The sequence below is a fragment of the Serinicoccus sp. CUA-874 genome, from assembly GCF_001942225.1.
GTDB lineage: Bacteria > Actinomycetota > Actinomycetes > Actinomycetales > Dermatophilaceae > Ornithinicoccus > Ornithinicoccus marinus.
In genome coordinates this window covers 113457-168004 of sequence record NZ_MKJZ01000035.1, presented here as the reverse complement: position 1 = coordinate 168004, position 54548 = coordinate 113457, and the positions used below count along the sequence as shown (strand labels likewise).

The 54548-nt window shown below is 73.0% G+C and carries 58 protein-coding genes, 6 pseudogenes and 1 riboswitch (1 of these 65 only partly in view); of the genes and pseudogenes, 36 read left to right on the top strand and 28 right to left on the bottom strand.

Going from position 1 to position 54548, the window contains the following annotated elements:
• The 3 genes in view from BJF80_RS13105 to BJF80_RS13095 are tightly spaced (each overlapping or abutting the next) and all read right to left on the bottom strand, a layout consistent with a single transcriptional unit that may run on beyond the window.
• A protein-coding gene (locus BJF80_RS13105) for an aminotransferase-like domain-containing protein (protein WP_075814240.1) crosses the window boundary here: on the bottom strand, positions 1-66 show its start. 1152 nt of this gene lie to the left of the window's left edge; the window shows 66 of its 1218 coding nt (coding positions 1-66); the start codon lies at positions 64-66; its stop codon lies off the left edge, out of view.
• A complete protein-coding gene (locus BJF80_RS13100; protein ID WP_083673671.1) occupies positions 63-1283 on the bottom strand; it encodes a M24 family metallopeptidase in 1221 nt (406 codons plus the stop codon). The genes BJF80_RS13105 and BJF80_RS13100 overlap by 4 nt, the downstream gene beginning before the upstream one ends.
• Entirely contained in the window at positions 1280-1492 is a 213-nt protein-coding gene (locus BJF80_RS13095) for a hypothetical protein (RefSeq protein WP_143554115.1), read from the bottom strand. The genes BJF80_RS13100 and BJF80_RS13095 overlap by 4 nt, the downstream gene beginning before the upstream one ends.
• A 298-nt stretch (positions 1493-1790) precedes the next feature.
• Between BJF80_RS13095 and BJF80_RS13090 the strand changes: the two genes are divergently transcribed.
• The 14 genes and pseudogenes from BJF80_RS13090 to gcvP all read left to right on the top strand — a co-directional run bounded on the left by BJF80_RS13090 (position 1791) and on the right by gcvP (position 13827).
• Positions 1791-2552 carry a D-2-hydroxyacid dehydrogenase gene (locus BJF80_RS13090; RefSeq protein ID WP_321166405.1) on the top strand — a complete coding sequence of 254 codons (762 nt, stop codon included), beginning with the start codon at positions 1791-1793 and terminating at the stop codon, positions 2550-2552.
• Positions 2549-4372 carry an amidase gene (locus BJF80_RS13085; protein ID WP_321166404.1) on the top strand — a complete coding sequence of 608 codons (1824 nt, stop codon included), beginning with the start codon at positions 2549-2551 and terminating at the stop codon, positions 4370-4372. Before BJF80_RS13090 ends, BJF80_RS13085 begins: the two co-directional genes overlap by 4 nt.
• 47 nt (positions 4373-4419) lie before the next feature.
• Positions 4420-4905: a hypothetical protein gene (locus tag BJF80_RS13075; RefSeq protein ID WP_143554114.1), complete on the top strand. Its 486-nt coding sequence runs from the start codon at positions 4420-4422 to the stop codon at positions 4903-4905.
• A gap of 53 nt (positions 4906-4958) precedes the next feature.
• Positions 4959-5593, top strand: a pseudogene (locus BJF80_RS13070) (CDP-alcohol phosphatidyltransferase family protein).
• A complete protein-coding gene (locus BJF80_RS13065; protein ID WP_075814234.1) occupies positions 5590-6507 on the top strand; it encodes a DUF881 domain-containing protein in 918 nt (305 codons plus the stop codon). Before BJF80_RS13070 ends, BJF80_RS13065 begins: the two are co-directional and overlap by 4 nt.
• A complete protein-coding gene (locus tag BJF80_RS13060) occupies positions 6504-6836 on the top strand; it encodes a small basic family protein (protein ID WP_075814232.1) in 333 nt (110 codons plus the stop codon). Before BJF80_RS13065 ends, BJF80_RS13060 begins: the two co-directional genes overlap by 4 nt.
• 1 nt (position 6837) lies before the next feature.
• Positions 6838-7662: a DUF881 domain-containing protein gene (locus BJF80_RS13055; protein ID WP_083673670.1), complete on the top strand. Its 825-nt coding sequence runs from the start codon at positions 6838-6840 to the stop codon at positions 7660-7662.
• A 65-nt stretch (positions 7663-7727) separates the two neighbouring features.
• On the top strand, positions 7728-8117 hold the full coding sequence (gene gcvH / locus BJF80_RS13050; RefSeq protein WP_075814230.1) for a glycine cleavage system protein GcvH: 390 nt from the start codon (positions 7728-7730) through the stop codon (positions 8115-8117).
• Positions 8118-8212: 95 nt separating this feature from the next.
• Positions 8213-8674, top strand: a complete 462-nt coding sequence (locus BJF80_RS13045) for an FHA domain-containing protein (protein ID WP_022923920.1) — start codon at positions 8213-8215, stop codon at positions 8672-8674.
• Positions 8671-8892 (top strand): annotated as a pseudogene (locus BJF80_RS20395) (MerR family transcriptional regulator); the annotation flags it as partial. The gene BJF80_RS13045 and the pseudogene BJF80_RS20395, both read left to right, overlap by 4 nt.
• 206 nt (positions 8893-9098) lie before the next feature.
• Positions 9099-9464: a hypothetical protein gene (locus tag BJF80_RS20390; RefSeq protein ID WP_237767628.1), complete on the top strand. Its 366-nt coding sequence runs from the start codon at positions 9099-9101 to the stop codon at positions 9462-9464.
• Between the two features lie 50 nt (positions 9465-9514).
• Entirely contained in the window at positions 9515-10018 is a 504-nt protein-coding gene (locus BJF80_RS13035; protein WP_075814228.1) for a bifunctional nuclease family protein, read from the top strand.
• A 97-nt stretch (positions 10019-10115) separates the two neighbouring features.
• Positions 10116-10703: a MerR family transcriptional regulator gene (locus BJF80_RS13030; protein ID WP_075814226.1), complete on the top strand. Its 588-nt coding sequence runs from the start codon at positions 10116-10118 to the stop codon at positions 10701-10703.
• 56 nt (positions 10704-10759) lie between these two features.
• A riboswitch (glycine riboswitch) is annotated at positions 10760-10855 on the top strand.
• 84 nt (positions 10856-10939) lie between these two features.
• A pseudogene (gcvP, locus tag BJF80_RS13025) lies at positions 10940-13827 on the top strand (aminomethyl-transferring glycine dehydrogenase).
• Between the two features lie 114 nt (positions 13828-13941).
• Here gcvP and BJF80_RS13020 read toward each other — a convergent pair.
• Positions 13942-15168 carry an IS256 family transposase gene (locus tag BJF80_RS13020; protein WP_075814224.1) on the bottom strand — a complete coding sequence of 409 codons (1227 nt, stop codon included), beginning with the start codon at positions 15166-15168 and terminating at the stop codon, positions 13942-13944.
• A 224-nt stretch (positions 15169-15392) separates the two neighbouring features.
• Here BJF80_RS13020 and BJF80_RS13015 point away from each other — a divergent pair, with 224 nt between their 5' ends.
• Positions 15393-16937, top strand: coding sequence for a glutamate-cysteine ligase family protein (locus BJF80_RS13015; RefSeq protein WP_075814222.1), 1545 nt, complete (start codon positions 15393-15395; stop codon positions 16935-16937).
• A gap of 9 nt (positions 16938-16946) precedes the next feature.
• Here BJF80_RS13015 and BJF80_RS13010 read toward each other — a convergent pair whose 3' ends face one another.
• Positions 16947-17570 (bottom strand): histidine phosphatase family protein, encoded by a 624-nt coding sequence (locus tag BJF80_RS13010; RefSeq protein ID WP_075814220.1) that lies wholly within the window; start codon positions 17568-17570, stop codon positions 16947-16949.
• An 18-nt stretch (positions 17571-17588) separates the two neighbouring features.
• On the opposite strand from BJF80_RS13010, the gene BJF80_RS13005 reads away from it, so the two are divergent.
• Together BJF80_RS13005 and BJF80_RS13000 are read left to right on the top strand one after the other, a co-directional pair.
• A complete protein-coding gene (locus BJF80_RS13005) occupies positions 17589-18020 on the top strand; it encodes an OsmC family protein (RefSeq protein WP_022923927.1) in 432 nt (143 codons plus the stop codon).
• Between the two features lie 9 nt (positions 18021-18029).
• Positions 18030-19280, top strand: a complete 1251-nt coding sequence (locus BJF80_RS13000) for an APC family permease (RefSeq protein WP_075814218.1) — start codon at positions 18030-18032, stop codon at positions 19278-19280.
• On the opposite strand, the gene BJF80_RS12995 is transcribed toward BJF80_RS13000, so the two are convergent.
• The gene (locus tag BJF80_RS12995) at positions 19185-19919 is read right to left on the bottom strand and encodes a DUF421 domain-containing protein (RefSeq protein WP_075814216.1); all 735 of its coding nucleotides are present in this window, start codon (positions 19917-19919) and stop codon (positions 19185-19187) included. The genes BJF80_RS13000 and BJF80_RS12995 overlap by 96 nt on opposite strands.
• A gap of 73 nt (positions 19920-19992) precedes the next feature.
• On the opposite strand from BJF80_RS12995, the gene BJF80_RS12990 reads away from it, so the two are divergent.
• The 4 genes and pseudogenes from BJF80_RS12990 (at position 19993) to BJF80_RS12980 (ending at position 22473) form a co-directional block, all read left to right on the top strand.
• Positions 19993-20979, top strand: coding sequence for a GNAT family N-acetyltransferase (locus BJF80_RS12990; protein ID WP_158068538.1), 987 nt, complete (start codon positions 19993-19995; stop codon positions 20977-20979).
• Positions 20980-21014: 35 nt separating this feature from the next.
• Positions 21015-21527: pseudogene (locus BJF80_RS21635) on the top strand (alpha/beta fold hydrolase); the annotation flags it as partial.
• 127 nt (positions 21528-21654) lie between these two features.
• Complete coding sequence (locus BJF80_RS21630) at positions 21655-21849, top strand: alpha/beta fold hydrolase (protein ID WP_414899295.1); 195 nt, start codon at positions 21655-21657, stop codon at positions 21847-21849.
• 3 nt (positions 21850-21852) lie between these two features.
• A complete protein-coding gene (locus tag BJF80_RS12980) occupies positions 21853-22473 on the top strand; it encodes an L-threonylcarbamoyladenylate synthase (protein ID WP_075814212.1) in 621 nt (206 codons plus the stop codon).
• 12 nt (positions 22474-22485) lie between these two features.
• Here the strand turns inward: BJF80_RS12980 and BJF80_RS12975 are convergent, their stop codons facing one another.
• The 4 genes and pseudogenes from BJF80_RS12975 to BJF80_RS12960 form a co-directional block, all read right to left on the bottom strand.
• Positions 22486-22743 (bottom strand): metal-sensitive transcriptional regulator, encoded by a 258-nt coding sequence (locus BJF80_RS12975; protein ID WP_075814368.1) that lies wholly within the window; start codon positions 22741-22743, stop codon positions 22486-22488.
• A gap of 414 nt (positions 22744-23157) precedes the next feature.
• Positions 23158-24305 (bottom strand): annotated as a pseudogene (locus tag BJF80_RS12970) (class I SAM-dependent methyltransferase).
• A 20-nt stretch (positions 24306-24325) separates the two neighbouring features.
• The gene (locus tag BJF80_RS12965; protein WP_075814210.1) at positions 24326-24862 is read right to left on the bottom strand and encodes a DoxX family membrane protein; all 537 of its coding nucleotides are present in this window, start codon (positions 24860-24862) and stop codon (positions 24326-24328) included.
• Positions 24863-24926: 64 nt separating this feature from the next.
• Positions 24927-25325 (bottom strand): HIT family protein, encoded by a 399-nt coding sequence (locus BJF80_RS12960; RefSeq protein ID WP_075814208.1) that lies wholly within the window; start codon positions 25323-25325, stop codon positions 24927-24929.
• A gap of 101 nt (positions 25326-25426) precedes the next feature.
• Between BJF80_RS12960 and BJF80_RS12955 the strand changes: the two genes are divergently transcribed.
• Entirely contained in the window at positions 25427-25669 is a 243-nt protein-coding gene (locus tag BJF80_RS12955; RefSeq protein WP_075814206.1) for a hypothetical protein, read from the top strand.
• The gene (locus tag BJF80_RS12950; RefSeq protein ID WP_075814204.1) at positions 25657-26556 is read left to right on the top strand and encodes a hypothetical protein; all 900 of its coding nucleotides are present in this window, start codon (positions 25657-25659) and stop codon (positions 26554-26556) included. The genes BJF80_RS12955 and BJF80_RS12950 overlap by 13 nt, the downstream gene beginning before the upstream one ends.
• A gap of 242 nt (positions 26557-26798) precedes the next feature.
• Here the strand turns inward: BJF80_RS12950 and BJF80_RS12945 are convergent, their stop codons facing one another.
• Entirely contained in the window at positions 26799-27212 is a 414-nt protein-coding gene (locus BJF80_RS12945) for a cupin domain-containing protein (RefSeq protein WP_075814202.1), read from the bottom strand.
• A 139-nt stretch (positions 27213-27351) separates the two neighbouring features.
• Between BJF80_RS12945 and BJF80_RS12940 the strand changes: the two genes are divergently transcribed.
• From BJF80_RS12940 to BJF80_RS12930, 4 genes are all read left to right on the top strand, one after another.
• Positions 27352-28422 carry a YihY/virulence factor BrkB family protein gene (locus BJF80_RS12940; RefSeq protein WP_083673669.1) on the top strand — a complete coding sequence of 357 codons (1071 nt, stop codon included), beginning with the start codon at positions 27352-27354 and terminating at the stop codon, positions 28420-28422.
• A 163-nt stretch (positions 28423-28585) separates the two neighbouring features.
• Positions 28586-28747 carry a phospholipase D-like domain-containing protein gene (locus tag BJF80_RS18920; protein ID WP_158068537.1) on the top strand — a complete coding sequence of 54 codons (162 nt, stop codon included), beginning with the start codon at positions 28586-28588 and terminating at the stop codon, positions 28745-28747.
• Positions 28748-28808: 61 nt separating this feature from the next.
• Positions 28809-29633, top strand: coding sequence for an aldo/keto reductase (locus tag BJF80_RS12935; protein ID WP_075814366.1), 825 nt, complete (start codon positions 28809-28811; stop codon positions 29631-29633).
• Positions 29634-29725: 92 nt separating this feature from the next.
• A complete protein-coding gene (locus BJF80_RS12930; RefSeq protein ID WP_075814200.1) occupies positions 29726-30076 on the top strand; it encodes a single-stranded DNA-binding protein in 351 nt (116 codons plus the stop codon).
• Positions 30077-30128: 52 nt separating this feature from the next.
• On the opposite strand, the gene BJF80_RS12925 is transcribed toward BJF80_RS12930, so the two are convergent.
• Positions 30129-30323, bottom strand: a complete 195-nt coding sequence (locus BJF80_RS12925; RefSeq protein WP_075814198.1) for a hypothetical protein — start codon at positions 30321-30323, stop codon at positions 30129-30131.
• 57 nt (positions 30324-30380) lie between these two features.
• Between BJF80_RS12925 and BJF80_RS12920 the strand changes: the two genes are divergently transcribed.
• A complete protein-coding gene (locus BJF80_RS12920; protein ID WP_075814196.1) occupies positions 30381-31235 on the top strand; it encodes a D-hexose-6-phosphate mutarotase in 855 nt (284 codons plus the stop codon).
• 18 nt (positions 31236-31253) lie between these two features.
• Positions 31254-32747: an AI-2E family transporter gene (locus BJF80_RS12915; RefSeq protein ID WP_083673668.1), complete on the top strand. Its 1494-nt coding sequence runs from the start codon at positions 31254-31256 to the stop codon at positions 32745-32747.
• 72 nt (positions 32748-32819) lie between these two features.
• On the opposite strand, the gene BJF80_RS12910 is transcribed toward BJF80_RS12915, so the two are convergent.
• The gene (locus BJF80_RS12910; RefSeq protein WP_075814194.1) at positions 32820-33002 is read right to left on the bottom strand and encodes a CsbD family protein; all 183 of its coding nucleotides are present in this window, start codon (positions 33000-33002) and stop codon (positions 32820-32822) included.
• Between the two features lie 119 nt (positions 33003-33121).
• On the opposite strand from BJF80_RS12910, the gene BJF80_RS12905 reads away from it, so the two are divergent.
• Positions 33122-34510 (top strand): MFS transporter, encoded by a 1389-nt coding sequence (locus BJF80_RS12905; protein WP_075814364.1) that lies wholly within the window; start codon positions 33122-33124, stop codon positions 34508-34510.
• Between the two features lie 105 nt (positions 34511-34615).
• Here the strand turns inward: BJF80_RS12905 and BJF80_RS12900 are convergent, their stop codons facing one another.
• From BJF80_RS12900 to lnt, 4 genes are all read right to left on the bottom strand, one after another.
• Entirely contained in the window at positions 34616-34975 is a 360-nt protein-coding gene (locus tag BJF80_RS12900) for an RNA polymerase-binding protein RbpA (protein ID WP_022923946.1), read from the bottom strand.
• A 225-nt stretch (positions 34976-35200) separates the two neighbouring features.
• Positions 35201-35737 (bottom strand): FxsA family protein, encoded by a 537-nt coding sequence (locus BJF80_RS12895; protein ID WP_075814362.1) that lies wholly within the window; start codon positions 35735-35737, stop codon positions 35201-35203.
• A 5-nt stretch (positions 35738-35742) separates the two neighbouring features.
• The gene (locus tag BJF80_RS12890; protein WP_022923948.1) at positions 35743-36543 is read right to left on the bottom strand and encodes a polyprenol monophosphomannose synthase; all 801 of its coding nucleotides are present in this window, start codon (positions 36541-36543) and stop codon (positions 35743-35745) included.
• 9 nt (positions 36544-36552) lie between these two features.
• Complete coding sequence (gene lnt, locus BJF80_RS12885; protein WP_083673667.1) at positions 36553-38076, bottom strand: apolipoprotein N-acyltransferase; 1524 nt, start codon at positions 38074-38076, stop codon at positions 36553-36555.
• A 443-nt stretch (positions 38077-38519) separates the two neighbouring features.
• On the opposite strand from lnt, the gene BJF80_RS12880 reads away from it, so the two are divergent.
• Both BJF80_RS12880 and ybaK read left to right on the top strand, forming a co-directional pair.
• Complete coding sequence (locus tag BJF80_RS12880; RefSeq protein WP_075814190.1) at positions 38520-39992, top strand: KamA family radical SAM protein; 1473 nt, start codon at positions 38520-38522, stop codon at positions 39990-39992.
• Between the two features lie 22 nt (positions 39993-40014).
• Positions 40015-40509: a Cys-tRNA(Pro) deacylase gene (gene ybaK / locus BJF80_RS12875; RefSeq protein ID WP_075814188.1), complete on the top strand. Its 495-nt coding sequence runs from the start codon at positions 40015-40017 to the stop codon at positions 40507-40509.
• A gap of 62 nt (positions 40510-40571) precedes the next feature.
• On the opposite strand, the gene BJF80_RS12870 is transcribed toward ybaK, so the two are convergent.
• Positions 40572-41036, bottom strand: coding sequence for an Lrp/AsnC family transcriptional regulator (locus BJF80_RS12870; protein ID WP_075814186.1), 465 nt, complete (start codon positions 41034-41036; stop codon positions 40572-40574).
• Positions 41037-41041: 5 nt separating this feature from the next.
• A complete protein-coding gene (locus BJF80_RS12865; protein WP_075814184.1) occupies positions 41042-41320 on the bottom strand; it encodes a hypothetical protein in 279 nt (92 codons plus the stop codon).
• A gap of 35 nt (positions 41321-41355) precedes the next feature.
• Here BJF80_RS12865 and BJF80_RS12860 point away from each other — a divergent pair.
• Together BJF80_RS12860 and BJF80_RS12855 are read left to right on the top strand one after the other, a co-directional pair.
• Positions 41356-42323 (top strand): annotated as a pseudogene (locus BJF80_RS12860) (5'-3' exonuclease).
• Between the two features lie 121 nt (positions 42324-42444).
• On the top strand, positions 42445-43017 hold the full coding sequence (locus BJF80_RS12855) for a phosphatase PAP2 family protein (protein WP_075814182.1): 573 nt from the start codon (positions 42445-42447) through the stop codon (positions 43015-43017).
• On the opposite strand, the gene BJF80_RS12850 is transcribed toward BJF80_RS12855, so the two are convergent.
• The 8 genes from BJF80_RS12850 to BJF80_RS20380 form a co-directional block, all read right to left on the bottom strand.
• The gene (locus BJF80_RS12850; RefSeq protein WP_075814180.1) at positions 43010-44215 is read right to left on the bottom strand and encodes an acetyl-CoA C-acetyltransferase; all 1206 of its coding nucleotides are present in this window, start codon (positions 44213-44215) and stop codon (positions 43010-43012) included. The two genes, BJF80_RS12855 and BJF80_RS12850, sit on opposite strands and share 8 nt — an antisense overlap.
• Before the next feature lie 122 nt (positions 44216-44337).
• The gene (locus BJF80_RS12845) at positions 44338-47280 is read right to left on the bottom strand and encodes a DEAD/DEAH box helicase (protein WP_075814178.1); all 2943 of its coding nucleotides are present in this window, start codon (positions 47278-47280) and stop codon (positions 44338-44340) included.
• A gap of 14 nt (positions 47281-47294) precedes the next feature.
• Entirely contained in the window at positions 47295-48182 is an 888-nt protein-coding gene (locus tag BJF80_RS12840) for a diacylglycerol/lipid kinase family protein (RefSeq protein WP_075814176.1), read from the bottom strand.
• Positions 48179-49006 (bottom strand): twin-arginine translocase subunit TatC, encoded by an 828-nt coding sequence (tatC, locus tag BJF80_RS12835; RefSeq protein ID WP_237767609.1) that lies wholly within the window; start codon positions 49004-49006, stop codon positions 48179-48181. Before tatC ends, BJF80_RS12840 begins: the two co-directional genes overlap by 4 nt.
• A gap of 30 nt (positions 49007-49036) precedes the next feature.
• Entirely contained in the window at positions 49037-49324 is a 288-nt protein-coding gene (tatA, locus tag BJF80_RS12830) for a Sec-independent protein translocase subunit TatA (RefSeq protein ID WP_075814174.1), read from the bottom strand.
• A 58-nt stretch (positions 49325-49382) separates the two neighbouring features.
• Complete coding sequence (locus BJF80_RS12825; RefSeq protein WP_083673666.1) at positions 49383-50399, bottom strand: helix-turn-helix transcriptional regulator; 1017 nt, start codon at positions 50397-50399, stop codon at positions 49383-49385.
• On the bottom strand, positions 50399-51007 hold the full coding sequence (locus tag BJF80_RS20385) for a helix-turn-helix transcriptional regulator (RefSeq protein ID WP_237767608.1): 609 nt from the start codon (positions 51005-51007) through the stop codon (positions 50399-50401). The genes BJF80_RS12825 and BJF80_RS20385 overlap by 1 nt, the downstream gene beginning before the upstream one ends.
• Positions 50917-51411, bottom strand: a complete 495-nt coding sequence (locus BJF80_RS20380; RefSeq protein WP_237767607.1) for a helix-turn-helix transcriptional regulator — start codon at positions 51409-51411, stop codon at positions 50917-50919. Before BJF80_RS20380 ends, BJF80_RS20385 begins: the two co-directional genes overlap by 91 nt.
• 58 nt (positions 51412-51469) lie before the next feature.
• On the opposite strand from BJF80_RS20380, the gene BJF80_RS12815 reads away from it, so the two are divergent.
• Positions 51470-52591, top strand: coding sequence for a DUF3866 family protein (locus tag BJF80_RS12815; protein WP_075814172.1), 1122 nt, complete (start codon positions 51470-51472; stop codon positions 52589-52591).
• 63 nt (positions 52592-52654) lie between these two features.
• Positions 52655-54049, top strand: coding sequence for a cation:proton antiporter (locus tag BJF80_RS12810; RefSeq protein WP_075814170.1), 1395 nt, complete (start codon positions 52655-52657; stop codon positions 54047-54049).
• 75 nt (positions 54050-54124) lie between these two features.
• On the opposite strand, the gene BJF80_RS12805 is transcribed toward BJF80_RS12810, so the two are convergent.
• On the bottom strand, positions 54125-54523 hold the full coding sequence (locus BJF80_RS12805; RefSeq protein WP_075814168.1) for an FKBP-type peptidyl-prolyl cis-trans isomerase: 399 nt from the start codon (positions 54521-54523) through the stop codon (positions 54125-54127).
• Positions 54524-54548: the final 25 nt, after the last annotated feature.

Here is a 54548-nt window from a genome sequence, read left to right as displayed (position 1 = left end):
GCCGACGAGCAGCTCGGCGCGGGAGGCCAGCGGCAGCGTGGTCGAGGCGGTCGTGACGGGGGTCATGCGTGGATCACCAGTCCTTGGTCGAGGGGGGCGAGCAGTTCGGGTCCGGCCTTGGTGACGAGCACCGACTCGGAGGTCTCGTAGCCCCAGCCGTCCATCCACATCCCGAGGATGAGGTGGAAGCACATGCCGGGCTCCAGCGCGGTGTCGTCCTCGGCGCGCAGGCTCACCGTGCGCTCACCCCAGTCGGGTGGGTAGCCGATGCCGATCGAGTAGCCGATGCGCGAGTCCTTGCGCAGCCCGTGCCGGGTCAGCTCCGCGGTGAAGGCGGCGTGGACGTCGGCGGCGGTGGCGCCGGGGTGCACCGCGCGCAGCGCCGCCTCCAGGCCGAGGCCGGTGGCCTCGGCCGTCCGGGCCAGCCGCGGGGGAGGAGGGCCGAGGCTGACGGTCCGCGCGAGCGGCACGTGGTAGCGGCGGTGGACCCCGGCCAGCTCGATCGTCGTCGCCTCGCCCTGCCGCAGCGGCTCCTCCACCCACGTCAGGTGCGGGGTGCCGGCGGTCTCGCCGCTGGGGAGCATGGGGACGATGGCCGGGTAGTCACCGCCCAGCGCCTCGGTGCCGTGCGCCTGCGCCTGCTGGATCTGCGCCACCACGTCGCACTGGCGCCGGCCGGCCCGCAGGGCGTCGATCGCCGCGGTCATGGCGCGCACGGTGACCTCCCCGGCCGCGCGCAGGAGGGCGACCTCGGTGTCCGACTTCACCACGCGCAACCAGTTGACCAGCTCCTGGCTGTCGACGACCTCGACCTGCGGGAGCGTGGCCCCGAAGGCGAGGTAGGCGCGGGGGGAGAAGAAGTGGGCGTCCAGCTCCATCGCGATCGTCCCGGCGCCGGAGGGCAGGACCCCGACCTCCCGTCCGGTGCTCGCGATCCACTCCCACGGATGGATGTCGTGCCGGTGCACGTAGTGCTCCGGATAGCCGTGGATCTGGTCCCGGGGCAGGGTCGCGGTGTGGTGACCGCCCTTGGCGTCCATCGCCCGCAGCACGAGATGGGCCTCGCCCTGCGCCGGCACCAGGAGAGCCTGGGGCATGTAGAACGACCAGGCGTTGTAGCCGGTCAGGTAGTAGAGGTTGGCCGGGTCGGTGACCACGAGGGCGTCCAGGCCGCGCCCGCGCAGCACCTCCTGGGTGCGCGCCATGCGTCGCTCGTGCTCGGGACGCAGCGTGTGGGGATGGGCCGTCTGCGCGGCCCGCGTGATCTCGGTGAGCCCGCTCATACCCTCTCCTCGGCGCTGCTGGCGCTGACGGTCGAGCCGTCCCCGACCTCCGGCCGGTGGGCCAGGAGCCCCTGGCCGGGGCCGACCGCCTCGACGTCGTAGGGCACCACGACGCCGATCCCGGGCTCCCGCAGTGACGCCCCGGTCGCGACCGGTGCCGCGCTCGCCGGTCGCGGTCCTGCCGCGCCCACCGTCAGACTCTCCTGCACCCGCCCCACGATGCCTGACGGAGGAGATTGTTGACAATCCGACACGGCCTTTCTACCGTCGCGCTGTGACCGGACACCGCCCCCGCGTCGTGGTGCTCACCGCTCCCGGCCTCGACCCACCGCCGCAGCTGGAGGAGGTCGCCGCGGAGGTGGACCTCGTGGTGGTCACCGCCGACGATCTGGCGACGGCGCTCCCGGGCGCCGGGCACTCCTCCTGTGGGACTTCTTCTCCGCCGCGGTCGAGAATGCCTGGCCGGCGGCCGACTCGCTGGAGTGGATCCACGTCGCCGCAGCAGGGGTGGACTCACTGCTCTTCGACGAGCTGCGTGCCTCGCCGGTGATGGTGACCAACGCGCACGGGGTCTTCGACCGCCCCATCGCCGAGTTCGTCCTCGCCAGCATCCTGGCCCACGCCAAGCGGCTCCACGAGAGCATGCGGCTGCAGCGGGACCACGAGTGGGCCCACCGGGAGACCACCCTGGTGCGCGGCCAGCGGGTGCTCGTGGTCGGCACCGGGGGGATCGGCCGAGAGATCGCCCGGCTGCTCCGCGCCGTCGGGTGCGAGGTGCGCGGGGCGGGTCGACGGGAGCGCGCGGCGGACCCCGACTTCGGGACCGTGGTGCGCAGCGACGCGCTGGTGGAGCACGTCGGCTGGGCCGACCACCTGGTCAACGCCACGCCGCTGACGCCGGCGACGCGAGGGCTGCTCGACGCCGCCGTCTTCGCCGCCATGCGCCCTGAGGCCCACGTCGTCAACATCGGTCGAGGGGCGAGCCTGGTGGAGGCGGACCTGCTCTCGGCGCTCCGCGCGGGCCGCCTCGCGGGAGCCTCGCTGGACGTCTTCCAGACCGAGCCGCTCCCGGACGACTCGCCCCTGTGGGACGCGCCGGGGCTGGTGGTCTCCGCGCACCTGTCGGGAGACGTCACGGGCTGGCGGGACCGGCTGGCCGAGCAGTTCGTCGCCAACCTGCGGCGGTGGCGCGCGGGTGAGCCGTTGACCGGCGTCGTCGACACCCGGCTCGGCTACGTTCCCGGGGCCGGGGCGACGGGGTCGCCATGACGTCCGTGCGACCGACCGTCTCCGAGCTGTCCGCGGCCTTCGCCTCGGGCACGTCGACGCCGCTGGAGGCGACCGAGCGTGCCCTGGAGGCGATCGACCGCTTCGACCCGGTCGTCCACGCGATGGTCCTGGTGGACCGCGAGGGCGCGCTCGCGGCCGCGCGGGAGGCGACCCGGCGCTGGGCGGCGGGCACCCCGCTGGGCCCGGTCGACGGCATACCGACGACGATCAAGGACATCCTGCTCACCCGGGGCTGGCCCACGCTGCGGGGCAGCCTGCTCATCGACGAGGGGCAGCCGCAGGACTGGACCGAGGACGCGCCGGCCGTCGCCCGGCTGCGTGCGGCGGGATGCGTCCTGCTCGGCAAGAACAGCACTCCCGAGTTTGCGTGGAAGGGGGTCACCGACTCGCTCCGCCACGGACCGACGGGCAACCCGTGGGACCCCGGCCTCACCGCCGGCGGGTCCAGCGGGGGAGCGGCGGCCGCGGTCGCGCTCGGCATGGGTGCCTGGTCGATCGGCACCGACGGGGGCGGGTCCGTGCGCATCCCGGCCTCCTTCACGGGGATCGTCGCGCTCAAGCCGACGTACGGCCGGATCCCGCTCTACCCGGCCAGCCCGTACGGCACGCTCTCGCACGCGGGACCCATGACGACGAGCGTGGCGGACGCGGCGCTCCTGCTCGACCTCGTCGGCCGCCCCGACCCGCGCGACTGGTCGGCGCTGCCCGAGCCGAGCGGGTCGTTCCGGGAGGGTCTCGAGGACGGGGTCGCGGGCCTGCGGGTGGCGATCTCGCCGCGCCTCGGCCTGGACGTCGACAACGACCCGGCGGTCGAGTCGGCGGTGCTGGCCACGGCGCAGCGGCTCGCCGAGGACGGTGCCCGCGTGGAGCAGGTGGACCCCGGCATCAGTGACCCCGTGGACGCCTTCCACGTGCTGTGGTTCAGCGGCGCCGCCAAGGTCATCGAGGACTACGGTCCCGCAGCCCTGGAGCGGGTGGACCCGGGTCTGCGCGAGGCGGTGCTGCGTCACGGCGCCGGGGCGAGCGCGAGCGCCTACCTGGACGCGACGGCGGTCCGGATGGACCTGGGGCAACGGATGGGGCTCTTCCACGAGACCTGCGACGTGCTCCTCACCCCCACCATGCCGATCCCGCCCTTCGAGCTCGGGCACCAGGCCCCTGGCGGGGACGACGCACTCTGGACGTCGTGGACGCCCTACACCTACCCCTTCAACATGACCCAGCAGCCGGCGCTGTCGGTGCCGTGCGGGACGACGTCGGAGGGTCGTCCGATCGGGCTGCAGGTGGTCGGGGCCCGGCACGCGGACGCCTGGTGCTCCGGGTGGGCCGGGCGATCGAGCGGCGGGCCCCGGTCGGGCTGCCCCCGATGCTGCACGCCCCGCGAGCGGGAGGACGAGGAGAAGAGGCATGAGCAGATTCGTCACCGTCACCCTCGAGCAGCACGGCGTGACCTGCCGGGCCCGCCTCCAAGACGAGGAGGCGCCGCGCACCTGCGCCGCGGTCTGAGACCTGCTGCCGACCAGCGCGCAGGTCTACCACGGCACGTACGCCCGCAACGAGATCTACACCCTGCTCCCGCACCGGGGCGGCAGCACGAGCCGGACCGGGAGAACACCACGATCACCCCGATCCCGGGCGACCTGTGCTGGTTCACCTTCGACGGCGACCAGGGATGGGTGCCCGGCAACGTCTTCGGTGAGTGCGTCGAGGGTCTGCCCGAGATGGCGGCCGCCTGCCAGGACCTGTGGATGGGCGGTGCGCGCGGCGAGCGGCTCACGCTCCGGCGGGCGGAGGACTGAGGGCGGTGCCGCTGTCCTGAGCCCTGCGATCGCGCTAGCGTGGGCCGATGGCACGTCGTCGGGGATGGATCGCCGGGATGGTCGTCGTGGGTCTGCTGCTCACCCTGCCGCAGGTGGCCCTGTGGCGGCCGACCCCGGACACGCCGCTGCAGCAGGGGCTGTTCTGGGTCGCGGGCCTGTCCTACCACGTGTCGGGGCTGCTGCTCGGCGTGGCGCTGGTCGCGGCCGCGGTCCTGGTGGGCGAACGTGCCGGACTGGTCCGCCTGACCGGCGGGCCGGCACCACGGCTGGTGCTCCTCGCGATGGCGCTCGTGGTGCTCGGCACGGTCGCCGGATGGGGTGTGCAGCGGCTCGCGCTCGGGGTGGAGGGTCACGGTCTCGTGGGCTGGTCGCTGCTCCTGATCCAGGTCTTCGCCTGGGTGGTGGGACTCGGCTACGCCCTGGCAGGGGTCTGGCTCGCCGGCAGGCTCCCCGCACCCCACCGGGAGCACGCCCCGCCAGCACCGGTGAGAGACCCGTCACAACCGCGGTAGGGGGCGCGTCGCCGGGCTCGGCGGGGTCACCCGAGCGCCTAGACTTCCGGGGTATGACGGGCGTCCAGGGGGATCGGCCCGGTCCGGCGCCGGAGCAGCGCGTGCTGCCCGTCACGGACCGGCTCTGGACCGTGCCCAACCTGCTGTCCATGGTCCGTCTCGCCCTCGTGCCCGTCTTCGTCTGGAGCCTGCTGCGGCACGAGCTGGGCTGGGCGGCGCTCGTGCTCGTGGTGGCGGGAGCTCCGACTTCGCCGACGGCAAGATCGCACGGCACTACGGACTGACCAGCCGGCTGGGGCAGGTCCTGGACCCGGTCGCCGACCGGCTCTACATCGCCGCCACCGTGCTCGGTCTCGCGGCCGTCTCGGTCATCCCGTGGTGGCTCGTGGCCGTGCTCTTCGCCCGCGAGGCCTTCATCGTCCTGATGTACCCCGTCGTGCGGCGCCACGCGCTGCCGATCCCCGAGGTGACCTTCATCGGCAAGGCGGCGACCTTCAACCTGCTCGGCGGTTTCCCCCTGCTCCTGCTGGGGCACGTCGAGGGGTGGTGGACGGTGCTCTCGCTGGCCTGCGGCTGGGCGTTGGTGTGGTGGGGCACGGTGCTCTACTGGGTCACCGGCGTGACCTACGGCTGGCAGGTGGCCCACATGGTGCGCCAGCGTCGCGACGCCGGGAGAGTGGTCCGGTGAGGTGGCGACGGGGCCAGGCCGACCCCGACCCCGCGGCGTCGATGGCGCTGCTGAACGAGGTGCTCGACCCGCCGCTCGGCCCGGGCTACGACTCGGCGGCCCGGTCGCGCACCGAGCAGGGGCTCCCCGCGCCGTCCGGCACGCGGACCTGGTTGATGTTCGGCACCACGCTCGTCCTGGGGGTCCTGCTGACCACGGCGGCGGTGACGCTGCGCACCCCCGACCCCGCGGAGGCCGCCGGCCGCGCCCAGCTCGTCGAGCGGATCGAGCAGGTGGAGCGGGTCGGCGACGAGCGGAGCGTGCAGGTGGACGCGCTCCGCACCGAGGTGGGCGAGCTGGAGCGGGCGGCGGTCGTGGCCGACAGCGGGGGCTCCGGTGAGGCCATCGCGGCGGCCGCCGTGATGGCCGGGGGCACCGCCGTGACCGGCCCGGGCGTGCAGATCACCCTCCACGACGCAGAGCAGCCCGCCGACGACACCCCGGGGGAGGACGCCGAGCCGGAGCGGATCAACTCCCGGGACCTGCAGCTGGTCGTCAACGGGCTGTGGCGGGCGGGTGCCGAGGCCGTCTCCGTCGACGGGCACCGGCTCACGAGCACCTCGGCCATCCGGTTCGCCGGGCAGGCGATCATCGTGGACTTCCGGGGTCTCACCCCGCCCTACGACATCGTGGCGATCGGCGCGCCGGAGGAGCTCACGACCGAGCTGACCTCGGGGGCGACCGGGGCCTACCTCCAGGAGATCGATCGCCAGCTCGGTCTCCGCTCCGAGGTGACTGCCGCCAGGGAGCTCACCGTCGGTCCCGGGGTGCGGCTCTCGACCCGGCTGGGCACCATCCTCTCCGGCGAGGCGCGCCCCGCGCCGACCCCCGGCGTGCTGCCCGACCGTCACCCTCGAGGCGAGGAGCCACGATGATCCCTGTCCTCGGTCTGCTGGTCGGCGTCGTCCTGGGGCTGGTGATCAGCCCGGAGGTCCCGACCTGGCTGCAGCCCTACCTGCCCATCGCGGTCATCGCCGCGCTCGACGCCGTCTTCGGGGCGGCACGGGCCTCGCTGGAGGGCATCTTCAACGACCGCGTCTTCGTCATCTCGTTCCTGTCGAACGTGGTCGTCGCCGCGCTCATCGTCTTCCTGGGCAACCAGCTCGGGGTCGGCGCCCAGCTCTCCACCGGTGTCGTCGTCGTGCTGGGGCTCCGGATCTTCTCCAACGTCGCGGCCATCCGACGGCACCTCCTGGGGGCCTGAGGTGACCGACGACCAGGCCTCGGACCGCGCCCCGGTCCCTGAGCGGACCCGTCGCCTCGCCGGGCTGGGCCGCGTCCGGCGACGCGCGTCCCCCACCCCCGCCGAGGCCCGACGACGGCTGCGCCGGCTCGGCGGGTTCCGCGCGACCCGGGGACAGCTGACGGCAGCCCTGCTGACCGGTCTCCTGGGTGTCGCCCTCGTGGCCCAGGCGAGGGTCACCGAGCAGGCCGGGCTGGAGCAGCTGCGGGAGTCCGAGCTGGTGGCGCTGCTGGACGACGCGACCAGCCGTGCCGAGTCGTTGGGGGAGGAGGTCGACCAGCTCGAGGCCGACCGCGAGCGGTTGCTGGGCGCAGACGGGGACGACGTCGCCGCGGAGGCGGCCCGCCAGCGGCTGGAGTCCTACCAGATCCTCGCCGGGACGGTGCCGGTCCAGGGCCCCGGGATCACCGTCCTCGTCGACGACGGCGGCTCGGTCGTCACCCAGACCATGGTGCTGGACGGCATCCAGGAGCTGCGGGACGCTGGCGCCGAGGCCATCCAGGTCGGGACGGTCCGGGTCGTCGCCTCCTCCTACGTGAGCACCGACGAGGCGGGCGAGATCCTGCTGGACGGGCAGCGTCTGGGCTCGCCCTATACCATCACGGCGGTGGGGGACGCGCATACCCTGGCCGGGGCCATGGCCATCCCCGGGGGGTTCACGGACTCGCTGCGCAGCGTCGGGGCCGAGGTGACCGTCGTCGAGGCGGACACGGTGGTCATCGACGCGTTGCACGAGCCGATCGAGCCTCGTTACGCTCAGCCTGTGCCCGCGACGGGGGATCCCTGAGGTCGGGCCGCAGCGACACCGCCGTCCGTCCCGGCCGGCGCACCGTGTTCGAGCCGAGGAGAGCGATGAGCAGCCTGGACTACCCCGACGACCTGCGCTACACGACCGACCACGAGTGGATCCGTGACGTCGGCGACGGGACCGTGCGGGTCGGCATCACGTCCTACGCGCAGGACGCGCTCGGGGACGTCGTCTACGTCTCGCTGCCCACGGTGGGCGACACCGTCGCCCCGGGCGACTCCTGCGGCGAGGTGGAGTCGACCAAGTCGGTGAGCGACATCTACGCACCGCTGGCCGGCGAGGTCACCGCGGTCAACGACGCGCTCGACGCGACGCCGGAGCTGGTCAACACGGACAGCTACGGCGAGGGCTGGATGTATGAGATGAAGCTCTCCGACCCCTCGGTCCTGGAGACCCTGCTGGACGCCGAGGCCTACCAGGGCCAGCTCGACTGACCTGTCGGCGGCCTGACGTAGAGTGAGGCCCGTGGACCGACGGACCATCGTCCGCCGGGCAGCAGTCCCATCCCACCGACGAGGAGGTCAGCACCGTGAGTGGCGACGATCGTGACCGTGAGCACCACGACCTGGGTTCGGACCCGACCACGGCCCGGATCCCGGGCGGTACGGACCTTCCCGCCGCGGAGTACACCTTCGACGACGAGGCGCCCCGGCTCTCGGCCGACGACCAGCGCACCGTGGACGCCCTGCGGCCCGGGACCGCGCTGCTGATCGTGCTTCGCGGGCCCAACACCGGCGCGCGTTTCCTCCTCGACGCCGACGAGGTGACCTCGGGGCGGCACCCGCACAGCGACATCTTCCTCGACGACGTCACCGTCTCCCGCAAGCACGCGCAGTTCGTTAAGGAGCAGGAGGGGTATGCCGTGCGCGACGTCGGGTCCCTCAACGGCACCTACGTCAACCGCCAGCGGATCGAGGAGATGCCGCTCAACCAGGGCGACGAGGTGCAGATCGGCAAGTTCCGGCTGGTCTACTACCGCGGGCGCTCGTGACCTCAGCCGCCCCCGACCACGCCGGCGCGGGCAGGACGGTCGCGCACCCTGGCGGGGTGTCCATCGGTGCGGTGCTCGGCGAGCTGCACGGCGACTTCCCCGACCTGACCCAGTCCAAGATCCGCTACCTCGAGCAGGAAGGGCTGATCAGCCCCGAGCGGCGCGCCTCCGGCTACCGGCTCTTCACCGAGGCCGATATCGCCAGGCTGCGCTTCATCCTCACCGCCCAGCGGGACCGGTTCTGGCCGCACAAGGTCATCAAGGACGCGCTGGACCGGCTCGACCGCGGCCTGGACGTCCCCGGTCTGACCGGGCCCACCCCCCAGGCCGACGCCTCCTCGCCCGCGCCGCCCCCGCGCCCGAGCCCGCGGCGCACGCACCGGTCTCGGACCTCAGCGCGGGCGCACTGCGCCGTCGCCGCGCGGTGCGGCTCTCCCCCCTGGAGCTGCGGGAGCGCACCGGGCTGGACAGCGCGGCCTACACCCAGCTCACGTCCTTCGGCCTGCTGCGCACCGACGCCGGGGGCAAGCACCACGCCGACGACGTCGACGTGGCGGAGGCCGCCGTGGCGCTGGCCCGTTTCGGGCTGGAGGCCCGGCACCTGCGCCTCTTCCGGGTCGCGGCCGACCGGGAGATCGGGCTGACGCAGCAGCTCCTGGAGCCGCTGCGGCGCCGGCGCGCCCGAGGTGCGTCAGGTCCGGACCCGGCCGAGCGCGAGGCCGAGCTGTTGTCCCACACGCTCGCGCTGCACGTCGCGCTGGTCCGGTCCGGGCTCAACCAGTCACGCTGAGGGCGGCGCTGCGCGCGCGGGGGGCGGGGGCGCGCGGTACCGTGGGAAGGGTGAAAGAGCTCGACGTGCTCGGAGTCCGGGTCGAGATGCCGACCAACAGCCCCATCGTGCTGCTGCGTGAGCGTGACGGACGGCGCTACGTCCCCATCTGGATCGCCGCGCCGGAGGCGACGGCGATCGCCTACGCCCAGCAGGCCGTCGAGCCGCCGCGACCGCTCACCCACGACCTCATGGTGTCGGTGATCGAGGCGTTGGGGCGGCGGCTGGAGCAGGTGCGGATCACCGCGCTCCAGGACGGCATCTTCTACGCCGAGCTGCACTTCGACGGGGGCACCGTGCTGTCCGCCCGACCCTCCGACGCGATCGCGCTGGCCCTGCGCTCGGCGACCCCGATCCTCACCACCGAGGACCTCCTCGACGAGGTCGGGGTCACCATGGCCGTCGAGGAGGAGGACGAGGACGAGGTGGAGCGCTTCCGCGAGTTCCTCGACGAGGTGTCGGCCGAGGACTTCGAGGAGTCCCGGGACCGCGGCGATGAGGAGGGGCACCGATGAGGTCCCGGCGTGGCGCCGTTGACCGAGGGTCGACCGCGGCATACCGTCACGGTGTGCACCACACGAGGCACACGAGTCACATCATCAAGGAGGACCGGTGAACGCTGGAGCAGATGCGCCGGGCGGACCGACCAGCCGGGCGGGGGAGGGCCCGGCCCAGGGGCTGCTGTTCTCCGACGACACGGTAGCGCTCGACGACGCCATCGGCTACCGCGGTCCCACGGTCTGCGGCGCGGCCGGCGTCACCTACCGCCAGCTCGACTACTGGGCGCGGACCGGGCTGCTGGAGCCCTCCGTGCGCAACCCCTCCGGCTCGGGCACGCAGCGTCTCTACAGCTTCCGGGACATCCTCGTCCTCAAGATCATCAAGCGGCTGCTCGACACCGGCATCTCGTTGCAGCAGATCCGGGTGGCCGTCAACGCCCTGCGGGAGCGTGGCGTGCAGGACCTGGCGCGCATCACCCTCATGAGCGACGGCGCCAGCGTCTACGAGTGCACCAGCGACGACGAGGTCATCGACCTGGTCCGGGGTGGGCAGGGCGTCTTCGCGATCGCGGTCGGCAGCGTCTGGCGCGAGGTCGAGGGGCAGCTCGCCGAGCTGCCGAGCGAGCGGGCCGACGAGGTCCCGGTGGACCACCCGGGTGACGAGCTGTCGGCGCGCCGCCGCGCCCGCAAGACCTCCTGAGGCGTCCGGGCTGCGGCGACGGTGACGTGGCCCCGGTGCTAGATTGAGCAGGCCGACGACGTCGCGTGGGAGAGTCCTCTCCGACATGCGGTGAGGCGCCGAAGGGGCAAACTCCCCAGCAAGCTCTCAGGCGCCAGGACCACGCGGAGCAGGCAGCTCTGGAACGCCCCGGCCGGGGCCGGCAGAGGGGGAGGTGCCCGCGCAGGCCCACGCCCGAAGGAGTTCGTCCCATGAGCATGAGCGTGACCACCAGCCACCCCACCGCCGAGTTCGTCGGTCGTCACGTCGGTCCGCGGCCGGACGACGTCGCACGGATGCTGGAGGTGGTCGCTACGACAGCCTCGAGGCGCTGGTCGAGGCCGCCACGCCCGAGGGAATCCGCGGCGACGTGCCGCTGGACATCGAGGCAGCCGCGAGCGAGCAGGCGGTCATCGCCGAGCTGCGCGCGCTGGCGGCCAAGAACTCCGTGGTCACCCCCATGATCGGGCTCGGCTACTACGGCACGCAGACACCGCCGGTGGTGCTGCGCAACATCCTCGAGAACCCCGCGTGGTACACCGCCTACACGCCCTACCAGCCCGAGATCTCCCAGGGGCGGCTCGAGGCGTTGCTCAACTTCCAGACCGTGGTCACCGACCTCACCGGTCTGGCCGTGGCCGGCGCCTCGATGCTGGACGAGGGCACCGCGGCAGCGGAGGCCATGGCCCTGATGCGACGCAGCAGCAAGGTCGCGCAGGACGCCGTGCTGCTCCTCGACGAGCACGTGCTGCCCCAGACCGAGGCCGTGGTGCGGGCGCGGGCCACCGCCATCGGCTGGGACGTCGTGACCACCGACGTCACCACGGTGACCGACGCCGACAGTCTGCGGGGGGCGGCAGGGGACCGGGACGTCTTCGGCGTCGTCGTGCAGTATCCCGGGGCCGACGGCCAGGTGCGGGACTTCGCCGCACTCACCGAGGCCGCGCACGGGGAGGGAGCGCTGGTGACGGTCGCCGCCGACCTGCTCGCACTGACCCTGCTCGCCCCGCCCGCCCGGTGGGGGGCGGACGTCGCGGTGGGCAGCAGCCAGCGCTTCGGTGTCCCGCTCGGGTTCGGCGGCCCGCACGCGGGCTACCTCGCGGTGCGCGAGGGGCTGGAGCGCACCCTGCCGGGGCGCCTCGTCGGGGTGTCGAAGGACGTCGACGGCAAGCAGGCCTACCGCCTGGCGCTGCAGACCCGCGAGCAGCACATCCGCCGGGAGAAGGCGACCTCCAACATCTGCACCGCCCAGGTCCTGCTCGCCGTGATGGCCTCGATGTATGCCGTCTGGCACGGTCCCGACGGGCTGCGCCGGATCGCCGCCCGCGTGCACGCCCAGACCCGGGCCCTCGCCGCCGCGCTGACCGGCGCCGGGCTCGAGCTGGGCGTGGACCGCTACGTCGACACCCTCACCGTCCGGACGCCGGGCCGCGCGGACGAGGTGCTCGCCGCCGCCCTCGAGCGGGGCATCAACCTGTGGCGGGCGGACGAGGACACGGTGCTGCTGTCGGTGGACGAGCTCACCACCGAGGACGACCTGCGGGCCGTCGCCGCCGCCTTCGGCGCGGACCCGGACTCGGTCACCGTCGACGAGGACACGGCCCCCGACCACGGCGACCTCGCGCGGCGGGAAGACGAGGCATACCTCACCCGCCCGGTCTTCACCAGCCACCGCAGCGAGACGGCGATGCTGCGCTACCTGCGAACCCTCGCGGACAAGGACTACGCCCTGGACCGGGGGATGATCCCGCTCGGCTCCTGCACGATGAAGCTCAACCCGACGACCACCATGGAGGCGGTGACCTGGCCGGAGTTCGGCTCGCTGCACCCCTTCGCCCCGGCCGACCAGAGCCGGGGGTACCGCGAGCTCATCGACCAGCTCTGCGGGTGGCTGGAGGAGATCACCGGCTACGACCGGGTGTCGCTGCAGCCCAACGCCGGCGCGCAGGGCGAGTTCGCCGGTCTGCTCGCGATCCGGAAGTACCACCTGGACCGCGGCGACGACCAGCGCACGATCTGCCTCATCCCCGCCAGTGCGCACGGCACCAACGCCGCCAGCGCCGTCATGGCCGGGCTCAAGGTGGTGGTGGTCAAGAGCACCGGATCGGGCGAGGTCGACCTGGACGACCTTCGGGCCAAGATCGAGACCCACGGTGACCAGCTGGCCGCCATCATGGTCACCTATCCCTCGACCCACGGCGTCTACGAGGACACCATCACCGAGCTGTGCGAGCTGGTGCACGAGGCCGGGGGGCAGGTCTACGTCGACGGCGCCAACCTCAACGCGCTGCTCGGCATCGCCAAGCCGGGCGAGTTCGGCGGCGACGTCAGCCACCTCAACCTGCACAAGACCTTCACCATCCCGCACGGCGGTGGAGGCCCCGGCGTCGGCCCGGTCGGGGTGCGGGAGCACCTCGCGCCCTATCTCCCCAACCACCCGTTGGACCCGGAGGCCGGGCCCGGGAGCGGGCCCGGGCCCATCTCCGCGGCGCCCTTCGGGTCGGCCGGCATCCTGCAGATCCCCTGGGCCTACATCCGGCTGATGGGCGGCGAGGGGCTGACCCGCGCCGGGCAGGTGGCCGTCCTGAGCGCCAACTACGTCGCCCGGCGGCTGCACGAGCACTTCCCGGTGCTCTACACCGGCGAGCACGGCCTGGTGGCGCACGAGTGCATCCTGGACCTGCGGGGCCTGACCAAGAGCACCGGCGTCACCGTCGACGACGTGGCCAAGCGGCTCATCGACTACGGCTTCCACGCCCCGACCATGTCCTTCCCGGTCGCGGGGACGCTCATGGTGGAGCCCACCGAGTCCGAGGACCTCGAGGAGATCGACCGCTTCATCGAGGCGATGATCGCGATCCGTGCGGAGATGGACGAGGCCGCGGGGATCGTGGAGCACAGCGCCCTGCGCGGAGCCCCGCACACCGCCCTCAGCCTCGCGGGGGAGTGGGGCGAGGACCTCGCCTACGACCGGATGACCGCGGCCTACCCCGCGGGCGTCGACCCGGACCGGAAGTACTGGCCGCCGGTGCGGCGGATCGACGGCGTCTACGGCGACCGCAACCTGGTCTGCTCCTGCCCGCCCCCGGAGGCCTTCGAGGACTGAAGCCCCGGTCTGCCGCGCGGACCAACGTCGCCTTCCTGCAACCTTCATCGCTCTCCAGGGCGATGAAGGGACAGAGTCCCGCTGGGTGGTGGGCTTTGGGGTGATGCTCGGTGCCTACCGGTCGCCTCCTTGGAGGGCGACGGTTCCAGTATTGCTGGTCGGGTAGAGCTTGGCCATCGAGCCTTCGGACAGGTAGCGGCGGTCGTCGACCTGCCACTCGTCGTGCGTGTCGGCCAGGACGGCGCCGATGAGGCGGATGACGGCGGCCTCGTTGGGGAAGATGCCCACGACTCTGGCGCGGCGCTTGATCTCCTTGTTCAGCCGCTCGAGGGGGTTGGTGGACCAGATCTTGCGCCAGTGCTCCCTGGGGAACACCGCGAACGCGAGGACCTCCGACTTCGCGGCGTCCATCAGCGGGCCGGTCTTGGGGTAGCGGGTGGCGAGGTCGTCACGGACCTTGTCCCACTGCCGGGACATGGAGGCCAGGTCGGGTTGGGCGAAGATGGTCCGGAACACCGCGGCGACCATCTCGGTCTCCGCCTTCGGCACGTGCGCCAGGACGTTGCCGATGTTGTGGACCCGGCAGCGCTGGTGGGCCGAGCCATGGAACACCCGCCTCAGCGCGGCGACCAGGCCGGCGTGCTGGTCGGAGATGACCAGCTGCACCCCGCCCAGGCCGCGCTTCTTGAGCCCGGCCAGGAACGCTCGCCAGAAGACCTCGTCCTCGCTGTCGCCGACGTCCAGGCCCAGGATCTCCCGGCGACCGTGCTCGGTGACGCCGGTGGCGATCACCACGGCCTTGGACACCACCATCGCGGCCTCGGTGCGCACGTGCAGGTAGGTCGCATCGAGGTAGACGTAGGGGAAGCGGGCGTGGTCCAGGCGGCGGGTGCGGAACGCCCCGACCGCCTCGTCCAGCCGGGCGCAGATCCGCGACACCTCGGACTTGGAGATCCCGGTGCCGCCCAGGGCGACCACGAGGTCATCGACCGAGCGGGTCGAGACACCGTGGACGTAGGCCTCCATCACCACCGCGTACAGCGCCTGGTCGATCCGCCGCCGCGGCTCCAGGATGGACGGGAAGAAGCTGCCCTGCCGCAGCTTGGGCAGCGCGACCGTGACGTCACCGCCCTTGGTCGTCAACAGCTTCGGGCGGGTGCCGTTGCGCTCGGTCACCCGGGCCGGTGTCCGCTCGTAGCGGGCGGCGCCAATGGCCTCGGTGGCCTCGGCCTCGATCAGCTCCTGCAGGACCAGGCGCACGGACTCGCGCACCAGGTCCACGCCGTCACCAGCGCGAAGTGCGTCCAGCAGGTCGGACACGGCAGACTGGGGAAGGGTCATCGGTGAGATCTCCTCTGGTGAGTACTTGGCGGTACACACCTGGGGGCACCTCCCGCTTGCGGGGGCGCATCTCGCCGATGACCCCTCTACGTCAGAGAGCCACACCCACTCCCCAAACCCCACCACTCCACGGGACTCTTACGATGAAGGTCACAGGAAGCCGACCGCACTCCGGGGCGGGGGATGTGTGGTGATGCAGGCCACAGTGTGTGAGGATTCTGCGCATGGGCCAAGAGGTGAGTCACAGCGAGTTCACGCGGGAGCAGCGCCTGGCGTTCCGGGCGAAGGTCCGTGACGACCTCGACTGCTTCGAGCAGATGCTCGAGGGGAGCAGGTTCGACTTCACCCGACCGCAGATGGGGCTGGAGATCGAGCTCAACCTCGTCGAGGAGGAGGGCCTGACCCCGGCGATGCGCAACCAGGAGGTCCTCGCCGACATCGGCGAGGGCGACTTCCAGGCGGAGGTGGGCCGCTACAACATCGAGCTCAACGTGCCGCCGCGACCCATGGCGGGGGACCAGGCGGTCCGGCTGGAGCGCTGGCTGTCGCAGTCGATGCGACGCGCCGGGGACGCCGCGCGGGCGCATACCTGCCGGGTCGCCTCGATCGGCATCATCCCCAGCCTGCGTGCCGAGCTCTTCGACGCGCCGTGGCTGTCCGAGGGGGTGCGCTACACCGCGCTCAACGACTCGCTCATCCGGGAGCGTGGCGAGGGCTTCGAGCTGGAGCTGGAGGGCCCGACGGGGGAGCGGGTGGAGAGTTTCCACGACACGATCGGGCCGTTGTCCGGGTGCACCTCGGTGCAGCTGCACCAGCAGGTCACGCCGTTGGACTTCCCGGTCTACTGGAACGCCGCCACGGTGATCTCGAGCCTCCAGATCGCCATGGGCGCGAACTCCCCCTACCTCTTCGGCCGGCGGCTGTGGGCCGAGACCCGAATCCCGCTGTTCACCCAGATGACGGACACGCGCTCGATCGAGCTCAAGCACCAGGGGGTGCGGCCCCGGGCCTACTTCGGGCGGTCCTGGATCACCTCGATCTTCGACCTCTTCGAGGAGAACGTCCGCTCCTTCCCGGCGCTGCTGCCCGAGGCCTCGAACGAGGACGCCAAGGCCGTGCTGGCCGCCGGGGGAGTGCCGGAGCTGTCCGACCTCAAGCTGCACAACGGCACGGTATGGCGGTGGAACCGACCGATCTACGACATGTCCCAGGGCGTCCCGCACCTGCGGGTGGAGAACCGGGTGCTCCCGGCCGGCCCGACCGCCGTCGACACGGTGGCCAACGCGTGCTTCTACTACGGGTTGCTGGAGTCCTTCACCACGAGCGGGCGGCCGATCTGGACGAAGATGCCCTTCGCCGACGCCGACCGGAACTTCCTGGACGCCGCCAAGCATGGCATCCACGCCACGCAGACCTGGCCGGGGCTGGGGCGGCTCGCGGCGGTGGACCTCGTCGCCGACCACCTGCTCTCCGTCGCGGACGACGGGCTGGCGGCGCTCGGGCTTCGGCGCGAGGTGCGCAACCACTACCTGTCGATCATCGAGGGCCGCTGCCGGGCGGGCACCAACGGTGCCAGCTGGCAGGTCGCGGTCACCGAGGCCTACGAGGACGCCGGTTACAGCCGGGACGAGGCCCTCACGGCGATGTTCGGGCACTACCTGGACAACTCGGAGGACAACGTCCCGGTCCACACCTGGGAGGTGCCCACCGTGGAGGCGCGGACGGCTGAGGGCGACCAGCCGGACCGCCCGCAGGTGCGTCCCGCCTGACCGCGCCGCTCAGCGGTGGTTCCAGGCCTCGACCGTGGGCTGCTCGCGATGGTGGCCGAGGATGGCGACCGAGCCCACCTGGAAGGTCAGGTGCTGGCCGAAGCGCGGCGCCTGCCGCAGGTAGACGCTGGCGAGGATGCGCAGCGCGTGGCCGTGCCCGACCAGCGCGACGTCGCCGTCGAAGAGGTGCGGCCAGATGCGCTCCAGGACGACGCTCGCACGGGCGGCGACCTGCTCGACCGTCTCACCCGGCGTGTCCCCCGGGACGATCTGGTGGTGGAAGACGTTCCACCGGTAGCCGAGCTCGGACCGGATCTCGGGGGTGCTGCGCCCCTCGTAGCCGCCGTAGTCCCACTCCCGCAGGTCCTCGTCGATCTCGTCGATGCTCAGCCCCGCCAGCTCCGCGGTGCGGCGGGCGCGCTGCAGCGGTGAGCAGCGGACGTGCGAGAAGCTGCGGTCGCCCAGCACCTGCTGCAGACCGGCGGCGGCCTCCTCGCCCTCGGGGAGCAGCGGCAGGTCGGTCAGGCCGGTGTGCTGACCGGACTTCGACCACTCGGTCTCGCCGTGCCGGATGAGGATGAGCTGGTGCGGGGGGATGGCGGGTCCGGGGATCTCCGGCGTCGTGTCGCTCATCCCTGGCAGACTACGGGTATGGCTGACGATCCGCACCGCTCGGTGTCCCTGACCCGCACCGGCCCGGGCCACTTCGAGGCCCGCAACGCCCGGGGAGGGAGCATCCCGGTCGGCGACGGGGCCGGCGAGGACGGCACGGCCTTCACGCCGGTGGAGCTGCTCCTGGCCGGGATCGCCGGGTGCTCCGGGATCGACATCGACCTGCTGACCTCCCGCAAGGCCCGGCCCGACTCCTTCGAGATCTCCGCCGGTGCGGACAAGGTGCGCGACGAGGACGGCAACCACCTGGGGCCGGTCACCGTGACCGTCCAGGTGACCTTCCCCGAGGGCGAGGACGGCGACGCGGCGCGGGAGCGGCTGCCCGAGGCCGTGGCCATGTCGCGGGACCGCCTGTGCACGGTGTCGCGCACCGTGGCGCTGCCGACCCCGGTCGACTTCGACCTACGCTGACCACCCCGGATGTCCGGGAGCTCGCTGCGCCGCTCCCTGGGGGTCGGTGACGCCGTCACCGTGGGGCTGGGCGCCATGCTCGGTGCCGGGGTCTTCGCTGCCTGGGCGCCGGCGGCCTCGGCCGCGGGCACCGGGATGCTGCTGGCCGTCGTCCTCGCCGGAGCCGTCGCGACGTGCAACGCCCTGTCGTCGGCGGCGCTGGCCGTGCGTCATCCCGTCGCCGGGGGGACCTACGTCTACGGCCGGGAGCGGCTGGGGCCGCTCTGGGGCTATCTCGCCGGGTGGATGTTCGTCGTCGGCAAGTCCGCGTCGTGCGCGGCCATGGCGATGACCGCGGCGTCCCATCTCGCGCCGGGCCGGGAGCGCGTCGCCGCCGTGGTCTCGGTGGTCGTGGTCACCGGGCTCAACCTGCTCGGCGTGCAGCGGTCGGCGGCCGTGACCCGGGTCGTGGTGTCGGTGACGGTCGCCGCCCTGCTCGGCGTGGTCGTGGCGGCGCTGTGGGCGGACCCCGCCACCACGGCCGTCGAGATGGCGTCGCCGGCGCAGCCGTGGGGTGTGCTCGAGGGTGCCGGGCTCTTCTTCTTCGCCTTCGCCGGGTATGCCCGGATCGCGACTCTGGCGGAGGAGGTCACCGAGCCGGGCCGCGTCATCCCGCGCGCCGTGCTGGTCTCGCTGGGGGTCGTCCTGGGGCTCTACCTCCTGCTGGGGGCGAGCCTGCTCCGCGTGCTCGGCGTGGACGGGATCGCCGGCGCGTCGGCTCCCGTCGCCGAGCTGCTCGCGGCGGCGGTCCCGGACGACGCCGACCTGTGGTCGTGGGGGCTGCGCCTGGTGGCAGGCGCCGCGGCTCTGGGGGCGCTGCTCAACCTCGTCCTGGGGGTCTCGCGGACCACGGTGGCGATGGCGCGAGACGCGCACCTGCCCCGACGCCTCGCGCGGGTGTCGGGGGAGCGGGGTGTGCCCCGGGCCGCCGAGCTGGCCGTCGGCGTCGTCGTGCTCGTGGTCGTCCTGGTGGCGGACCTGCGTGGCGCCATCGGCTTCTCCAGCTTCGGCGTCCTGCTCTACTACGGGGTCGCCAACGCCAGCGCGCTCACACTGCGCGGCGACTGGCCGGGCGCGCCGGGGGTGCCGGCGCTCGGTCTGGCCGGCTGCGTGCTGCTCGCCGTGTCACTCCCGACGGCCGCCGTCCTGGGTGGGTCCGGCCTGCTCGCCCTGGGCCTGGTCGGCTGGCTGCTGACCGGGCGCCGGCACGCTGCGGGGTGAGGGGTCCGTGGCATTCTCCGGGCCCTTCTCCGAGGGAGGGGCCGCCCGCGGCTGGTCCGCCGGCCCGGCGTGCAGGTGCCCGGCCTCACGCAGGTGCTCCTGCACCCGGTGGGCGCCCTTGACCCCGAGCAGCGCGCGGGGGTGGATGGCCTGCCCGGCCCGGACCACGGAGATCTGCCCGTTCGGCTCCAGCACGACCAGCGCGGCCTGGGAGAGGTGGCTGACGCCGGCCTGGCGCAGCGAGCTCCACAGCATCGGCATGGTCAGCCCGTAGCTGCGCAGCGTGTCGTTCTGCACCTTGCCGGCCACGACCAGCACCGCCGCGCGGGCCCGTGACTGCGCGTCGAGCTGCGGCAGCGGCAGCCGTCGCAGGTTGCGGAAGGTCACCTCGAGGCCGGCCAGCGTGCCCAGCGCGATGAGCCCGCCGGTGAGCGTCGGCACGTGACCCATCGTCGAGCGACCCACGATCGCGCCGAGGACGGTGACGATCGCGAGGTCGAGGCTGCGGGGGCTGGAGTAGAGACGTTGTCCCCACAGCCGCAGCACGGCGCCGAAGACGAAGTAGGTCGTGATCGTGCTGAGCACCACGGCGATCGCCCCGGCGGGCGTGATGCCGATGTAGTGCCACAGGTCACGCATGACCCTCATCGTCGCAGATGGCGACGGGAAAACCGGTGGCGGTGCCGACGTCGTGTCGGGCACGCTTGCACCCATGGCACAGGACACGACGAGCGGGACGGCATACCGCTGGAGCACGCTGGGCGCCGCCGACGTCGAGGCGTGGTCGGACCTGGTGAACCACCTGGCGACCGTGGACGGCACCGAAGAGTTCCTGTCCGCCGAGGACCTGGCCGAGGAGCTGCAGGCACCCGGTCACGACCCGGAGCAGGACACGTGGGCCGCCTGGGACGGCGACACCATGGTGGGGTATGCCTCGGTCAGCGCACCCAGGACGCCGGACCGGGACGGGCAGTCGCGGGGGTACATCGGTGGCGGCGTGCGGCTGGAGCACCGCGGCAGGGGGCTGGGCAGCGCGCTGCTGGACCGGGCCGAGCCGCGGGCCGAGCAGCTGGCCCTGGAGCGGCACCCGGGCCTCACCGGGTACCTCTCGGCCGACGGCGGGCTGGAGGGATCCAGCGCCCGTGTGCTGCTCGCGGACCGCGGGTATACCGTCGCCCGTTACTACAACTACCTCACCCGGGGCCTGGACGACCTGCCGGCCGTGGGGGAGGTCGCCGGTGTCGAGCTCGTCGACCCCACCGACGCCGACCTGGAGGACACCAGGCTCGCCCACAACGCCGCCTTCGCGGACCACTGGGGGTCGGGGCCGGTCGACGGCGAGCGCTGGCGGGACATGTGGACCTCGCGCAGCTCCCGTCCCGCGGTGTCCACCCTCGCCCGTGGTCGAGGAGGTCCGCTGGACGGGCAGGTGCTGGCCTACGTGCTGCTCGGGCAGTGGGTGGACCGTGAGGCCTACGTGTCGATCCTCGGGACCGTCCCGCAGGCCCGGGGCCGGGGGATCGCCGCCGTCGCGCTCGCGCGGTCGATGAGGCTGGTCGCCGAGTCCAGGGACTACGACCTCATCGGGCTGGACGTGGACTCCGAGAGCCTGACGGGCGCCACCCGACTCTACGAGCGGCTCGGCTTCGGCCTCAAGCTCCAGACGGCGGCGATGCGCAGGCCGCTGCCACCGGTCTGACCCACCGGCCCCGGCGCCGGCACCTGACCCCTAGGGTGGGGCGTGTGAGCACCCCTGACCATGCCGGGCCGCTCGCGCAGACCGTCATCGGCGATCCCGGCAGCCCGACCGTCGTCTTCTGCCACGGCCTGCTGGGCCGGGGCCGCAACTTCACCGGTATCGCCAAGGCGCTGCAGCCCGACTTCCGCTGCGTGCTGCTGGACATGCCCGACCACGGCCGCTCGCCCTGGACCGAGCGCATCGACTACGCCACCGCGGCGGCGCTGCTCGTGGAGCAGCTCGAGCACCTGGCGACCGACGGGCCGGTGCACCTCGTGGGCCACTCGATGGGTGGCAAGACGGCGATGACCGCGGCCCTGCTGGCGCCGCACCTCGTGGACCGGCTCGTCGTCGTCGACATCAGCTACCGGGTCCGGGGAGGTGAGCGAGTTCGAGCACCTGCTGGGCTCGCTGCTGGCGCTCGACCTGTCGGCCGTCACCTCGCACGGGCAGGCGGACCGCGAGCTCGCCGCCTCGGTCGGGTCGCCCGCCCTGCGCGGCTTCCTGCTGCAGAACCTGCGGCGAGACCCGGGGACCCAGACCTTCGGCTGGCAGCCGAACCTCGAGGTCCTCCGTCGCGACCTGCCGACGATCACCGGCGACATCCCGCACGAGGACCGCACCTTCGAGGGGCGGGTGTTGTGGATCGCCGGGGGGGAGTCGCCCTACATCACCGAGGCGCACGAGGGGCCGATGCGGGCGCTCTTCCCCCGCACCGTCCAGGTCACCCTCAAGGGCGCCGGGCACTGGGTCCACTCCGAGCAGCCGGAGGCCTTCACCGCGACGCTGCGGCACTTCCTGGGCGGGCGTGCAGCGACCGTGAGAGCCTGAGCCATGGCACGCTTCCTCGACATCCACCCGGTCGACCCGCAGCCCCGGCTCGTCGCGCAGGTGGCGCAGATGCTGCGGGAGGGCGGTCTGGCGGCCTTCCCCACGGACGCCTGCTACAGCCTCGGCGCGCATCTCGACGACCCGGACGCCAAGGCGCGCATCGTGGCGATCCGGCAGGTCGACGAGCGGCACCACTTCACCCTCATGTGCGCCGACTTCTCCCAGCTCGGGCAGTTCGTGCAGCTGGACAACGCCGTCTTCCGGGCCGTCAAGGCGGCGACCCCCGGGTGCTACACCTTCATCCTGCCCGCCACCAAGGAGGTGCCCCGGCGGCTCCTGCACCCCAAGAAGCGGACGGTGGGCGTGCGCATACCCCAGGACCCGATCTGCCGGGCGCTGCTCTCGGAGATGGGCGAACCGCTGCTCACCAGCACGTTGCTCATGCCGGGGGAGGAGGAGCCGCTGGGCCACGGGTGGGAGGTCAAGGAGCGGCTGGAGCACGTGGTCGACGTCGTCGTCGACGGCGACCAGACGGGCTGCGAGCCGACCACCGTGGTCGACCTCTCGGAGGGGTATGCCGAGGTGCTGCGCGTCGGGTCCGGCGACCCCGCACCGTTCTCCTGAGCCGGCGGTGGCTCAGGCGAGGGAGAGGAAGAGCTTCTCCAGGCGTGCCAGGTCGACCTCGCCGTCCTCATCGGCCAGGCACTGGCGCAGACCGCTCGCGATGATGGTGTAACCGGCCCGGTCCAGGGCCTTGCTCACCGCCGCCAGCTGGGTCACGACCTCCTCGCAGTCCCGCCCCTCCTCGAGCATCCGGATCACGGCCGCCAGCTGCCCGTGCGCACGGCGCAACCGGGTGATCGAGGGCCTGACCTGCTCCGGATCGAGCTCCACGGGGTCAGTCCTGCGAGCGTTCCCAGCCCAGGCCGCCGACGTCCGCGCCGAGCTCCTGGTCGACTCGCGCTCGATGTAGTCGCGGCGCTCGGTGGTGGGGGCCTCGACCTCGAACAGCAGACCGGTCCGCTCGTCCTGCTGGACGGTGATGCGCACCTGCCCGCCGTCCCGGAAGGGCACGGTGTAGCCGTCCTGCTCGCGCAGCGACCCACGGTGCAGCTGCGAGCGCTCCATGTAGTCCTCCAGCACGGCGCCCGGCTCCGGCACCGACAGGAAGGCCGAGCTGCGCTCGTGGCCGGCGGAGGACACGGCCTCGAAGGTGTTGGGCATCGCTCTGGCACTTCCTCGTCGTCGGAGATGTCGCGGAGCCCCCATCATGGCAGAGACGCGGGTCCGGCGAGTGGACGACCCGCCTCAGCGGCGCGAGAGCAGGACGGCCACCTCGTGATGCCGGGTCTGGGGGAACATGTCGAACATCCGCGCCCGCCGCACCCGGTATGCCGGCATCCGGGCCAGGTCCTCGGCCAGCGTGGCCGACGCGCAGCTGGAGTAGACGACGTGGGGTATGCCGGAGCCGTCCAGCCAGCGGGACAGCGTCTCGCCGAGCCCTCGCCGCGGCGGGTTCACCACCACCAGGTCGGGCCGGTCCTGCGGGGGCGCGGCCAGGGCATACCCGGTCGCGTCGGCGGCGACGAAGCGCAGCCCCGCGGCGGTCTCGGCGGGCAGGTCGGCACGGCTGCGCCGGGCGCCGCGGACGGCCTCCGCGGACACCTCGACCCCGGTGACAGCTCGACCGGTCGCAGCCACGTGGACGGCGAAGCCCCCGACCCCGCAGTAGAGGTCCCAGACGGTGCTCGGGGCGAGGTCGGCCACCCACCCCGCGACCTGGCCGTAGAGGGCGGCGGCGACGGCGGTGTTGGTCTGGAAGAAGCTCCGGGTGCGAGGTGGAGGATGACCTCGCCGACCCGCATGGGCAGGGTCGCCTCGTCGGTGAGCAGCTCCTCCTCGGGGCCTTCGAGCACCGCCGCGTGCGCCGGCTGCAGGTTGATGCTGGCCACGCGGAGGCGAGGCAGGTCGGCGCGGGCGCGCACGGCGTCGACCAGCCCGGTCACCCGCCGCCGCTGGCCGGGGGAGCGCAGGACCACCCGCGCCATGAGCGCGCCGTCGGGGGAGTGGGTCAGCAGGACGTGCTTCAGCTCGCCCTGGCGGGTCGGCACGTCGTAGGGGGTCAGCCCGGCGTCGGCGAGCAGGGCGGGCAGGGACTCCACCACGGTGGCCAGGCCGGGTTCGTAGAGGCCGCACCCCCGCAGGTCGATGCCGTGGCCAGCGGCGTCGAGGATGCCCACGGTGGGGGCGGCCTTGCTCCCACCGATCACGAGCTTGGCCTTGTTGCGGAAGTGGGACTCGCGGCTGGGCACCGCCTCCGCCCACGCCTGCCCGGCGACATGCCCCGACAGGGTCGCGGCCACGGACGCCTGCTTCTCGGCGAGCTGGGCGGCGTACGGCTGCCCCATGAGGGTGCAGGACCGGCACGCTCCCGCGTCGAAGTAGTCGCACCGCACCGCGACAGCCTAGCGAGCGCCTAGGGGCGACCCCCGGTGCGCAGGCTGTCGACGGACCACCGTCCCGCCCCGGTGAAGGTCAACGGGAGGACGAGGGCCACGAGCAGCAGGACGGTCGCGCCGGTGAGCGAGCCGTCCTCGGCGAGCGGCCGGTAGCCCTCGGCCAGGAACATCCCGAGCGTCCACACCGCCGCGAGCAGCGCGGTGAGGAGGAAGGCGGACGGGCGGGTGAACAGTCCCAGGAGGAGCAGGACGGGCAGCCCCACGGCGGCCAGCATGAGGACCCAGGCGAAGAAGTCCGGGGCCTGGGAGCCGAGCAGGGTCTCGTCGACCCGGGCCGTGAACCGGGGCATGTCGGCCGCCGCGTGGAGTCCCTGCGGGACCAGCAGGAGAGAGCCGGCGCGCAGGAGCAGCAGGCCGAAGTCGAGCGAGCGCCCGTGCGCCTCCACCGGACCGGTGACGGCATACCCCTCGTCCCACAGGTCGCCGACCTCGCGGTGGTAGTCGGAACCGTCGTTGGGCCTGTCGCCGTGCTCGGGATCGGCGCTCTGGGTCATCGCCCCACTGTCCCAGGAAGGCGGCGCCTCGACCCGGGACCGGGCGGCGTGTCCGCGAGGTGGGTCAGGGCCGGTTCAGCTCCTCCCGCAGCGCGGCGGCGTCCGCGGCGAGGTCATCCTGGTCCCGCGGCCCCTTGCGGCCGAGGTCGAAGTCCCCCGGGTCGGAGGTGGGGAAGACGTGGACGTGCGCGTGGGGGACCTCGAAGCCCTGGACGATGACGCCGACCCTGTCGGCGCCGTAGACGCGCTGCTGGGCACGGCCGATGGTCGCGCAGACGTCCATGAGATGGGCCAGCGTCTCCTGCGGCAGGTCCACCCAGTGGTCGACCTCCTGCCGCGGCACGACCAGGACGTGACCGGGGGTCAACGGTTCGATGTCGAGGAAGGCGACGCACACCTCGTCGCTCCACACTACCTGGCCGGGGATGTCGCCCTCGATGATCTTGGTGAAGATGGTCGCCATGCACCGAGCGTAGTGAGCCTCCGGGCGCCTTGCACCGGTAGCGCACCGGTGGTGTGCCTCAGGTGGCCGAGGTCGCACGACCCGCGCGAGGCACAGCGGGCGTGAGCCTGTCGGGCTCGGTCGACCTCGACGCCGCCCAGGGCCTCGGAGGTCGGCGGGAGCGGGTGCGGCGGCGTGCCTGGCGGACCGTGCTCGGCGGGGTTGCCACACTGGGCGCCATGGCGGACCTGACCGAGCCCTGCCCCAACTGCGGCACCCGGATGCGCTGGGAGACCTCGCACGAGCGGTGCGACGGCTGCGGGTGGATCAGGCCCTGCTGCGAGGGCGCCCCGTGCCCGGGATAGGCCGCGCGCAGGCCCTGGCCGCCGCCCTGGCGACCTGGTTCGTGCTCGTCCTGCTCCTGGGCGCCGTCGGCTTCAGCGTCGGGGTCGCGCTCGCGGCGGCCTGCGAGGGCGGCCTGGAGTGCCTGAACCACCTCTTCGGCGGAGCCCTCGTCGGGGCGCTCGTGGGAGCCGTGGTCGCGGCCGTCCTCGCCCGGCGGTGGATGCGCTGGTGGTGGCTGCCGACGACCCTGGTGCTGCTCGTGCCGGGCGCGATGCTCGCCGAGGTCGACGACACGCTCTCGATCGTGCTGGTCCTGCTCGCGCCCGTCGTGGCCGGACTCACCGCGGTGCGGCCGGGCGAGCGGGACGAGGACACGGGGGAGCGGCAGCCCGGCTGGTGGCCGGGCCTGCTCGCCCTGGGCGTGGCGGCCGCTCTCGCCCTGGGCACGTGGTTCGTCCTGGAGCGGCAGGACCGGCGGGCGGCGATCGCCGAGGTGGAGGCGGTCGAGGCGCTCGGTGTCGAGCTCGTGGCGCCGGTCGACCGCGACGATCTGCGCATACCGACGATGACGGCGCTCTCCGGGGACGACGTGAGGTACACCCTGGCACGCGGGGAGCACCCGGAGGTGTCCTACCTCGACGTGGCGCTGCGCCCGGAGGGTGGCGACTGCGCCTCGCTCACCGAGCATCGTCCCTGCGAGCGGCTCGGCGACGGCCTCAGTGTCTACCGGAATCCCGAGAATGACCACTGGGTCGTCTACGTCGACCTCGGCGAGAGCCATGCACGCCTCAGCGACGGCACCGGCACCGGCCGTGCGCCGGGCTGGACCGAGGACGAGGCGGTGCAGCTGGCGCTCGAGCTGGAGCCGGTCGACGCCGCCTGGCTGGTCGACGCGGAGGAGCGATGACGTCGGGACGGGAACCCAGGACAGTCAGGCGACGTCTCGCCGACCGGGTGCCCGGGGAGCGGCTCTCTGACAGCGACTTTACATAATGTGTTTTATCGGCGTTATAGGCCGGCCGGGAGTGACCCGCGGTCGCCCCTCTCGGACCTGGGCAAGCCTGTGCACCAGATGCAGCGTCGAGAACGGCGCTTCGCGTGCACATCCTTGCCCAGGTGCCGGAATCCTCGTCCGGTGCACACCCGTCCTCAGGCGCCCGGAGGCTGGTCCGGGTCCGCCGGGCCGTCGACGTTGACGGTGGGCGCGCCGGAGCCGCAGCGCACGATCACCGCTCGTGAGGGTTGGTCGCCAGGGTTCGACTCGCGGTGGACCGCCCCGGCGGGCACCCGGACGAAGTCGCCGGGCCCGGCCTCGATCACCTCGGCGCCACCGGGGCCGGACTCCAGCCGGAACGTGCCCGAGACGATGTAGAGCGTCGTCTCGTGCTCGCCGTGGTGGTGCCACCCGGTGACCGCGCCTGGCTCGGTGTCCACCGTGCCGGTCCACATCCCGGCGCCGTGCTCGGCCCGGCGCCGGCTCATGCCCGGCGTCGGGTCCGCCGCCACCAGCGACCCGTCCCCGATGAGGCGGCAGGGGGTCGCCGCGCTCCGATCCTGCGTCATACCTCATTCGACCGCAGGCGTCGTCCTGCTGTCCACTCCCCCCGGTGCCGCGGACCGTCGACCACCGACCGGGCACGCGGACCCCCGGGCGCGGCCGGTATACCTTGTGCTCCGAGGAACGAGCGAGAGAGCGGGACGGATGCCGCAGGAGCAGGACGACGGCGTGGAGCGCAACCTGTTCTGGCGCGCTGTCCACCGGGTGGACACCTCGCGCCCAGTGCGCGCCTTCGTCCGCTACCTGCTCGTCCGGGGCAACCTGTCCGCGGGCGGGGTGACGATCTCCGCGCTGGTCTCCCTGGTCGCCCTCGTGACCATCCTCACCAACGGCTTCCGGGCCACCCTCGGCCGGCAGCCCGAGCTCTTCGACCGGGTGATCCAGGCGATCAACACCGCCTTCCCGGGCCTGGTCGACGACGGCAGCAACGACGGCATCATCGACCCCGACCGGCTGATCCTGGAGCAGTCCTTCACGCTGGCGACGATCATCTCGATCCCGGTGCTGCTGTGGACCGCGACCAACGTCATGACGGGGCTGCGCAACAGCGTGCGGTCGATGTTCGGCCTGACCGGCGCGCCGTTGCGCCCGGTGCGCGGCAAGGGCTGGGACGCCCTCGGGGTGGTCCTGCTCAGCCTGGCGGTGCTGCTGTCCTCGCTGCTGCTCAGCGGCTCGACGGGGCTGGCCCGCTCGGTCATCGAGGAGCTGGACATCAGCGGCGGCGCCAGCGTGCTCCTCATCCGGATCGCCGCGGTGACCGCGGCCTTCGTCGTCGACGCCGTCGTCTTCTACCTCCTCTTCCGGGTCGCGGCCAAGGTGCGGATGCCGTGGCGCGACGCCCTCAAGGGAGCGCTGCTCGGCGCGACCGGCTGGGGGCTGCTGCGGCTCGCCGGCACCCAGGTCATCGGCGGCTGGGACAACCCGCTCTTCGCTTCCTTCGCCGTGCTGGCGACGCTCATCGTGTGGATCAACCTCGGCCTGCGCTGGGTGCTGTTCACCGCAGCCTGGACGGCCAACCCGCCGCACACCAACCTCCCCGTCGTCCCCACCGAGGTGCACGCCAAGGAGACCCCCAACTACGTGACCCAGAGCGCCCCGCACACCCTCGGCTGGCCGCACCACGAGGTCACCGGCACCCTCATCCCCCACAACGGCGTCGTCGGCCACGACGACACGGCCGCGGAGCCCAGCGACACTCCCCTGCGCGACTCGTAGGCTCCGGAGGAGGACCTTGACCGGGAGCGCTTCTTCCCCGACCAGCCCGACCTCGTCCCGCGTGGCGCAGCGCACGCGATGCAGCTCGTGCCCTCGGGCCCGGCTTCCCCACCGAGCCCAACTGGCGGCTCTCTTCCGATCCTTCGCGCTGACCTACGAGATCATGCTGCTCGCCTTCGGGGGCGACCTGGTCCGGGAGCTGCAGACCAACGACGAGGCCTACCGCGCGGCCTCCCGGCAGCTCACGCTGGAGGAGTGGATGGCGCGGCCCTGGCACCAGCGCTACGTCGACAACGTCTGCCGCCTCACCGCCGCGCTGATGTGAGCCCGTGCAGGCGGACGCCCTCCCGCCTGCACCGGCGGCAGGCGCGGCCTACGGTGGGCAGATGCATACTCTCCGCGACGGCATCCCGGTCCCCCACGTCGGCTTCGGCACCTATCCCCTGCGTGGCGAGGAGGGGATCGAGGCGATGGTCTCGGCGCTCGAGGTGGGCTACCGCTACCTCGACACGGCGGTCAACTACGAGAACGAGCCGGAGGTGGGTGAGGCGCTGCGCCGCAGCGGTCTGCCCCGCGAGGACGTGCTCGTGGCGACGAAGATCCCCGGCCGGGCGCACCGGCGCGACGCGGCGATCACCAGCGTGGAGGAGTCGCTGGAGCGGCTGGGCCTGGAGCAGGTCGACGTCGCCCTCGTCCACTGGCCCAACCCCTCGCAGGGCCACTACGTCGAGGCCGTCGAGGCCCTGATCGAGTGCCGCGACCGGGGCCTGGTGCGGTATGTCGGCACCAGCAACTACACCGAGTCCCACCTGCGCGAGGTGCTGGCGGCGACCGGCGAGGCGCCGGTCCTCAACCAGGTCGAGTGCCACCCGCTCTTCCCGCAGCAGGAGATGCTCCGCGTCCACGAGGAGCTGGGCGTGCTCACCCAGGCCTGGAGCCCGCTCGGCAAGCGTGAGGCGCAGTACGACGCCGCGCCGGTGACCGAGGCCGCCGAGCGGGCCGGGGTCTCTCCCGCCCAGGTCATCCTGCGCTGGCACCTGGAGCGGGGCGTCATGCCGCTGCCGAAGTCCGGGACGAGGAGCCGCCAGGAGTCCAACCTGGACGTCCTGGGCTTCGAGCTCGTGCCGGAAGAGGTCGAGGCCATCACGGCGCTCGGTCGCCCGGACGGCCGCCTCTTCGACGGCGACCCGGAGACGCACGAGGAGATGTAACACCCGTCCACAGGGTCGGCCCGGGCCTCCCGCCGTCCACAGATCTCGGCGGTCCTCTCCCCCGCCGCCCTGCCGCGGCCCAGGGTGGTGGCATGGCGACGACGACGGCGGCACCGGCCAACGAGGTGCACCTCGCGGGGAGAGTCAGCGGTGGGCCGACGGAGCGTGAGCTGCCCAGCGGTGACGTGCTGGTGCAGTTGCGCGTGGTGGTCCCGCGACCGGCAGCACGCGGCCGCGGCGCCGCGGGGTCCCGGCAGCGCGTGGACACGATCGATGTGACCTGCTGGAGTGCCCGCTCGCGCCGGGCGGCGCTGCGGCTGGCCGACGGCGCGGGGGTCGAGGTCACCGGCGCGCTGCGTCGACGCTTCTTCCGGACCGGCGCCGGCGCCGCGTCCCGGTACGACGTCGAGGCCACCTCGGTCCGCGAGGTGTCGCTGGAGTGACCCGTGTCGGGCGGGCCGGCCTGACCGTGTCGGGGCCGTCGCCCACCCGGCGTCAGCAGAGCCGGCGCAGCCCGGGCACCAGCCGCAGCAGCACCAGCAGCCAGACCCGGCCGCGCAGGAAGTCGCCGGAGCCCCGGAAGCGGGCCGGGTCGAGCACGAGCGCCCCGGACAGCATGACGAAGACCGGCACCACCCACAGCAGCGGCAGGTCGAGCGCCTGTGCGACCCACCCGTCGCCCGCGCCCACCCCCGGTGGGTCCTGGGTCGCGGGCAGCCGCCGCCCGCCCCGCGTAGCCTGGGCACCATGTCAGCCGAGCACCTGCCCGCCCGGACCCACGAGGCCGGGCCCTCCCGTCTGGTGGCCTACGACCACGGGGCGCACCTGGCCACCTGGGAGCTGGCCGGGGCGCCGGTCGTGTGGTGCAGCGAGCAGGCCGTCCTCGACGGCAGCAAGGCGATCCGCGGCGGCGTCCCGGTGTGCTTCCCCTGGTTCGCCGACGGGCCCGCCGGGGACCTGTCCCCCGCCCACGGTGTCCTGCGCACCGCCACCTGGCACCTCGACACCGCGACCGGCGACGAGGTCTGGGCCTGGACGATCACGGACCAGGACGTCGTGGGGAGCCCCGGCGCCGAGCACGTCGCCGGTCCGTTCCGGGTGAGGTATGCCGTCGCGCTCGGGCAGGAGGACGACGCGCCCGCCCTCGACCTGCGCCTCACGGTGCACAACCCTGGCGCGGCGCCGCTCCCGGTGGAGTTCGCGCTCCACACCTATCTCGGTGTCGCCGACGCGACGACGGCCACGGTGCACGGCCTTTCCGGCGCGGAGGCCCTCGACAAGGTCACCGGGCGTCGCGGCCGGGTCGAGGGCGCCGTCGGGTTCGAGGGCGAGACCGACCTCGTCGTCGACTCCCCCGGCTCGCCGGCGGTCGAGGTCCGGGACGGCACCCGCGCGCTGCGCGTGCGCTCTCACGGAGCCACGCAGACCGTCGTGTGGAATCCCGGGGCGGAGAAGGCCGCCGCCATGAGCGACCTCGGCACGCAGGAGTGGCGCGAGTTCGTCTGCGTCGAGACCGCCGCCACCGCGGGCTTGGGCCTGACCCTCGACCCGGGCGCGACGCATACCCTGGGGTGCACGATCGCCGTCCACCCCGCGAGCTGACCCCGGAGGCCCGAGCGCATGCAGGAGAACGCCACCGGCGACGACGCCCCGTCGCTCGACGAGGGGCACGGCCTGGCGGGCGACGAGACGCCCCCGGGCGAGGTGCCGCCCGCCGATCCTGCCCGGCGCGACGAGGACGCCAGCGCGGGGTCCTCTCCGACCCAGCCGGAGGCGGCCCGACCGGAGGTCGACCGCGGCGCGCTGATCCTGCAGGGCCTGCGGGGTGCCGCGGCCTGGTCCTGGCGGTTCCTGCTCGTCGTCGCGGCCGTCGTGGTCATCCTCTACGCCCTCGGGCGCGTGTGGGTGGGTGTGCTGCCCATCATCCTGGCCCTCATCGTCAGCTCGGTCCTCTGGCCGCCGGTGCGCTGGCTGCGCCGGCACCGGTGGCCCGGCGGCCTCGCGGCGGCGGCCGTGCTCCTCGCGGCGCTGGGGATCTTCAGCGGCATCCTCGCCGCGATCGCCCCCGGCATCACCGGACAGGTGCGCCAGGTGGCCACCAACGTCGCGACCGGCGCCGACCTGGTGCTCTCCTGGCTGTCCGGGCCACCGGTCAACCTGCAGAGCGACCAGCTCGACACCTACGTGGCCCGGGCCACCGACTGGCTGCAGTCTCGCGCCAGCGTGCTGGCCGAGGGCGCGCTGTCCACCCTCACGGCGGTCGGCTCGATCATGGTCACGACGATCCTCGTCCTGGTGCTCACCTTCTTCTTCCTCAAGGACGGGCACGGCTTCCTGCCCTGGATGCGCAAGACGGTGGGGCGCAGCGCCGGGCTCTACCTGACCGAGGCGCTGGCCCGGGTCTGGGTGACCCTCGGCGGGTTCCTGCGCGCCCAGGCCGTGGTCGCGGCGGTGGACGCCCTCTTCATCGGCCTGGGGCTGGTGCTCTTCGGTGTGCCGCTGGCCTTCGCCCTGGCGGTCATCACCTTCTTCCTGTCCTTCATCCCCATCGTGGGCGCCTTCGTGGCCGGGGGCCTGGCCGTCCTGGTCGCCCTGGTGTCCAACGGCTGGGTCACCGCGCTGTGGGTGGTCCTCATCGTCATCGCCGTGCAGCAGGCGGAGAGCACGTTCGTGGCGCCGATGATGCACAGCAAGGTCATGTCGATGCACCCGGTGATCGTGCTGCTCGGGGTGGCGGCCGGCGGCACCCTGTGGGGTGTCCTCGGCGCCTTCCTGGCGGTCCCGGTCCTGGCCAGCGTGCTGACGCTGGTGCGCTTCGGCAGCGAGCACCTCGACCTGCGCACCGGTCAGCTGCACGCCGACGAGCTGCGCAACGTGACGCCCCAGGGGCGCAAGGCCGCCGCGCTGGCCGAGAGCGCGGCACCCCTCTTCGCACTCCGCGCGCGGCAGGCATACCTGCAGGCGGAGGACGAGCGCGGTGCCGCCCAGGTGGCCATGCTGGGGCGCACCGGTGAGCTCGCCGCCTCGCTGCGCGACCGGATCCTGTCCCCCATCCTGCGCCGCGACCGCGACCAGCACGCCGCCGACGACCAGGAGATCAGGCCGCCGACCTGACGCAGGACACCCCCGGCCCGAGGGGGCCAGGGGTGTCGTGCGTGCGGCGGGCCGCTCAGGGCCCGTGGTGGGTCACCGAGAGGCGTCCTTCCAGGCGTCCTTGACGTTCTCGCCCGCCTGCTTGACGTTGGCGCTCGTCTGACCGGCCTTGCCCTCGGTCTCCATCCGCTCGTTGTCGGTGGCGTCGCCGAAGGCCTCCTTGGCCTTGCCCTTGGCCTCCTCGGCCGTGTTCGAGATCTTGTCGCCGATTCCCATACCGGCTCCTTTCGTCGTGGACAACGACCTCACTCTTGCCCCGGGTATGCCCGACCGCAAGCCGAAGAGGCACGTCGCGCCTCCCCCAGGCCCGGGCCCGGGTCGCTAGCGTGGGCGCCATGACCTCTCCCCCGGTGCCGCGGGCCGACCCGGCGGCCGAGCGCACCCGGGCCCACCAACGAGCGTTCGGGTGGTACGACTGGGCCAACTCGGCCTATGTCACCACCACCGGCACGGTGCTCATCGCCCCCTACCTCACCGCGCTGGCGCGGGCCGACGCCTGCCCCGACCTCGCGGAGGGGCAGCGGTGCGAGCAGATGCTGTCCGTGCTCGGGATCCCGGTGGCCGTCGGGGCCGTGGCGCCCTACACCATCACCGTCGCGACCCTCGTCTCCGCCGTGGTCCTGCTCTTCGTCGGGGCGATCGCCGACCGCCACCCACGCCCGACCCGGCTGCTCGGCGGGCTCGCCTGGGTCGGCGCGGCCGCGGCCGCGTCCATGTTCTTCCTGCAGGGGAGCAACTGGCAGCTCGGCGTGCTGCTCATCGTCGTGGCGAACCTCTGCCTGGGCGCCTCGACCGTCGTCTACGACGCGCTGCTCGTCCGCGTCGCCGCGCCGGACGACCGCGACCGCGTCTCCTCCCGGGCCTGGGCCCTGGGCTACCTCGGTGGCGGCATCCTGCTCGCCCTCAACCTCGGTCTCATGCAGGCGCACGAGGCGCTGGGGATCTCCTACACCATGGCCGTGCGTCTCAACCTGCTCTCGGCCGGGCTGTGGTGGGGGTTGTTCACCCTCATCCCGGTGATCGGCCTGCGCCGCATCCGCGGCACCACCGCCGCCCCGGTGGAGCGCTCCGCGGGCGTCCTGGGCGGCACGCTCACCCAGCTCCGGGACACCTTCGGGGACCTGCGGGGCTACCCGCACACGCTGCTGTTCCTGCTCGCCTACCTGTTCTTCAACGACGGCATCCAGACCGTCATCTCCTCGGCCAGCCTCTACGGCAGCGAGGCGCTGGGCTTCGACACCAGCCAGCTCATCATCACCATCCTGCTGGTGCAGTTCGTCGCCTTCGGGGGAGCCCTCGTGTTCGGCGCGATCGCCTCGCGCCTGGGCGCCAAGCGCACCATCCTCGGCGGGCTGGTGATGTGGACGTTGGTCGTGGCCTTCGCCTACTTCGTGCCGACCGGTGCCTTCACGATCTGGCTGGTCTGCGCTGTCTTCATCGGCACGGTCATGGGCGGGACCCAGGCGTTGTCCCGGTCGCTCTACACCCAGCTCGTGCCGGCCGGCAAGGAGTCGGAGTACTTCAGCTTCTACCAGGCGATGGAGCGCGGGACGAGCTGGTTCGGCACCCTCGCCTTCGGCCTGACCTACCAGCTCACCGGGTCCTACCGGCCGGCGATCCTGGTGACCATCGCCTTCTTCGTGCTCGGCGGTCTCGTCCTCACCCGGGTGAACATGCGGCGCGGCATCGAGATGGCCGGCAACGAGCAGCCACGCATCGTCTAGATCGGGCCTTTCGCCCGCCCCCCAGGACGACGAACGGGGCGCGGCACGCTCCTCGCGTGCCACGCCCCGTCCGGTCAGTCGTTCTGGTGCGACGAGCGGTGGGCCTCAGGCCGTGCGCTTGCGCCGCGGCTTCTCCCCGCGCATCTCGCGCAGCAGCCCGAGGCGCTCCTCGAGCAGCTCCTCCAGCTCGGGGATGGAGCGGCGCTCCAGCAGCATGTCCCAGTGGGTGCGCTGCGGCTTGGTCGCCTTGAGCTCCGGCTCCGGGCCGTTCTCGAGCTTGGCGTCCAGCCCACACCGGCACTCCCAGATCGGGGGGATCTCGGCCTCGACGGAGAACGGCAGCTCGCTGACGTGCCCGTCCGGGCAGACGTAGCGGCTGATCTCACGGTCGCTGAAGGAGACGCCCTCGTCGCTCTCGAAGGACAGCCAGCTCAGGTTGGTGCCGCGAAGGGACCTCTCTGCCATGTGTGTTCCACTCCCATCGTGTCGTGATCGACACGCGTGCTCGGTCGGTCTGCTCTGGCCGGGGCGGCCCGGCAGGCGCGCGGTGTCTAGGCGTGTCAACGACTTCTGCTCGCCCTGTGTTCCCCACAACGCGCGCTCGCGCTCCGGTATACGGTGCGGCGTCGCCGTGCGGCCCGACTGATCAGTGTAGCGCCGATGCGGTTGACGGGGCCAGTCGGTGAACCGTCACCGATCGATCTGCGGGGGGCGCTCCCCCCGCCAGGGCGGCGGCTGCTCGTCGATGATCTCGCCGTCGATGACGGTGCCCGAGCCCGGTGCCCGCCGCGCCTGGCCGGGCCCCCGGGTCGGCGTTCCCCCGACGGTCGCCAGGGCCCGGCTGGCGACGACCGCCTGCAGCAGCCGGCGCGCCAGCGGCCGGGTGAACGGCAGGATGAGGATGAGGGCGAGGATGTCGCTGACGAATCCGGGCAGGAGCAGCAGGAACCCGCCCACGGTCAGCAGGATCGCATCGGTGACCTGGTCGGCGGGCATCCGTCCCGAGCTCAGCGCCTGCTGCAACTCCCGGTAGGTCCGGCCGCTCTCCCGGCGCGCCAGCCAGGTGCCTGCCACCGCGACCAGGATGATCAGCCCGAGGGTCCACCACAGGCCGATCGCGCGGCCCACCATGACGAGCACGGCGATCTCGATCACCGGGAGCAGCACGAGCGCCAGCAGGACCCAGCGCAGCACGGGTCGGCGTCGAGCCTGCGGTCGTCCGGACATCGCGCTCACGTGGCCTCCTCCAGGTGGTGCCATCGAGAACGGTCGCGGCGGGCCAGGTGTTCCCGGACCTGGCGGGCGCGGCGCTCCCAGGCCCAGCCGCCGACCCTCACCACCGCCTCACGCACGATGGCGTCGGTCATCTTGGAGGCTCCCTCCACGCGCTCGACGAAGGCGATCGGCACCTCACGCACCTCGAGGCCCGCGTCGACGGCGCGCAGGGTGAGGTCGACCTGGAAGCAGTAGCCCTGCGAGGCCACGGGTGTCGCGAGCAAGGACGTGAGCCGGGGCAGGCGGTAGACGCGGAAACCGGCGGTGGCGTCCCGCACGGGGATGCCGAGGGACAGCCGCACGTAGGTGTTGGCGCCGACCGACAGCCCCCTGCGGTGCAGCGGCCAGCGGTGGACCGAGCCGCCGGGCACCCAGCGGGACCCGATCACGAGGTCGGCTCCCCCGTCGTCCTGGGCGGCTGCGAGGAGCGCGGGGAGCTGCTCGGGCTGGTGCGAGCCGTCGGCGTCCATCTCGACGACCGCGTCGTAGCCGCGCCCCGCAGCCCAGTCGAAGCCCGCGAGGTAGGCCGGTCCCAGGCCCTCCTTCGCTCGGCGGTGGAGCACGTGGATCTGCGGGTCCGTGGCGGCCAGGTCCTCCGCGAGGGCACCGGTGCCGTCCGGGCTGGCGTCGTCGATGACGAGCACCTCAGCGAGGGGTACCGCGGACCGCAGCCGGGCCACGACACCGGGGAGGGAGGCGCGCTCCTGGTAGGTCGGGATGCAGACGCAGACACGGCGCAGCGGGCCACGGGAGGTCACCGGGGCAGCCTAGTCAGCCGACCGCCGCCGGACCACCAGGCCGAGCAGGGCGGCGACCACGACGAGTGCCGCTGCCGGGACCACCCAGGGGCCGGTCGTCAGGGCCGACGTCGGTGTCGAGCGCAGCGGCAGCTCACCCTCGAGCAGGGCCTGGCTGAACAGCGTCGTCTCCTCCTCGACCCGGCCGTCGGGGTGGATCAGCCCCGAGATGCCGACGTTGCTGATGTGGACGACCGAGCGGCCGTACTCGACCGCCCGGACCCGGGAGGTCGCGATGTGCTGGGCAGCCTCGTCACCCTCACCGAACCAGGCGTTGCTGGTGGGCACCACGAGCAGCTCGGCTCCCCCGGCGACGGCGTCGCGGACCGCGGCGTCCACGACGACCTCGAAGCAGATCCCCAGACCCAGGCGCACCTGACGTCCGTCGGGCAGCGCGACGTCCATGACCCCGGGCTCGGTGCCGGGCTCCCAGTCGGGGATCCGGTCGACCCACTCCGACAGGTGCCGCATCACCGGGCGCAGCGGCATCCGCTCCCCGAAGGGCGCGAGGTAGATCTTCTGGTAGGTGTCGTCCACGCCCTGCCCCGGTTGCAGCTCGAGGACCATGTTGCGCGGGGCATCACCGGTGCCGTAGCTCGTCGCGCCCAGGACGACCGGTGCGTCGAGGGCCTCGACGCCCGGCATCATGCGGGCGACCGCCTCCGCGCCGCCGTCCGGGGCAAAGGGGTCCAGGTCGCTGGCTCCCTCGGGCCACAGGACCAGGTCCGGTGCCGGTGCGGCACCGTCGGCCACGTCGGTGGCGAGCCCCTCGGTCATGCTCGTGTAACGCTGGAGCATCGTGCCGCGCTCGGCGCTCAGCGTCCGGGTGAAGTCCGGTGGCAGGTCCCCCTGGACCGCGGCGACCTGCACCGGCTCGCCGCCGGTCGGCCGGGGCAGCGCGGCCGGCGCGAGGACCAGACCCGTGGCGAGCAGGGCCAGCCCCAGCGCGCGAGCGCGCCGTGGCTGTGGACGGTGGGCCAGGTGCTGCAGCGCGAGCGCCAGGAGTCCGCCGACGAGCGCCACGACGAACCCCAGGCCCGCCACCGACAACAGCGCCGCGACCCCGAGCATCGGGCTGTCGGCCTGGCTGAAGCCCAGCCTCGCCCACGGGAAGCCGCCGAAGGGGGTGACCGACCGGGCATACTCCATGAGCACCCAGGCGGCCGCCCCGACGACCGGGCGCACGCGACCACCACGCTGGAGCAGCGCCAGGAGCCCGCCCAGGGCGGCGGGATAGAGCGCGGAGGCCACGCTCATGGCGAGCCACGGCGCGGCACCGGCGTAGGTGCTGGCCCACACGAACATCGGGGTGTACCACGCGAGGCCGAGCAGCAGCCCCGCGACGAGCCCCACCCGGATGCCGGCGCCCGCGGTGGCGAGGGCGAGGACCGCGCAGCCGACGACCGCGAGCGGCCAGATGTCGTGGCTGGGGAAGGCGAGGTAGAGCGCACCTCCGCCGAGCGCTGCGAGCAGGAGTCGGAGAGGCCAGCGCACGCGTCCAGCGTACGGCCGGGTCCGGACATAGCCGGACCCCGGCACCTTTGGGGCCGGTCCGTGCGCGGCTGGCGGCCCGCACGGTCCCGTTGTCTACTCGGTGCTCGGGGTCCTGGCTCCCCCGTCGGGCGCCATCACGCCCCAGGGACGCGTACGAACGTAAAGGTCTGCCGATGCTCTGTCAACACACCGCTGACCTGCGACGATGCGCAACAGAGCAGGTCAGCCACCGGGTCGCACAGCTGGACAGGGAGCCGACTTTCAGCCCTCCTCGCGTGTCGGCGAACGACACGCCGACGGGGCGCGGTGGGCAGGGTGGGCAGCACCCAGCGAGCCGGATCTCGCCGCGCTCACACGCAGATCATCCGGTCACAAAGCGATAGCGCAAGAAACTATCCTGCAAACACGTGCATCCACCGGAAATAATCCGTAGCATGCTCGGTATGAGCGCACAGATCGAGCAGCCCTACGTCTACCGACGCCGCGAGCTGGTGGAACCCGACTGGACCCGCTTCCCCGGGTGGAAGGACGTCACCGCCGAGCAGTGGGCCGACGTGCAGTGGCAGCGGGTCAACTGCGTGAAGAACATCGGCCAGCTGCGCACCGTGATGGGCGACCTGCTGACCGACGACTTCTACGCCGACCTGGAGCAGGACCAGACGCAGCGGGCCACGATGTCGATGCTGCTGCCGCCGCAGATGCTCAACACCATGGTCAGCGAGATCACCTGGGCCGACGGGCGGATGCCTGCTGCCGGGACCGAGTTCACTCAGGCCTTCCTCGCCGACCCGGTGCGCCGCTACATGCTCCCAGTCTTCTCCGACCGGCGCACCGACTGGTCGAGCCACCCCTACGCCACGCGCGACAGCCTGCACGAGCACGACATGTGGGTCGCCGAGGGGCTCACCCACCGCTACCCCACCAAGGTGCTGGCGGAGATGCTGCCGACCTGCCCGCAGTACTGCGGGCACTGCACCCGGATGGACCTCGTCGGCAACTCCACCCCCACGATCACCAAGCTCAAGCTCGCGGGCAAGCCGGTGGACCGGCACACCGCGATCCTGGACTACCTGCGCGCCACCCCCGGCGTGCGCGACGTGGTGGTGTCCGGCGGCGACGTCGCCAACATGCCCTGGAAGAACCTCGAGGCCTGGCTGGACCAGCTGCTCGAGATCGAGAACATCCGGGACGTGCGCCTGGCCACGAAGGCCCTCATGGGTATGCCGCAGCACTGGCTCGCGCCGGACACCGTCGAGGGCGTGTCCCGCGTCGCCGGGAAGGCCCGCGAGCGCGGGGTCGGCCTGGCGATCCACACCCACATCAACGCCGCGCAGTCCGTCACCCCGCTCGTCGCCGAGGCGAGCAGGGCGATGCTCGAGGCCGGCATCCGCGACGTCCGCAACCAGGGGGTGCTGATGCGCGGGGTCAACGACACCTCTGCGCAGCTGCTCGACCTCTGCTTCGCGATGGCGGACGAGGCCATGATCACGCCCTACTACTTCTACATGTGCGACATGATCCCGTTCAGCGAGCACTGGCGGGTCTCGCTCGCCCACGCCCAGCACCTGCAGCACTCGTTGCTCGGCTACCTGCCCGGCTTCGCGACCCCGCGCATCGTGTGCGACGTGCCCTTCGTGGGCAAGCGCTGGGTGCACCAGGTCGACACCTACGACACCGAGCGCGGCATCTCCTACTGGCGCAAGAACTACCGCACCTCGATTGAGGGCGAGGACGTCGACGTCACGAGCGCGGAGTACGTCTACTACGACCCGATCGACACCCTGCCCGTCAGCGGGCAGGACTGGTGGCGGCAGCAGGCGGCGGAGGTGCACGGGACCGACGAGGCCGGTCAGCAGGAGAAGGCCGTCGCCGCGGCCGCGGCCTCCCGCCAGGCCTCGGTCGACCAGCTCGTCTGAGCACCCGCCCTACCCTGCGGCGATGGCGCGGACGAGGAGCTCGGGCGGGACCCCGGCGACGGTGGCCCTGGACCGGGCGGGCATCAGGTATGCGGTCCGTGCCTACGAGCACGACCCCGCGGCGGCGTCCTACGGGACCGAGGCGGCGAAGGCCCTCGGGGTGGCGCAGGCCAGGGTGTTCAAGACGTTGCTCGTGCAGGGTGAGCGCGAGCTCGCCGTGGGCATCGTCCCGGTGGACGGACAGCTCGATCTCAAGGCGATGGCGGCCGCGCTCGGGCTCAAGCGGGTCGCCATGGCGGACGTGGCCACCGCGGAGCGGGTCACCGGATACGTGGTCGGAGGGATCAGCCCCATCGGGCAGAAGCGATCCCTCGAGACGGTGCTGGACGAGTCCGCGCAGCAGCGCGACACGATCCTCGTGAGCGGAGGACGCCGCGGTCTGGACCTGGAGCTGGCACCCGCCGACCTCCTCGCCGTGACCCGCGGGACCATCGCCGGCATCGCGCGACGGTCGTAGGCCACCACACGCGACGCCCGGTGGGGTCGGGGGCAACCACAGGCGACGCCCGGTGGGGTGGGTCAGGTCAACTCGGGGGTGTGCACCGGCAGGCTGCCGAGGCGGTCCTCCCACGGGGTGGACAGCACGATGGTGGTGTTGGTCGAGCAGGAGCCCTGCTGCCGGATGCGGCCGAGCAGCTCCTCCAGGTCCTGCGGCCGGGGCACCCGGATGAGCAGCACGTAGTTCTCGTCGCCGGCGACCGACCAGCAGGCGACGATCTCCTCGATGTGCGCCAGCCGCTCCGGGATGTCGTCGTCGTCCGAGGGGTCGAAGGGCGTCACCGACATGAGCGCCGTCAGCGGCAGCCCGACCGAGGCGTAGTCGACGACCGCCCGGTAGCCGGTGATGATCCCCCGCTCCTCGAGCCGCTTGACCCGCTGGTGCACCGCGGACGTCGACAGCCCGACCTGACGCCCGAGGTCGGCGAAGCTGATGCGCCCGTCCTGCGCGAGGACAGTGACGATGTGGCGGTCCAGCGGCTCCATGCCGGTCAGCCTAGTTGTGGGTGCTCCGGATGGTCGGCAGCCACCTCGTGCGCGGCGTCGGTGGCGTCCCGACCGCCCGTCGGGAGCAGCAGCAGAAGCGCGCCCACGAGGGCGCCCAGGGCCAGGGTCGGGAGCGCGAGACGCAGCACCGCCGCGTAGTCGGGCCCAGGGGGACGGGTCAGCGGGTTCTCCCCCTCCGCGGTGTCCCAGAGCGGCCCGAAGAGCACCCAGGCGCTGACGCCGAGGCCCACGACCAGCAGGACGAGGGCGAGGCGGCGAGGCATACCTCACGCTACCCCGGGCCACTAGGGTGAGCGCCATGACCGCACCTGCCGACGATCGTGCCGTCGCCCCGCCGCAGCTGCTGTTGCTCGACACGGCCTCGCTCTACTTCCGCGCCTACTTCGGCGTCAAGGACCTGCGCGAGGCGCCCGACGGCACGCCGACCAACGCGGTCCGCGGGCTCGTGGACATGATCGCCACGCTGGTCGGACGCTTCTCCCCCACCCACCTCGTCTGCTGCTGGGACAACGACTGGCGACCGGCCTTCCGGGTCGAGGCGATCCCGTCCTACAAGGCTCACCGTCTGGTCGAGGGGCCGGAGGGCCGCGAGGACAAGGAGGAGGCTCCACCTGAGCTGGAGGTCCAGGTCCCGATCATCCGGCGGGTGCTGGACGCCGTCGCATCCCGATCCTCGGTGCGGACGGCTACGAGGCGGACGACGTCATCGGCACCCTCACCGCGCGCCACCGCCGGCGGATCCCCGTCGGTGTGGTCACCGGCGACCGCGACCTGTTCCAGCTGGTCGACGACGAGGCGGGGGTGACGGTGATCTACACCGCCAAGCAAGGTGTCCGGGACGCCGAGGAGATCCACCAGGCCGACCTGATGTCCCGGTATGCCGTCCCCACCGGACAGGCCTACGCCGAGATGTCGATGCTGCGCGGGGACACCTCGGACGGGCTGCCCGGGGTGAAGGGCATCGGGGAGAAGACCGCTGCGGCGCTCATCGAGCAGTACGGCACGCTCGCCGCCCTGCGCGCGGCGGTCGATAGCGGTGATCCGGCGATCAAGGGCGCCCGGCGCACCAACCTGGAGGCGGGCGCCGACTATCTCGACGTCGCCCCGAAGGTCGTGCTCGTCGCTCAGGAGGCCCCGGTGCCCGACGTGCTGCTGACCCTGCCGCGGGAGATCGCCGACCCGGGCACCCTGCAGCAGCTCGTCGAGACCTACGACCTCGGCAGCCCGGTCGGCCGGCTCATGGCCGCGCTCGAGGTGAGCCCCTAGCGCCCACCCCACAGGCCACCCACAGGTCGCGCTCCTACGGTGGCGGCATGACCACGACGCAGGCTCCGCAGGCCGGTCCGGCCACGAGCAGCCGGTCGACGACCGCGTCCCGGCTGCCTGGGTGCTCCTCGTGGGCGCGGCCGTCGGCTTCGGTCTGATGTATGCCCTCGCCGTCCGGACGACGTCGGGCCAGCGCGTCGACACCGGCCTCATGGAGGCTGTCACCGTGACCGGTGCGCAGCACCGGGCGCTCGATGCGCTGCTGCCCGACCCCTACCTGCTGCTCGCGCTGGCTCTGGCCGTGGGTGTGGTGGCGCTGGCGCGGCGGGTGCGCACGGGCCTCGCCGTGCTCGTCTCCGTGCCGCTGCTCGTCGGGGCGACCCAGGTGCTCAAGGCCGGGCTGACGCGACCGCAGCTGGCCGACCCGTGGCTGATGTCGAACTCGCTGCCGAGCGGCCACACCGGGGCGGCCGCGGCGCTGGGGCTGGCCCTGCTGCTGGTCGTGCCCCGGCGGTGGCTGCCCCTCGCGGCGGTGCTCGGGGCCGGCGTGACGGCGTGGATGGGTGCCCTGGTCGTCATGCTGGGCTATCACCGGCCCAGCGACGTCCTCGCCTCCGTGCTGCTCGCTGTCGGCGCCGGTGGGCTCGGCCTGCTGGTGCGCGGCAACACGGGCAGCGGCGCGCGGCTCAGCTGACCCGCTCGAAGACCGCGGCCAGCCCCTGGCCTCCCCCGATGCACATCGTCTCCAGGGCGTAGCGGCCCTCACGGCGGTGCAGCTCATGCGCCATCGTCGCCAGGATGCGGGCGCCGGTGGCCCCCACCGGGTGGCCCAGCGAGATCCCCGACCCGTTGACGTTGAGCCGCTCCCACTGGTCGCTGCCGGGCATACCCCACTCGTGCAGCACGGCGAGCGCCTGCGCGGCGAAGGCCTCGTTGAGCTCGACGAGGTCCATGTCGGCCAGCGTGAGCCCGGCGCGCTCCAGGGCTGCCGCCGACGCCGGCACGGGGCCGATCCCCATCGTCTCCGGAGCCACCCCCGCGACGGCCCACGACCGCAGCGCGAGCATGGGCACCAGCCCGAGCTCGTCGGCCCGCTGCCGGGTGGTGACCACGCACAGCGCGGCCGCATCGTTCTGACCGCTGGCGTTGCCCGCGGTGACGGTCGCCTCGGGGTCCTGGCGGCCCATGATCGGCCGCAGCCCGGCCAGGGTCGCCTGGTCGGTGTCGGGTCTCACGTGCTCGTCGGTGTCGACGACGGTGACGCCCCTACGGCTGCTCACCTCGATCGGGACCAGCTCGGCCTCGAACCGGCCCTCCCGCTGGGCGGCGGACGCCCGCTGGTGCGAGCGCACCGCCAGCGCGTCCTGCGCCTCCCGGGAGATTGCGTAGTCGCGCCGCAGGTTCTCCGCCGTCTCGATCATGCCTCCCGGGACGGGGTGGTGCTCGCCGCCCGCGGTCGAGCGCGCCCGGGCGAGCCGGTCGGCCAGCTCGACGCCGGCCCGGACGCCCTGGCGCAGCAGGGCGTAGTGCTCGACGCTGCTCATCGACTCCGCTCCCCCGGCGACGACGAGCCGGCTGCCACCGCTCGCGACCTGCGACGCCGCGGTGAGCACCGCCTGCAGGCCGGACCCGCAGCGCCGGTCCAGCTGCACACCGGGTGCGGACTCCAGCCCGGCGTTGAGCGCGACGATGCGGCCGAGGGCCGGGATCTCGCCCGAGGGGTTGGCGTTGCCGAGGATCACGTCGTCGACGTCGCCGTCCTGCAGCCCGGTGCGCTCCAGCAGGACCTGCAGCAGCCGGGTCCCGAGGTCGGCGGCGGACAGGCTCGCCAGGCTGCCGAGGAATCCCCCGACGGGGGTGCGGAGCGGGGAGCAGACGACGATCTCGGCCATGGGCCAAGACTACGCAGCACCGGGACGGCCCGGCGCTCCCTGCGCTCGCGCGTCAGCTCTGTTCCGGGCAACCAGGCTCGCTGCGCGAGCATCCTCACCCGCACCGTTGGGTCCTCGCGTGCTCAGTCGAGCCGGTCGGCGGCGACGACACCGCGGAGCATCGCCGAGGAGGCGCGCCGCGCCGTGGCGGCGACCTCCTCGTCCGCGGCCTGCGCGATCTGCCCGAGCAGGTCGACGACCTGCTTCGCGCGGCGCACGAAGTCACCGGCCGACAGGTCGCCCGAGCGCAGCACCTCCTCCAGGCCACGGCCCGAGGCCCAGCGGTGCACCATCCAGGTGATGCCGGGGTCGAGCTCGCGGTCGCCGGTGAGGTTGTGCGCGAGCTTGCCTGACTGCACCTGCGTCCAGATCGCTGCCATCTCCCCCAGTGCCTCGGCGACCTCGACGCTGGGCGTAGGCGGGTCCCCCGGCTCGTCGCCGCGCGCCTCGTGGACCAGCGCGGAGACGACGGAGGCGAGGTCGGCGGGCGTCAGGCGCCGCCAGGTGCCGCGCCGCAGCGCCTCGGCCACCACGAGGTCGAGCTCGGTGTAGATCCGCCGCAGCCGCTGTCCCTCGGGCGTCACCTCCAGGCCGTCCTCGCTGAGGTAGCCGGTCGCCGACAGCAGGTCGCAGATCCGCTCGAAGGTCGCGGCGAGGGTGCCGGTGCGGTGCGAGACGCGGCGCTGCAGGTCGTCGGTCTCCTTGCGCAGCTTCCACCACCGCGCCGACCAGCGCGCGTGGTCCTCCCGCTCGGGGCAGCTGTGGCACGGGTGCGCGGCCAGCTGCGCGCGCAGCTCCTCCACCTGCGCCTCCACTCCGGCCGGTCTGCCGGCGTCCCGGTCGCGCCCGCGCTGTCCGGGGACCGGCTCGCGCACCGTGCTGCGCAGCGCCGCGGCGAGGTCTTTGCGGGCCTTGGGGCTGCGCTCGTTGAAGTGCGAGGGGATCTTGAGGCTGCCGATGACCTCGGGCACGTCGCGGAAACCCGCGACGGTCAGCCGCTGCACCCGGCCGTGCGAGGTGACCACGGTGGGCTCGGGCCCGGCGGAGCGGCCCCGGGCGCCCTTGACGACGACCGCCATCGTGCCGTGCCGCCCGCCGTCGAGCTGGACCACCTGCCCCGGCTCGAGCGTCTCCAGTGCCTCGCCGATGTGGCTGCGCCGCTGCGCCTGCCGGGTCCGCGCCGCCTTCTTCTCCAGCTCGGACAGCTCGTGCCGCAGCCGGCCGTACTCCCGGAAGTCGCCGCGGTCGCACACCATGGACGCGGCATACCCCTCCAGCGCCTCGAGGTTGTGCCGCACCTGGGTCGTCAGCCCCACGACGGAGCGGTCGGCCTGGAACTGCGCGAAGCTGGACTGCAGCAGCTCGTGGGCGCGCTCCCGGCCGTACTGCGCCACGAGGTTGACCGCCATGTTGGAGCTGGGCCGGAAGGAGCTGCGCAGCGGGTAGGTGCGGGTCGAGGCGAGGCCGGCGACGTCCATCGGGTCCACGCCGCGGCGCCACAGGACCACGGCGTGCCCCTCGACGTCGATGCCGCGACGCCCGGCGCGCCCGGTGAGCTGGGTGTACTCCGCCGGGGTGACCGGTGCGTGCTCTTCGCCGTTGAACTTCACCAGCTTCTCCAGCACGACGGTGCGGGCGGGCATGTTGATCCCGAGCGCCAGGGTCTCGGTGGCGAAGACGGACCGGACCTGCCCGGCGGTGAAGAGCTCCTCGACGATCTCCCGGAACAGCGGCAGCATGCCTGCGTGGTGGGCGGCGTAGCCGCGCGAGAGCCCCTCGACGAAGTCGTGGTAGCCCAGCACCCCGAGGTCGGCGGGGTCGACCTCCGCCACCCGCTCGGCCACGAGCGCGCGGATCGTCTGCCCCTGCTCCTCGGGGATGAGCCGGGTTCCGCGCCCCAGGAGCTGCTGGACCGCGGCGTCGCAGCCGGCCCGGCTGAAGATGAAGGTGATCGCCGGCAGCAGCGCCTCGCGGTCGAGCCGGTCGATGACCTGGGCCCGGCTGGCGACCCCGCCGGGCAGCGACCCGCGCGCCAAGCCGGCGTCACCGCGGCTGTAGCGCATGCTCTGCGCGCCGTCGTCGCGGCGGCCGCGCTCGGCCGGGCGCGGGCCCCGGCCCTGAGCGCTGCCACGACCGCCCCGCCGGTCGTCCCGAGCCCCTCTCGGACCTCCCTTGGCGCGCCGGTCGCCCCGTCGGCCGCGGGGCCCGCCGGCGTCCTCCCGGCGCCACCCGCCCTCGGAGCGGGCGGACCGCTCGGCGGCCGAGATCGCCTGCAGCAGCTCGGGGTTCACCCGGGTGGTGCCGTCGGTGCCGGGGTCGGCCCGGGTGCCGTCGGTGACGAAGAGGTCGTACATCCGCTGGCCGACCATCATGTGCTGCCACAGCGGCACCGGCCGGTGCTCGGAGACGATGACCCGCAGCGAGCCGGCGTCGCCGCGGCCACGGACCTGCCGCAGCCAGTCGCCGAACTCCTCGGCGTTGCTGACCGTCGCCGACAGCGAGATCACCTGCACCGACTCCGGCAGGTGGATGATGACCTCCTCCCAGACCGCACCGCGCCAGCGGTCGGCGAGGTAGTGCACCTCGTCCATGACGACGAAGCCGAGTCCCTCCAGGGTGGGCGAGGAGGCATACATCATGTTGCGCAGGACCTCGGTCGTCATGACGACCACCGGCGCCTCGCCGTTGATGGAGGAGTCGCCGGTGAGGAGGCCGACCTTGTCGGGGCCGTGGCGGGCGACGAGGTCGTGGTACTTCTGGTTGGACAGCGCCTTGATCGGGGTCGTGTAGAACGCCTTGCGGCCGGTCTCCAGGGCGAGGGCCACGGCGAACTCGCCGACCACGGTCTTGCCCGCCCCCGTGGGCGCCGCGACGAGCACGCCGGCGCCGCCCTGCACCGCCTCGATCGCCTCCAGCTGGAAGGGGTCGGGCTCGAAGCCGAGGGAGGCGGTGAACCGCCCCGCCGGGGTGGACTCCCACCTCGCGCGTGCACGCGAGGCCGCATATCGCTCCGCGGGGGTGGACATGCCTCCAGGCTACGTCAGGCGGGGGTGAGCACCCGCAGGCTCGCGGGGTCGACCCGCACGCCCAGGGGCAGCGCCGCGAGCGGCTCGCCGTCCCCGTGGGCGACGATGTCCGGTGGGCCCTCGACGAGCACCTCCCGGGCCCGGGTGAGGTGCACCGCCGGGTGGGAGGTATGCCGTCCCGCCCGGATCGCGCGCAGCAGCCCGACCGCCTCGGGCGGCGAGACGGGGCTCACGACGACCAGGTCCAGCAGGCCGTCGGCCGGGTCGGCGTCGGGGGCGAGCGGTAGCCCGCCGCCGAGGTAGGGCATCGTCGCCGCGACCACGATGAGGGCGTCGAGGTCGCGGGTCCGGCCGTCGACCTCGAGCCGGTAGTGCAGCGGCGGCTGGCGGCGCAGCAGGGCGATCTCGACGAGCGCGGAGAGCGTGTAGCTGCTGGCGCCGAGCCAGCGTGGCCACTCGTTGGCGCGGGCGTTGATCCGGGCGTCCAGCGCGCAGCAGACCGAGCCGAGCACACTTCGGTCCAGGTCGCTGAGGTGCAGGGTGTCCACGGTGCGCGGGGTGCCGGTCAGGAGCACGTCGATCGCGGCGTCGGGCTCGCGCGGGAGACGCAGGCTGCGGGCGTTGTCATTGCCGGTGCCGGCGGGCAGGACGCCCAGCGTCGTGCCCGCGCCGGCGCAGACGTCGGCGCCCAGGCTCACCAGGCCGTCCCCGCCGGCGACCGCCAGCACGTCGACGCCGTCCGCCACGAGCGCCGCGCACGCCGCCCGCACCTGCTCCAGCGAGTCGCCGACGACCTCCACCACGTCGTGGCCCTCGGCACGGAGCCGCCGCACGGCCTGCTCGCCCAGGACCGCCCCGCCCCGCCGGCCCGAGCGTCGGCCGTGGGCGAGCGCATACCTCATGACAGGGGGGTTGCCTCGTCGGGCGAGAGTCCGGCATAGCGGTCCGGGTTCTTCTTCGCCCGGCGGCGCTCCATGAGGAAGGCGACGCCGACCGCGCACCAGTAGAGGGCGAAGACCGGGGAGGCCATGGCCAGCATGGTCCACGCGCTGGGGTCCGGGGTCATGAAGGCCGAGAAGACGAGGATGCCGAAGAGGACGACCCGCCAGCTGCGCAGCATCATCCGGGCGGACAGGACCCCGATCTGGTTGGCGGCCACCAGCACGACCGGCAGCAGGAACGCCAGGCCGAAGGCGAGCATGAAGTAGAGCCACAGCGTCAGGAAGTCCTGCGCATCAGGCAGGTTGGCCGCACCCACAGGGGTGAAGCTGAGCAGGATCGCGACCAGCCGCGGGAAGGTGAAGGCGGCCAGCGCCGCGCCGGCGAAGAACAGCGGGATCGAGATGAAGAAGTAGGACAGCGCGATCCGCTTCTCCGGGCGGGTGAGGCCGGGCAGCAGGAAGGCCCAGATCTGCCACAGCCAGATCGGGCTCGCCAGCAGGATGCCGCTGAAGACGGCCACCCGCAGCTGCATGGCGAAGGGCTCGGTGATGTTGCGGAAGCGCAGCATCACCTCGTCATCTCCGCGCTCTCGAGCGACGTTGACGATGGGTGCGTTCACGAAGGAGAAGATCTCGTCGTACCAGTACCACCCCACCACCGAGAGCACACCGATCGCCAGGACGCTGATCGTCAGCCGGTTGCGCAGCTCCCGGAAGTGCTCGGCCAGCGCCATCCGACCCTGGGGGTCCCGGCGGCGCCGGCTCGGGCGGTCGGTGCGGGCCACGACGAGTGTGATGGGAGGCGAGCAGGACGCTCAGGCGCCGGTGCCGGCGCCCTCGCCGCCCTCGCGACGCTTCATCGCGTCGTACTCGGCGCGGGCGGTGTCGGTGTCGCCGCTCTTGCTGCGCTCGTCGAGGGCGGGCCGCTCGGAGTCCTTGGCGTCCTTCCGGGCCTCGCCCTCGTCCTTCATCTGGTCGACCTCCGACTTGAAGACGCGCATCGACTCCCCCATGGACCGAGCCATGTTGGGCAGGTTCTTCCACCCGAAGAGCAGGACGAAGGCCACGATGAGGACCACGATGTGCCAGGCCTGGAGACGCATGGGGGATGCTCGCTCTCGATCGGGGCCCGCGGACACCTGCCACGGGCGGTGACGTCCGTCAGTCTAACGGGCGGCGCCCCCCGGGGGTGTTCCGGTCGCCGGTCCCGTCGCCGCCCGTGACGCCGGCGAGGCCCGCCGCCGCGGCCTCGCGGACAGCAGTGACCATGCCCGCCGGCTCAAGGACCGTGACCCCACCGCCCTCGCGCAGGACGAGCCGCACCAGCCAGCGCGGGTCGGCCACGCGCAGGGTCATCCGCACCGAGCCGTCCTCGAGCGTCGCGACCTCCTCGGCCGGGATCTGCTCGGCCACCCAGGCCGAGGCCGGCGCGAGGTCGAGGGTGACGGTCTGGTCCTGCGGGTCGGGACGGTATACCCCGGTCCCGACCGCGCGGGTCGGCAGCTCCTCCGGCGGTGTGGCGTCCGTGTCGAGGACGTCGACCGCCTCGATCCGGTCGAGCCGGAACAGCCGGAGGTCCTGGGCGCGGTGGCACCACCCCTCGAGGTACCACCGGCCGTCGACCGAGAGCACCCGCAGCGGGTCGACGTCGCGCTCGGTGGTCTCGTCGCGGCTGGCCGAGGTGTAGCGCAGGTGCAGGCGCCGTCGCTCGGTCAGGCCGGTGCGCACCCGTCCGGCGAGCTCGTCGTCGACGGGCTGCTCCAGGGCGACCTGCACCTGGGCGGCCCCTGTGGCGCCCTCCCCCGCGGCCGCCTCGAGCTTGGCCAGCGCCCGGTCGATGGCGTCCCGCTCGGCCAGCCCCGGTGTCGCCGCCAGGGCGCGGAGCGCGACGATGAGGGCCAGCGCCTCGTCGCGTCCCAGCCGCAGCGGGCGGGCGATGGTGTCGGCGTTGCCGACGAAGACCCGGCCGCCCTCCCAGGAGGCCTCGATGAGGTCGTCCGGGTAGTGCCCGGGCAGCCCGCACAGGAAGAGCACCTGCAGGTCCTCGACGACCTGCTCCTCGGTGACGCCGAGCTCGGCGGCCGCCGTGGACAGATCGATGCCCTGGCGGTGCACCAGCCAGGGGACCATCGTCAGCATCCGGGACACGCGGGAGGTCGCGCTCTCGTAGGTGGCCATCAGCCCTCCTGCCCACCGTGCGCCGCGACCACCGCACGGAGCTGGTCGGCGACGAGCGTCGCCAGCTCCGGCGGGTCGACGACACGGACGTCGGGGCCCGCGGCGCAGACCTCACGCGCCAGGCGCGGCCACGACCCGGCGGCCACGTCCACGAGACTCCAGCCCTCGGGTGCGTCCCCACCCGTCGTGGCCGTCCCCCGGCGGCGCAGCGAGGCCGCCGCGCCGTCGCGCAGGAGCAGCCGCGCGGTCCGGTCCGACGGCGGGTCCTCCCCGGCGCTGCGCCGGATCATGGCGAGCGTGTCGAGGTCGTCGGGGACGGCATACCCCCCGGCCCGGCCGGAACGCTTCGGCGTGCCGACGACGCGGTCGAGCCGGAAGACCCGTGGCGCCTCGCGGTCGAGGTCGTGGGCCGTGAGGTACCACCGGCCGTGCCAGCTCGTGAGCCCCCAGGGCTCGACCCGACGGTGCGCGAGGTCGCCGCTGCCGCCGCGGTAGTCGAAGGTGATCGGCGTGCGGGTCAGGACCGCATCCCGGACCGGCTCGAAGGCCGGGTCGGGGGTGTGCAGCAGCGGCTCGATCCCGGCGACCGACGACTCGTCGCGCACCACCCCGGCCGCGTCCAGCTTGCGCAGCGCCTGCGCGGCGGCCCGGCGAGGCTGGCCTGGCTCCAGGAGCGCGCGGCCAGGCCCAGCACCGCGAGCTCGTCCGGGGCGAAGTCGATCTCGGGCAGGGCGTACTCCCGCTGGTCGATGCGGTAGCCCGGCTCGTCGTCGAAGAAGGCGTCGATCGGCTCGGTGCGCAGCGGGATGCCCAGCGCCCGCAGCTCGTCCTTGTCCCGCTCGAACATCCGCTCGAAGGCCTCGACGCTGCCCGCGGCGTAGTCGGGCACCGCCTGGCGCAGCTTGGCCTTGGACAGCGGCTGCCGCGTGTGCAGCAGGGCGATCACGAGGTTGAGCAGGCGTTCGGTCTTCGCCGTGGCAGGGCTGACCCCCGCGCTCGCCTTCGTCGCCATGGTCCGACAGGCTACCGTCCGGGCTCCCCGGACCCGGGCATCTATAGGCTCACCTGTCGTGATGACGTGGCGCGAGGGTCGGGTGCGCGAGCTGCTGCCCGGCTGGGACGGGGTGGTGGTCGTCTCCGTCGACCTGGACGGCGACGCGACCGTGCGGGCGCTCGCCTACCTCGAGCTGGTCGGCGCACCGGTGATCGGCGACCGGGTGCTGCTCAACATCACCGCGCTGGAGCGGGGACTGGGCACCGGGGGGTATGCCCTCGTCGTCGCGATCCCGGACCGGCCGGGCGCCTGGCCGGGGACGACGCACCCGGCGCCGGGTCACCTGGTCAAGGCGCGCTACACCCCGCTGCAGCCGATGGTGCTCGGCGTGGACGACCCCGAGGGCGAGCACCACGGCACGCTGGCCGAGGCCGACGACCTCGACGGACTGCCCGTCCTCGCCACCGACCTGCACTCGGCGCTGCCCGCGGTGCTCGCGGGCGTCCGCGAACGAGCACCCCGCGCCCGGGTCGCCTATGTCATGACCGACGGCGGGGCGTTGCCGCTGGCGTGGTCGCGCACGGTGGCCGGGCTGCGCGACGCGGGGTGGCTCGCGGCGAACATCACCGCCGGGCAGGCCTATGGCGGCGACCTTGAGGCGGTCACGGTGCACACCGCCCTGCTCGCGGCCCGGCACGTCGTCGGTGCCGACCTCGCGGTGGTCGTGCAGGGACCGGGCAATCTGGGCACCGACACCCGGTGGGGCTTCTCCGGGGTGGCCGCGGGCGAGGCGCTCAACGCCGCGGGGGTCCTGGGCGGACGGCCGGTGGCCGGGCTGCGGGTGTCGCAGGCGGACGCCCGCGAGCGGCACCGCGGACTGTCGCACCACAGCGCCACGGCCTTCGGCCGGGTCCTGGCCCACGCGGCCGACGTGCCGGTGCCGGCGACGACGGACCGCCTGACGGACCCGCTGGCGAGCTGCCTGCGTCGGGTGCGGGAGGAGGCCCGGGCGCTGGCCGACGACGCGCCCCACCTCACCGTGGTCGACGTGGACACCTGCGGGCTCCTCGACGCGCTGCGGGACGTCCCGGTGACCCTGTCCACGATGGGCCGCGGCCTGGAGGAGGACCCTGCGAGCTTCCTCGTCGCCGCCGTGGCTGGTCGGCACGCCGCGACGCTGGTCGGGGATCTAGGGTGACCGCCATGGACTCCCCTGGCGCCACGGCATACCTCGTCAAGTTCGCGGACGCCTGAGGCGGCGATGTCCTCCGACCTGGTCTTCCTGCTCGGCGGCGCGGTGCTGCTGCTCGCGGTCGCGCTGCCCAGCCTGCTCACCCGCGCCTGGCTCTCGGCGCCGGTCATCCTCATCGTCGTCGGCGCGCTCATCGGCCTGCTGCCGTTCGGCTCCGGCTTCTCCTTCGACCCCACCGACCAGCGGGAGACGATCGAGCACGTCACCGAGTTCACCGTGCTGCTCGCGCTCATGGGCGTGGGTCTGGCGCTGGACCGGCCGCTGACCTGGCGGCACCCCGGCACCTTCCGCACCTGGGCGGCGACCTGGAAGCTGCTCGGGATCGCGATGCCGCTCACCATCGCGGGCGTCTTCCTGCTGGGCTGGTGGGGGCTGGGGCTCGGTGTGGCCCAGGCACTGCTGCTGGGTGCCGTGCTCGCGCCGACCGACCCGGTGCTGGCGAGCGACGTGCAGGTCGACGGGCCGGCGATCCGCCGTCCCGGGCGCGATGACGAGGGCGGTGACGACGAGGCCTCGGGCGGCCGGCAGGACGCCGGTGACGTCGTCGACCAGTTGCACGACGACGAGATCACCGACCACGACGAGGTGCGCTTCGCGCTGACCTCCGAGGCCGGCCTCAACGACGCGCTGGCCTTCCCCTTCGTCTACGCCGCGATCTTCCTCGTGACCCTCGGGCCGGTCGCGGAGTGGGGGTGGCGGTGGCTGGGCTTCGAGCTGGTCGGCAAGGTCGTCATCGGGCTCGTGGTCGGCCTCGCGGTCGGGTGGCTCATGGCCTACATCGCCTTCCGGTCGCGCCAGCAGGCGCTGCGGCTCGCCGAGCAGGGCGAGGCGCTGCTGGCGCTGGCCGCGATGCTGGTGTCCTACGGCGTCGCCGAGGTGGCGCAGGGCTACGGCTTCTTGTCGGTCTTCGTCTGCGCGATGGCGATGCGCTCCCAGGCGCGCCGGCACGAGTTCCACGAGCACATGCACGGTGTGGTGGAACGACTGGAACGGCTGCTGACGCTCGTCGTGCTGCTCTTCGTCGGCATCGCGCTCACCGACGGGGCGCTGGAGCACCTCGACTGGCGTGGTGTGCTCGTCGGCGTCGCGCTGGTGCTGCTCATCCGGCCGCTGTCCGGGTGGGCCGCCCTGGCGGTCGGGCGCTGGCGCACGGCCGAGGACGTGCACCGACCGCTCGCGCGGCGCGAGCGGGCCATCACCGCCTTCTTCGGCATCCGCGGCGTGGGGACGCTCTACTACTTGTCCTACGCCCTCTCCGAGGCGAGCTGGACCGGCGAGCGGTGGCTCTGGGCCACCTGCGTCTTCACGATCGTGCTCTCGGTCGTCGTGCACGGGGTGCTCGCGACGCCGGTCATGGCGTGGCTGGAGCGCGACCGCGCCCGCCTCACCGACTCCTCCCCCTGACCACCGGGCGCCGCCCATGGTTGCCCCAGACCCGACCGGGCGTCGTGAATGGTTGCCCGGTATGCCTCCAGCTGGTCAGCGGACGTCGACCAGGTCCACGACGAAGATCAGCGTCTCGCCACCCTTGATGGCAGCGCCCGCGCCGCGGTCGCCATACCCCAGGTGCGGCGGGATGACGATCTTGCGGCGGCCACCGACCTTCATCCCGAGCAGACCCTGGTCCCAGCCCTGGATGACCTGACCGACACCGGCGGTGAAGGTGAGCGGCTCGCCGCGGTTCCAGGACGCGTCGAACTCCTCGCCGGTGGACCAGGACACCCCGACGTAGTGGGCCGAGATCGTCGACCCAGCGGTCGCCTCCGCGCCCTTGCCGACCTCGAGGTCCTCGACCTGTAGCTCGGTGGGCGGCTCGTCACCGGGGAAGTCGATCTCGGGCTTGGCCTTCTGGACGCGGCCGAAGGGGGACTCGGTCATGAGGTGCTCCTTGTCGTGATGATGT

Excerpts from the sequence above, each read along its gene's own strand:
- BJF80_RS13100 (WP_083673671.1), bottom strand. The coding sequence starts at position 1,283 with ATGAGCGGGCTCACCGAGATCACGCGGGCCGCGCAGACGGCCCATCCC.
- BJF80_RS13085 (WP_321166404.1), top strand. The coding sequence starts at position 2,549 with ATGACGTCCGTGCGACCGACCGTCTCCGAGCTGTCCGCGGCCTTCGCC.
- BJF80_RS13075 (WP_143554114.1), top strand. The coding sequence starts at position 4,420 with ATGGCACGTCGTCGGGGATGGATCGCCGGGATGGTCGTCGTGGGTCTG.
- BJF80_RS13060 (WP_075814232.1), top strand. The coding sequence starts at position 6,504 with ATGATCCCTGTCCTCGGTCTGCTGGTCGGCGTCGTCCTGGGGCTGGTG.
- gcvH (WP_075814230.1), top strand. The coding sequence starts at position 7,728 with ATGAGCAGCCTGGACTACCCCGACGACCTGCGCTACACGACCGACCAC.
- BJF80_RS13020 (WP_075814224.1), bottom strand. The coding sequence starts at position 15,168 with ATGACCCTTCCCCAGTCTGCCGTGTCCGACCTGCTGGACGCACTTCGC.
- BJF80_RS13015 (WP_075814222.1), top strand. The coding sequence starts at position 15,393 with ATGGGCCAAGAGGTGAGTCACAGCGAGTTCACGCGGGAGCAGCGCCTG.
- BJF80_RS13010 (WP_075814220.1), bottom strand. The coding sequence starts at position 17,570 with ATGAGCGACACGACGCCGGAGATCCCCGGACCCGCCATCCCCCCGCAC.
- BJF80_RS13005 (WP_022923927.1), top strand. The coding sequence starts at position 17,589 with ATGGCTGACGATCCGCACCGCTCGGTGTCCCTGACCCGCACCGGCCCG.
- BJF80_RS13000 (WP_075814218.1), top strand. The coding sequence starts at position 18,030 with ATGTCCGGGAGCTCGCTGCGCCGCTCCCTGGGGGTCGGTGACGCCGTC.
- BJF80_RS12995 (WP_075814216.1), bottom strand. The coding sequence starts at position 19,919 with ATGCGTGACCTGTGGCACTACATCGGCATCACGCCCGCCGGGGCGATC.
- BJF80_RS12990 (WP_158068538.1), top strand. The coding sequence starts at position 19,993 with ATGGCACAGGACACGACGAGCGGGACGGCATACCGCTGGAGCACGCTG.
- BJF80_RS12980 (WP_075814212.1), top strand. The coding sequence starts at position 21,853 with ATGGCACGCTTCCTCGACATCCACCCGGTCGACCCGCAGCCCCGGCTC.
- BJF80_RS12965 (WP_075814210.1), bottom strand. The coding sequence starts at position 24,862 with ATGACCCAGAGCGCCGATCCCGAGCACGGCGACAGGCCCAACGACGGT.
- BJF80_RS12960 (WP_075814208.1), bottom strand. The coding sequence starts at position 25,325 with ATGGCGACCATCTTCACCAAGATCATCGAGGGCGACATCCCCGGCCAG.
- BJF80_RS12945 (WP_075814202.1), bottom strand. The coding sequence starts at position 27,212 with ATGACGCAGGATCGGAGCGCGGCGACCCCCTGCCGCCTCATCGGGGAC.
- BJF80_RS12940 (WP_083673669.1), top strand. The coding sequence starts at position 27,352 with ATGCCGCAGGAGCAGGACGACGGCGTGGAGCGCAACCTGTTCTGGCGC.
- BJF80_RS18920 (WP_158068537.1), top strand. The coding sequence starts at position 28,586 with ATGCTGCTCGCCTTCGGGGGCGACCTGGTCCGGGAGCTGCAGACCAAC.
- BJF80_RS12935 (WP_075814366.1), top strand. The coding sequence starts at position 28,809 with ATGCATACTCTCCGCGACGGCATCCCGGTCCCCCACGTCGGCTTCGGC.
- BJF80_RS12930 (WP_075814200.1), top strand. The coding sequence starts at position 29,726 with ATGGCGACGACGACGGCGGCACCGGCCAACGAGGTGCACCTCGCGGGG.
- BJF80_RS12920 (WP_075814196.1), top strand. The coding sequence starts at position 30,381 with ATGTCAGCCGAGCACCTGCCCGCCCGGACCCACGAGGCCGGGCCCTCC.
- BJF80_RS12915 (WP_083673668.1), top strand. The coding sequence starts at position 31,254 with ATGCAGGAGAACGCCACCGGCGACGACGCCCCGTCGCTCGACGAGGGG.
- BJF80_RS12910 (WP_075814194.1), bottom strand. The coding sequence starts at position 33,002 with ATGGGAATCGGCGACAAGATCTCGAACACGGCCGAGGAGGCCAAGGGC.
- BJF80_RS12905 (WP_075814364.1), top strand. The coding sequence starts at position 33,122 with ATGACCTCTCCCCCGGTGCCGCGGGCCGACCCGGCGGCCGAGCGCACC.
- BJF80_RS12900 (WP_022923946.1), bottom strand. The coding sequence starts at position 34,975 with ATGGCAGAGAGGTCCCTTCGCGGCACCAACCTGAGCTGGCTGTCCTTC.
- BJF80_RS12895 (WP_075814362.1), bottom strand. The coding sequence starts at position 35,737 with ATGTCCGGACGACCGCAGGCTCGACGCCGACCCGTGCTGCGCTGGGTC.
- BJF80_RS12880 (WP_075814190.1), top strand. The coding sequence starts at position 38,520 with ATGAGCGCACAGATCGAGCAGCCCTACGTCTACCGACGCCGCGAGCTG.
- ybaK (WP_075814188.1), top strand. The coding sequence starts at position 40,015 with ATGGCGCGGACGAGGAGCTCGGGCGGGACCCCGGCGACGGTGGCCCTG.
- BJF80_RS12870 (WP_075814186.1), bottom strand. The coding sequence starts at position 41,036 with ATGGAGCCGCTGGACCGCCACATCGTCACTGTCCTCGCGCAGGACGGG.
- BJF80_RS12865 (WP_075814184.1), bottom strand. The coding sequence starts at position 41,320 with ATGCCTCGCCGCCTCGCCCTCGTCCTGCTGGTCGTGGGCCTCGGCGTC.
- BJF80_RS12850 (WP_075814180.1), bottom strand. The coding sequence starts at position 44,215 with ATGGCCGAGATCGTCGTCTGCTCCCCGCTCCGCACCCCCGTCGGGGGA.
- BJF80_RS12845 (WP_075814178.1), bottom strand. The coding sequence starts at position 47,280 with ATGTCCACCCCCGCGGAGCGATATGCGGCCTCGCGTGCACGCGCGAGG.
- BJF80_RS12840 (WP_075814176.1), bottom strand. The coding sequence starts at position 48,182 with ATGAGGTATGCGCTCGCCCACGGCCGACGCTCGGGCCGGCGGGGCGGG.
- tatA (WP_075814174.1), bottom strand. The coding sequence starts at position 49,324 with ATGCGTCTCCAGGCCTGGCACATCGTGGTCCTCATCGTGGCCTTCGTC.
- BJF80_RS12825 (WP_083673666.1), bottom strand. The coding sequence starts at position 50,399 with ATGGCCACCTACGAGAGCGCGACCTCCCGCGTGTCCCGGATGCTGACG.
- BJF80_RS20380 (WP_237767607.1), bottom strand. The coding sequence starts at position 51,411 with ATGGCGACGAAGGCGAGCGCGGGGGTCAGCCCTGCCACGGCGAAGACC.
- BJF80_RS12810 (WP_075814170.1), top strand. The coding sequence starts at position 52,655 with ATGTCCTCCGACCTGGTCTTCCTGCTCGGCGGCGCGGTGCTGCTGCTC.
- BJF80_RS12805 (WP_075814168.1), bottom strand. The coding sequence starts at position 54,523 with ATGACCGAGTCCCCCTTCGGCCGCGTCCAGAAGGCCAAGCCCGAGATC.